45 protein-coding genes and 1 other RNA gene are annotated in these 53,335 nt (G+C 68.5%); 11 read left to right on the plus strand and 35 right to left on the minus strand.

From position 1 onward, the window contains the following. Positions 1 to 318: 318 nt before the first annotated feature. The 11 genes from ABDJ40_RS23795 to ilvB form a co-directional block, all read right to left on the minus strand. Positions 319 to 3,342, minus strand: a complete 3,024-nt coding sequence (locus ABDJ40_RS23795) for a DUF927 domain-containing protein (RefSeq protein ID WP_347613495.1) — start codon at positions 3,340 to 3,342, stop codon at positions 319 to 321. Beyond that, positions 3,339 to 3,764 carry a hypothetical protein gene (locus tag ABDJ40_RS23800; protein ID WP_347613496.1) on the minus strand — a complete coding sequence of 142 codons (426 nt, stop codon included), beginning with the start codon at positions 3,762 to 3,764 and terminating at the stop codon, positions 3,339 to 3,341. The genes ABDJ40_RS23795 and ABDJ40_RS23800 overlap by 4 nt, the downstream gene beginning before the upstream one ends. Then, on the minus strand, positions 3,761 to 4,012 hold the full coding sequence (locus ABDJ40_RS23805) for a hypothetical protein (protein ID WP_347613498.1): 252 nt from the start codon (positions 4,010 to 4,012) through the stop codon (positions 3,761 to 3,763). Before ABDJ40_RS23805 ends, ABDJ40_RS23800 begins: the two co-directional genes overlap by 4 nt. Before the next feature lie 321 nt (positions 4,013 to 4,333). Next, on the minus strand, positions 4,334 to 4,891 hold the full coding sequence (locus tag ABDJ40_RS23810) for a hypothetical protein (RefSeq protein WP_347613500.1): 558 nt from the start codon (positions 4,889 to 4,891) through the stop codon (positions 4,334 to 4,336). After that, the gene (locus ABDJ40_RS23815; RefSeq protein ID WP_347613503.1) at positions 4,888 to 5,130 is read right to left on the minus strand and encodes a helix-turn-helix transcriptional regulator; all 243 of its coding nucleotides are present in this window, start codon (positions 5,128 to 5,130) and stop codon (positions 4,888 to 4,890) included. Before ABDJ40_RS23815 ends, ABDJ40_RS23810 begins: the two co-directional genes overlap by 4 nt. A 72-nt stretch (positions 5,131 to 5,202) precedes the next feature. Beyond that, entirely contained in the window at positions 5,203 to 5,994 is a 792-nt protein-coding gene (locus tag ABDJ40_RS23820; protein WP_347613504.1) for a hypothetical protein, read from the minus strand. An 866-nt stretch (positions 5,995 to 6,860) separates the two neighbouring features. Next, positions 6,861 to 8,165 (minus strand): tyrosine-type recombinase/integrase, encoded by a 1,305-nt coding sequence (locus tag ABDJ40_RS23825; protein WP_347613506.1) that lies wholly within the window; start codon positions 8,163 to 8,165, stop codon positions 6,861 to 6,863. Between the two features lie 198 nt (positions 8,166 to 8,363). Then, positions 8,364 to 8,723, minus strand: a transfer-messenger RNA (tmRNA) gene (gene ssrA / locus ABDJ40_RS23830). Positions 8,724 to 8,738: 15 nt separating this feature from the next. Next, positions 8,739 to 9,449, minus strand: coding sequence for a phosphoglycolate phosphatase (gph, locus tag ABDJ40_RS23835; protein WP_347613508.1), 711 nt, complete (start codon positions 9,447 to 9,449; stop codon positions 8,739 to 8,741). Between the two features lie 11 nt (positions 9,450 to 9,460). Then, complete coding sequence (ubiG, locus tag ABDJ40_RS23840; RefSeq protein WP_347613509.1) at positions 9,461 to 10,165, minus strand: bifunctional 2-polyprenyl-6-hydroxyphenol methylase/3-demethylubiquinol 3-O-methyltransferase UbiG; 705 nt, start codon at positions 10,163 to 10,165, stop codon at positions 9,461 to 9,463. A gap of 63 nt (positions 10,166 to 10,228) precedes the next feature. Further along, positions 10,229 to 12,076 carry a biosynthetic-type acetolactate synthase large subunit gene (gene ilvB, locus ABDJ40_RS23845; protein WP_347613511.1) on the minus strand — a complete coding sequence of 616 codons (1,848 nt, stop codon included), beginning with the start codon at positions 12,074 to 12,076 and terminating at the stop codon, positions 10,229 to 10,231. Between the two features lie 99 nt (positions 12,077 to 12,175). On the opposite strand from ilvB, the gene ABDJ40_RS23850 reads away from it, so the two are divergent. Beyond that, positions 12,176 to 12,637 carry an Lrp/AsnC family transcriptional regulator gene (locus ABDJ40_RS23850; RefSeq protein WP_183104471.1) on the plus strand — a complete coding sequence of 154 codons (462 nt, stop codon included), beginning with the start codon at positions 12,176 to 12,178 and terminating at the stop codon, positions 12,635 to 12,637. A gap of 93 nt (positions 12,638 to 12,730) precedes the next feature. Here ABDJ40_RS23850 and ABDJ40_RS23855 read toward each other — a convergent pair whose 3' ends face one another. The 9 genes from ABDJ40_RS23855 to ABDJ40_RS23895 all read right to left on the minus strand — a co-directional run bounded on the left by ABDJ40_RS23855 (position 12,731) and on the right by ABDJ40_RS23895 (position 22,578). Beyond that, positions 12,731 to 13,051, minus strand: a complete 321-nt coding sequence (locus ABDJ40_RS23855; protein WP_347613514.1) for a hypothetical protein — start codon at positions 13,049 to 13,051, stop codon at positions 12,731 to 12,733. A gap of 48 nt (positions 13,052 to 13,099) precedes the next feature. Continuing rightward, on the minus strand, positions 13,100 to 13,948 hold the full coding sequence (locus tag ABDJ40_RS23860; protein WP_347613515.1) for a 2OG-Fe(II) oxygenase: 849 nt from the start codon (positions 13,946 to 13,948) through the stop codon (positions 13,100 to 13,102). A 24-nt stretch (positions 13,949 to 13,972) separates the two neighbouring features. Continuing rightward, positions 13,973 to 14,752: a peroxide stress protein YaaA gene (yaaA, locus tag ABDJ40_RS23865; RefSeq protein WP_347613517.1), complete on the minus strand. Its 780-nt coding sequence runs from the start codon at positions 14,750 to 14,752 to the stop codon at positions 13,973 to 13,975. A gap of 135 nt (positions 14,753 to 14,887) precedes the next feature. Next, positions 14,888 to 16,264 carry a TolC family outer membrane protein gene (locus ABDJ40_RS23870; RefSeq protein ID WP_269633910.1) on the minus strand — a complete coding sequence of 459 codons (1,377 nt, stop codon included), beginning with the start codon at positions 16,262 to 16,264 and terminating at the stop codon, positions 14,888 to 14,890. Positions 16,265 to 16,309: 45 nt separating this feature from the next. After that, the gene (locus ABDJ40_RS23875; RefSeq protein ID WP_347613518.1) at positions 16,310 to 16,651 is read right to left on the minus strand and encodes a rhodanese-like domain-containing protein; all 342 of its coding nucleotides are present in this window, start codon (positions 16,649 to 16,651) and stop codon (positions 16,310 to 16,312) included. Between the two features lie 5 nt (positions 16,652 to 16,656). After that, positions 16,657 to 17,310, minus strand: a complete 654-nt coding sequence (locus tag ABDJ40_RS23880; RefSeq protein ID WP_347613520.1) for a protein-L-isoaspartate O-methyltransferase family protein — start codon at positions 17,308 to 17,310, stop codon at positions 16,657 to 16,659. Positions 17,311 to 17,370: 60 nt separating this feature from the next. Continuing rightward, positions 17,371 to 20,559 carry an efflux RND transporter permease subunit gene (locus tag ABDJ40_RS23885; RefSeq protein ID WP_347613521.1) on the minus strand — a complete coding sequence of 1,063 codons (3,189 nt, stop codon included), beginning with the start codon at positions 20,557 to 20,559 and terminating at the stop codon, positions 17,371 to 17,373. Positions 20,560 to 20,574: 15 nt separating this feature from the next. After that, positions 20,575 to 21,822 carry an efflux RND transporter periplasmic adaptor subunit gene (locus ABDJ40_RS23890; protein ID WP_347613523.1) on the minus strand — a complete coding sequence of 416 codons (1,248 nt, stop codon included), beginning with the start codon at positions 21,820 to 21,822 and terminating at the stop codon, positions 20,575 to 20,577. A 48-nt stretch (positions 21,823 to 21,870) separates the two neighbouring features. After that, positions 21,871 to 22,578: a TetR/AcrR family transcriptional regulator gene (locus ABDJ40_RS23895; RefSeq protein ID WP_347613524.1), complete on the minus strand. Its 708-nt coding sequence runs from the start codon at positions 22,576 to 22,578 to the stop codon at positions 21,871 to 21,873. Between the two features lie 173 nt (positions 22,579 to 22,751). Between ABDJ40_RS23895 and ABDJ40_RS23900 the strand changes: the two genes are divergently transcribed. The 4 genes from ABDJ40_RS23900 (at position 22,752) to ABDJ40_RS23915 (ending at position 27,642) form a co-directional block, all read left to right on the plus strand. Continuing rightward, positions 22,752 to 23,576: an undecaprenyl-diphosphate phosphatase gene (locus tag ABDJ40_RS23900; protein WP_347613527.1), complete on the plus strand. Its 825-nt coding sequence runs from the start codon at positions 22,752 to 22,754 to the stop codon at positions 23,574 to 23,576. Between the two features lie 70 nt (positions 23,577 to 23,646). After that, the gene (map, locus tag ABDJ40_RS23905) at positions 23,647 to 24,450 is read left to right on the plus strand and encodes a type I methionyl aminopeptidase (protein WP_347613528.1); all 804 of its coding nucleotides are present in this window, start codon (positions 23,647 to 23,649) and stop codon (positions 24,448 to 24,450) included. Positions 24,451 to 24,514: 64 nt separating this feature from the next. After that, complete coding sequence (locus ABDJ40_RS23910) at positions 24,515 to 27,112, plus strand: [protein-PII] uridylyltransferase (protein WP_347613531.1); 2,598 nt, start codon at positions 24,515 to 24,517, stop codon at positions 27,110 to 27,112. 38 nt (positions 27,113 to 27,150) lie between these two features. Next, positions 27,151 to 27,642 (plus strand): acyltransferase, encoded by a 492-nt coding sequence (locus ABDJ40_RS23915; RefSeq protein ID WP_347613533.1) that lies wholly within the window; start codon positions 27,151 to 27,153, stop codon positions 27,640 to 27,642. Between the two features lie 8 nt (positions 27,643 to 27,650). On the opposite strand, the gene ABDJ40_RS23920 is transcribed toward ABDJ40_RS23915, so the two are convergent. From ABDJ40_RS23920 to ABDJ40_RS23975, 12 genes are all read right to left on the minus strand, one after another. Further along, complete coding sequence (locus tag ABDJ40_RS23920; RefSeq protein WP_347613536.1) at positions 27,651 to 28,757, minus strand: DegT/DnrJ/EryC1/StrS family aminotransferase; 1,107 nt, start codon at positions 28,755 to 28,757, stop codon at positions 27,651 to 27,653. 43 nt (positions 28,758 to 28,800) lie between these two features. Further along, the gene (locus ABDJ40_RS23925) at positions 28,801 to 29,778 is read right to left on the minus strand and encodes a WxcM-like domain-containing protein (RefSeq protein ID WP_347613538.1); all 978 of its coding nucleotides are present in this window, start codon (positions 29,776 to 29,778) and stop codon (positions 28,801 to 28,803) included. Positions 29,779 to 29,901: 123 nt separating this feature from the next. Beyond that, complete coding sequence (locus ABDJ40_RS23930; RefSeq protein ID WP_347613540.1) at positions 29,902 to 31,602, minus strand: hypothetical protein; 1,701 nt, start codon at positions 31,600 to 31,602, stop codon at positions 29,902 to 29,904. Next, positions 31,599 to 32,348 (minus strand): cytidylyltransferase domain-containing protein, encoded by a 750-nt coding sequence (locus ABDJ40_RS23935; RefSeq protein ID WP_347613542.1) that lies wholly within the window; start codon positions 32,346 to 32,348, stop codon positions 31,599 to 31,601. The genes ABDJ40_RS23930 and ABDJ40_RS23935 overlap by 4 nt, the downstream gene beginning before the upstream one ends. A 4-nt stretch (positions 32,349 to 32,352) precedes the next feature. Further along, positions 32,353 to 33,423, minus strand: a complete 1,071-nt coding sequence (locus ABDJ40_RS23940) for an N-acetylneuraminate synthase family protein (protein ID WP_347613543.1) — start codon at positions 33,421 to 33,423, stop codon at positions 32,353 to 32,355. Beyond that, positions 33,420 to 34,118 carry a glycosyltransferase family A protein gene (locus ABDJ40_RS23945; protein WP_269633925.1) on the minus strand — a complete coding sequence of 233 codons (699 nt, stop codon included), beginning with the start codon at positions 34,116 to 34,118 and terminating at the stop codon, positions 33,420 to 33,422. The genes ABDJ40_RS23940 and ABDJ40_RS23945 overlap by 4 nt, the downstream gene beginning before the upstream one ends. Beyond that, on the minus strand, positions 34,115 to 35,293 hold the full coding sequence (locus tag ABDJ40_RS23950) for a DegT/DnrJ/EryC1/StrS family aminotransferase (protein ID WP_347613546.1): 1,179 nt from the start codon (positions 35,291 to 35,293) through the stop codon (positions 34,115 to 34,117). Before ABDJ40_RS23950 ends, ABDJ40_RS23945 begins: the two co-directional genes overlap by 4 nt. A gap of 46 nt (positions 35,294 to 35,339) precedes the next feature. Then, on the minus strand, positions 35,340 to 36,461 hold the full coding sequence (locus tag ABDJ40_RS23955) for an iron-containing alcohol dehydrogenase family protein (protein WP_347613549.1): 1,122 nt from the start codon (positions 36,459 to 36,461) through the stop codon (positions 35,340 to 35,342). 59 nt (positions 36,462 to 36,520) lie between these two features. Beyond that, on the minus strand, positions 36,521 to 37,867 hold the full coding sequence (locus ABDJ40_RS23960; RefSeq protein WP_347613551.1) for a TolC family protein: 1,347 nt from the start codon (positions 37,865 to 37,867) through the stop codon (positions 36,521 to 36,523). 132 nt (positions 37,868 to 37,999) lie between these two features. After that, positions 38,000 to 39,202 carry an HlyD family type I secretion periplasmic adaptor subunit gene (locus ABDJ40_RS23965; RefSeq protein WP_269633929.1) on the minus strand — a complete coding sequence of 401 codons (1,203 nt, stop codon included), beginning with the start codon at positions 39,200 to 39,202 and terminating at the stop codon, positions 38,000 to 38,002. A 20-nt stretch (positions 39,203 to 39,222) separates the two neighbouring features. After that, a complete protein-coding gene (locus ABDJ40_RS23970; protein WP_347613552.1) occupies positions 39,223 to 41,556 on the minus strand; it encodes a type I secretion system permease/ATPase in 2,334 nt (777 codons plus the stop codon). 19 nt (positions 41,557 to 41,575) lie between these two features. After that, positions 41,576 to 43,447 (minus strand): O-linked N-acetylglucosamine transferase, SPINDLY family protein, encoded by a 1,872-nt coding sequence (locus ABDJ40_RS23975; RefSeq protein ID WP_347613553.1) that lies wholly within the window; start codon positions 43,445 to 43,447, stop codon positions 41,576 to 41,578. Positions 43,448 to 43,673: 226 nt separating this feature from the next. Between ABDJ40_RS23975 and ABDJ40_RS23980 the strand changes: the two genes are divergently transcribed. From ABDJ40_RS23980 to ABDJ40_RS23995, 4 genes are all read left to right on the plus strand, one after another. Next, positions 43,674 to 44,681: a D-2-hydroxyacid dehydrogenase family protein gene (locus ABDJ40_RS23980; RefSeq protein ID WP_347613555.1), complete on the plus strand. Its 1,008-nt coding sequence runs from the start codon at positions 43,674 to 43,676 to the stop codon at positions 44,679 to 44,681. Next, the gene (locus ABDJ40_RS23985; RefSeq protein WP_347613558.1) at positions 44,681 to 45,259 is read left to right on the plus strand and encodes a chromate transporter; all 579 of its coding nucleotides are present in this window, start codon (positions 44,681 to 44,683) and stop codon (positions 45,257 to 45,259) included. The genes ABDJ40_RS23980 and ABDJ40_RS23985 overlap by 1 nt, the downstream gene beginning before the upstream one ends. Before the next feature lies 1 nt (position 45,260). Beyond that, a complete protein-coding gene (locus tag ABDJ40_RS23990; protein WP_347613561.1) occupies positions 45,261 to 45,788 on the plus strand; it encodes a chromate transporter in 528 nt (175 codons plus the stop codon). Positions 45,789 to 45,864: 76 nt separating this feature from the next. Next, the gene (locus ABDJ40_RS23995) at positions 45,865 to 46,425 is read left to right on the plus strand and encodes a PEP-CTERM sorting domain-containing protein (RefSeq protein ID WP_347613562.1); all 561 of its coding nucleotides are present in this window, start codon (positions 45,865 to 45,867) and stop codon (positions 46,423 to 46,425) included. Between the two features lie 101 nt (positions 46,426 to 46,526). On the opposite strand, the gene upp is transcribed toward ABDJ40_RS23995, so the two are convergent. From upp to ABDJ40_RS24010, 3 genes are read right to left on the minus strand one after another with little or no spacing between them, the layout of a single operon-like run. Then, a complete protein-coding gene (gene upp, locus ABDJ40_RS24000; protein WP_269633936.1) occupies positions 46,527 to 47,159 on the minus strand; it encodes a uracil phosphoribosyltransferase in 633 nt (210 codons plus the stop codon). A 36-nt stretch (positions 47,160 to 47,195) separates the two neighbouring features. Continuing rightward, positions 47,196 to 47,942, minus strand: a complete 747-nt coding sequence (gene rlmB / locus ABDJ40_RS24005) for a 23S rRNA (guanosine(2251)-2'-O)-methyltransferase RlmB (RefSeq protein ID WP_347613564.1) — start codon at positions 47,940 to 47,942, stop codon at positions 47,196 to 47,198. Next, on the minus strand, positions 47,939 to 48,673 hold the full coding sequence (locus ABDJ40_RS24010; RefSeq protein WP_347613565.1) for an acetyltransferase domain-containing protein: 735 nt from the start codon (positions 48,671 to 48,673) through the stop codon (positions 47,939 to 47,941). Before ABDJ40_RS24010 ends, rlmB begins: the two co-directional genes overlap by 4 nt. Positions 48,674 to 48,768: 95 nt before the next feature. Between ABDJ40_RS24010 and ABDJ40_RS24015 the strand changes: the two genes are divergently transcribed. Both ABDJ40_RS24015 and ABDJ40_RS24020 read left to right on the plus strand, forming a co-directional pair. Next, positions 48,769 to 49,857, plus strand: a complete 1,089-nt coding sequence (locus tag ABDJ40_RS24015; RefSeq protein WP_347613566.1) for a S1C family serine protease — start codon at positions 48,769 to 48,771, stop codon at positions 49,855 to 49,857. Between the two features lie 180 nt (positions 49,858 to 50,037). Continuing rightward, positions 50,038 to 53,178, plus strand: a complete 3,141-nt coding sequence (locus ABDJ40_RS24020; RefSeq protein WP_347613569.1) for a M30 family zinc metallopeptidase — start codon at positions 50,038 to 50,040, stop codon at positions 53,176 to 53,178. Positions 53,179 to 53,335 lie beyond the last annotated feature (157 nt).

The raw sequence follows: 53,335 nt of genomic DNA on the forward strand, positions 1-53,335 counted from the left end.
TGATCACTCCTCACACCCCCGCCCAGCTGTGGATATCTCGGGCAGGGTAGGTTGAACACCTGGGTCAAATTTGGATCGGCAGGGCCCTCACGGGTGGGTCAAATTTCAGTCGGCGCCAACATGCAGTGATTCGACTGCCGCCTGTGGCGGGGCCCAGCGACTGCTTGGGTGCATCCAGCGAGAGTACGACCGTCGGCGCCCACAGACAGCATCCGCTGCAAGGCAGCCGGCCGCTTGAAGGCGACACCAGCATCTCACTCAATCCATCCCGGCAAAGCGGTCAACCGTGATTAGCGCCAGCATTCGGGCAGCAACGCTTTACAGCTCATCAGAAAATATGCTCGGTTTGATGTGATAGACCGGGGCCAAGCCAATGCCCGGCAAGCGCTGCTTGTTTGTTGTCCGGTCCTTCTCATGGATCAAGTGCCCGCGCCGCTTCAACATCGCTGCCAACGTTCCAGGATCGAAGCCCTTGGCCACCTCTTGGCGGAAGACCTCGGGCAACACCATGTATTCAACCTCTGCCGCCTGGCGCTCGCTTGACTCGGAAGAAGTGCGCCTTTCGATGTAGTCAGTTGCTGCATCAAACTTCACGGGCTTGCCGGACACATCCACCGAGCGCTTGAAACCGGCCCGATAGGGTGTATTGCCTCGGTGATCGTCCATGGCCCGGTGACTCCAGGTAAACCGAGCATCGCCGTTCGCCTCAAGCCATAGCCGCACCTGGCGCAGCATCGCCGCTTCCTCGCCGTTGTCCATGTGCCCCCGAGCACTGAGCCAGGCATTGAAGCAAGCCCGTACAGCGGCTGCCGCCTCGCCTACTTGCCAACCTGTGATGCCGGCTTGCGTGGCCAGCTCGCCCGCCACGGCCACCACAGCGAAGCGATTGCCAACGCGAAAGACTTGCTGCGCTGCCGACTCGGGCACCATGTCGCCTTTGTTCCGCTCGATCTGCGCGCCCAGCTCGGCCGGAAGTGCAGCGAAGCGCTCAGCCAGCCACTGGACCCAGGCCCGGCCCGCCGTGCCGTAATGCTGTGCCGCGCGGTGCGTGATGCCTTCGGCCAGGGCCTGTGCGGTATCGAAGCCATGCAGGCATTCCAGCCCGCCCATGCCGGCACCGGCATCCAAGGGAATATCGACAAAGCGCACCTCTTGCCCGGCCCGCATTTCCTTGCCGGCCTGGCGCATGTGGTCCGCCAAGCCCAGCTCTCCAGACGACAGGAACAGCAGGCGCCAGCTGCGGCGGCGCTTCGCCAGGCCGCCCCGAGTGGCGCGGCCCTTCTCTTGCTCGTTGGCGAGCATGTAGGCGCATTCGCCGGCTACCTTGGGATCGAGCTGGCCGAACTCATCCAGGATTAGCAGTGAGTCGCTGTGCTGCACGGCCGTCGCCTCCAAAGCGTTATCCGTGGTGCGCCAGCGCTGCATATAGCCTGGCGGGCCAAACACCGATGCGGCCACCTTCAGTGCAGTGGTCTTGCCACCGCTGGAGTCTCCTCTGAACTGAAACCCGCCACTCTCCACGCCTGCCAGGCGCAGTAGCGGCCCGGCAAAAGCACAGCACAGGGCGAATACCAAGCGCGAATTGCCTGCCGCAAGAGCCGCCACCTCGGCGCGCCAGGCCTGCAGCTCGCCGCGCTGCTTGTACTGGTCATCAATGCCGCCCTCACTCTGGAAGACATAGCGCAGGCCCTCGGCTTGGCCGATGCTTCCCGATGGCAGCACGTACACGCCCCCATGCCAGCCCACACGATCCGTGCAGATCGCCCGAGCGCGCACTCGCCGGGTGTCCACGTACCGCGCCAGCAGGTTGCGCGCCTTCGTCCCCGGCGCCATCTGCAGGCCCATGGCACGCAGATAGCCCGCCCATTCGCTGCCCTCGCCGGCCAGCATCTGCGCCGGCATGGCCCAGGTCTTGGCATTGCCGTCCGGGTCGGTGAACTCCAGCAGATAACCCCAGGCCTCGGCGCCTTCGGTGCGCGTCTTGGCGGTCACACGCAGCGGCGCACAGACCCATTCCGGCTTGCGCTCGTTGCCCTCCGCATCTCTGGCCACGAAGTACACACCTGGCGCATAGTCTGAGCCCCCGTCAGAAATGAAGAACGGGTCCGAAGGGTCGCGCTCAGGCTGCTCCGACTCTGCCGAACCAGCAGCCGGCGCGGCATATGCAACACCTGTCCCCGCCTCGACACCTGCGTCAGGATTGGGCCTAGGGTCGAGTGCGGCTGTGCTGACATCAGGCCTTACAGCGCCCGTCATCACGGCTGCAGCGGCAGCGTTGACCAAAGCCGCCACAGCAGGCAGGCCCTGTGCCGCAGCCAAGTCATTGAAGTCATTGCAGCCAGTAGCAGCGGCATCGGTGAACACCTCCCCCGCCACAGCGCCAGTGCTACGCATGGCGCGGCGCACTTGTGCTGCAGCCACGCGGCCGGGGTTCTTGCCGGTGCGCTCGGCCGTGGCGGTGTCATCGTCACCGCAGACCAGGAATGCAGCGCCAGGAAAGAGCGGCTGCAGTTCCTTGGCCACGTTGACCAGGTTGCCCGCATCGAAGCACACCGCGACTGGCAAGCCCGTCGCTGCATGCACGCTCGCGGCCGTGGCGTAGCCTTCAGCCAGGCAAAGCACCGCCGCGCACTGCGGCTGGCCAAGCCAATGCAACAAGCCGGACTTGCGGCCACCGGAGAGGAAGCGTTTTTCTCGCCATCCTCGCGCCTCTTGCTCAGCGCTTGGCTTGGCCGGCGCGATGCGCTGCACGTTGCGCAGTTCGCCGGCTGCGTTGCGCATGGGCACAAGCAAGGTGCCGTCCGCCAAGTAGCGAACACCGAACCCTTGCACGCCCTTGCGCTGCAGATAGGGGCTGGCGCCCTGCTCGCGGGCCTCAGCCCACAGCGATTGCGCATCACGGGCTGCACGCTCGGCCCGCTCGCGGTACTCGGCAGCTTCTGCGTCCCGCTGCTGCTGTTTGCGCTCAGCAAGGCGCGCCGCCTCCGCCAGCGCGGCGGGGTCAGGTGCTGCCGGTGCTGCGCCTGGTTCGGGGAAGCGGAAGCCGTGATCCTTGGCAATGCCGAACAGCGTGCCTACGGTCACGCGTCCGCCGGCCTTGATGCTGCGCCAGGTGTCCTTGGCATCGGTGGCGCTGTAGTCCCGTGCCTGCTGGCTCCAGGTGTCCCACAGCTCGAAACCTTCCGCGCCCAGCTCGGCTTTGATGGCCATGGCCAGGCGCACCCAGGTTTCGCGATCGACGTCTGGCGGCACATGATGAAGCGCCTCACGCACAAGGTCTGGCGTGATTGGGCGCTCCCGCTGCGCCGCCCCACCTGCTTTCTTGGGGCGGGCTTTGCTCATGTGTCGGTCGGCTTCCTTGCCTTGCGATTGGCACGGTCGATTTCGTCATCTGCACTCGCCGTGAGCAGTTGCAAGCTTGCGATGGCCAGCCGTTGCAAATTGCCTCTCACCACATTGGAGAAGAGCCTGGGCAAGTCTCGCCCGCCTTCGTCGGTAAAGGTGGCATCCAAGTCTTCCCGCTCCAGCATTTCCAGGATCGACGCCACACCGGCAGCAACGTCACGGGTCGAGCACACGAACTCCAGACTCCGCCCCGCATCCATCCCGCCAGGCGCGGCTCCAGGATGAATCCAACTAAATGGCTCAAACACCGGGGACGGGCTTTCAGTCGATTCCGCGTGCGGCACAGCCGCTTCCGCCATGTTGGGCTGGGTCGCGGCCTCGTCAGCGGTGCCTTGCTGCGGTGAAGTACGAGTGTTCATGCTGCCACCTCGCCCACTCGGCCAACTTCGCCTTGTGCAGACGCCTGCACCATGCGCGCGGGAATGCCAGTTGCTGCAGGCTGCCCCAATGGGCGCAGCATGTGCCGGGCGACTGGCCACTTGATCCGGCCGCGCAGCGCAGACCGGATGACAACCCCGCGAGCAACGCGGTGCAGGTAGTTGGGGATGGACTGGCCCGCAGTGCGCAGGCCAACGGCTCCAAGGCCGCTGAGGGTGGATTGGTTCATGGTCACAGGCTCCGTGATGAGCGACTGATAGCCACCTCGCCGCGTTTTGAAGCGCAGCGGGTGGGCGGGATGTTCAAAACCCGAATCACGCCGGGCGGCCGTCTTTGCAGATAGGCCCATCCCGCCCATAAACCTTGCGGAATTCGGGCGTGAAAAAGCCGCGCTGTCGGGGCGGCCTGCCGCGTGATTTGTGGTGTTTTGAAGCACCGTAGATGAATGTAGCACGGTATATCTCAGTGGAGTTTTCATGGTTGGAAGGCCGCGCCAAGAAAGGTCAACGGCAATGGCTCCCTCACACTGCACGCCTACGGAAAGGCGGCGTCAATGCTGGGGATTCGGGTATGGTCGGACGCCATTGAAGATGTCTGCCGTGTCCTGGTAGTCGAGGAACACCTTGGCCGACTGAGCCAGGCAGACCCCCGACCCAGCATCGAAGACCATCAGGCAGGCGTTGCTCGTACTCGGGCAAATAGCCAATTGCGCACGAAGCTTGCGGAGCGTCCCTTCAACCCCCTCCACCTCGAAAGCGCACTCGCTGGATTGGGGATTCCAGGTAACGGCCATTTGCTCCACCGCGCTGTAAAGCAGCGGCTGCTGCCATGCCGGCGCAAGCCTCGCGGCGGCATCAGGCTCGCCCTGTGCAACCGCTTCCTGCAGATCGATTCGCACAGGCAGGGACTTGCACGCAAAGACTGCGTCAGTCGCGTAGTGCACAAAGCAGCGCAGTGTTGTTGCGCCGGCATCAAAGCCGAGCATCACGCTAAAGGTGCTTTCACACGCCGGGCCTGCCCAGGCCTTGAACGTGACGCGTGAGGCCTGCGGATTCCAGTTCATGGCCAGGTGGCGCGCCGCGAGTGTCAAGAGGCATTGCGCATTCATTGCTCGCCTCCGGCTTGCGGCACGGTCACTGCAGAAATGCGGTCTTGCACCCACTGCAGCACACTGCTTTCCGGCCAGGCTACGCATCGCGGCGTGATCTGCACACAGTGCGGGAACTCACCGCGCTTCTGCAGGAGGTAGATCGTCGACTTCTTGAGGCCAGTTGCAGCCTCCACGCAACTCAAGCGCAGCAGGCGATCACGCTTCACCTGAGGGCGAGTTTCTGAGACAAGGTTCATTGCAGTCTGCTCGTTTCCGTCAAAGCCCAGTCGGGCGGTAACGGAAGCATCGGCAGACGCCCCCGGAACGGTCTAGCAGATTCCGGTTCCGTTCCGGTTCCGGCCTGGGATCACATGGAAGATACGGGCCTTTTCCTGCATCCGCTCCCGAGCCTGATTGCCCTCGGTAATGCGTTTCTGCAGCGTCGGGGCGGCGCCCGCCCATCCCCTGCTGGCCAGTTCAATCAAGGCTGCTTCCTTGCCAACGCCTGCTGCAATCAACGCGTCATAAGCGGAAATGAAGGCTAGGCGGATCTCATCAGTCCATCGCCGTCCCAGCACGAAGCCAGCAGGCGGAGCAACGCTCGCCAGTGCTGCAGCTTGAGCAGCCTTGCGGTCACGCGATGCAGCTTCATGCGGAAGTTTGAGATCTGCACCCCAGTCCAGCTCAGGGAACGCCGTCGCGGCGTCAGCTCGGAACACGGCCAGGCGGTCAGCGGTGCCCAGCAGTTGGTGTGCTGCATCGCCTCCGTTCCAGGCATAGCGCAACATCTCACGCGCCCCACTGACCCCAACGTAATCCTCATCCGACTGCCTGCTGGGAAAGCCGTACCAGCCATCCGCCCCGGCAATCCAGAGACGGCCCGTAGTTCTCTCAAAACGGTAGTCCTCAGTGACGCGCTGCGCATCGCCATCTTTGCGAAGGAGAAAGAGCGCGGCAGCGCTCAGCCGCCCACTTACCCTGACTGCTGCATCAGCTCGCGCACGCTGCTCTAGGTTGGCAATCATGTCCACCAGATCGCCCACGCGAACCAGGTATGAACGCTCTGCATCGTCCGCCCGCGCCCACCCCCAACGCACCGCGTCGTGTTGAATCATCACCATGCATACCCCGCATGCCCCGCGCAGCAAAGATGCGCAGCGCCACCGGGCGGGGTGTCCGGCAATCTGGCGGGGATCAGCCGCCAGACGACGCTGCGCGGGCACATCGTAGCAGCGCAGGACGCGCTGAGCGTGCAGACGCCTGCACCATTCGTCGCGTTAGGCTGGGGGCACGGGGGCGCATATAGCGCGCATTTTCCGAGAGCGTTCGCGGAGCACCAGGGTTCGGCAGATGCAATCGATGGACGGCCAGACTGCCCCCCTCCCCCCTCAAAACCTGCGCGCGCAGAAATTTGGTTAGCTGGCCGGTCCTGTATGCAGGCATGCCCAGAGATTTACACCCCCCTTCCCCGTCCACCTCACCTCATCCAGCCCCTGGACCTCGGGTCATTCCAGCTGGATACATCTGGCAGGAGGGAAGGAAGAAGTAAAGAACGAACCATCATTCGATATCCCCTGCCCCGTTCCCGTGTTCCCGCACTGTTCCCGTTCTTGTTCCCGTTCCCCACCTGACGCCAGCAATCAACGTAAATCATTGTTTTACATGGGCTTCCCCCAGCTCCCGCTGTGTCTTTTGGCTGCCCGTTCCCGTGTTCCCGGCCGTACCCAACATCCACAGCCTCTTCACGACAACTTACTCGCCTTCGCAGCGTGGCAACCCACAGCAGGCTCAGCACACCGCCCCAGCGACATCAGCGGGTGAGCTGCCCAAGCTTTGGAAAGGACTCCTTCCTGCCAACGCTGGCGCCCGCATGGCGTGCAAAGCTGCGCGAAAGGATGCCCCGGCGCCGCCGCCCCTCGCGGCCAAGAGAAAAGGGGCTTCGCAGCCCCTCCAAGTTGTCATCGCCGGCCGACTCTGAGCTGGCACGCTATGCCGCCTTGCCGGCGATCGGCACGACTTCAGCGCCTTTGCGCAAGCGGTCGAGGTAGTCGGCCCATGCCTGCATCATGGCCTTGCGCTGGTCCAGGTACTGCGTCCGGTTGTAGGCCCGACCAAGAGAGTCCGCTACCGCATGGGCCAACTGCGCCTCAATCACCTCGGGGGCAATACCCAGCCGCTCAGCAATCATGGTCCGCGCCGTGGCCCGGAAGCCGTGCGCGGTCATGTCGTCATTGCCATAGCCCAGCCGCCGCAAAGCGCTGCGCACCGTGTTCTCGCTCATGCAGCGCTGCTTGCTTGTCAGGGCTGGAAAGACATAGCGGCCCGATCCGGTGAGGGCCTGCAGATCCGTCAAGATGGCAACCGCCTGAGAAGCCAAGGGCACCAGGTGGGGCGGACCATCTGCCTTGTCAGCCTTCTTGCGCTTCATGACCTCGGCGGGCACGGTCAGCGTGGCTGACTCCAGGTCAAGCCAAGCCCATTCCATGTGCCTCAGCTCACCGGGGCGCAGCAACAGCAGAGCCGACAGACTCAGGGCGGCTCGCGTGGCGGCATTGCCCTGGTAGTCCTGCATGTCGCGCAGCAGCTTGCCGACCTGCACCGGGTCCACGATGGCCGCATGGTGACTGGTCTGCACCGGCTGCAAGGCGTCTCGCAGATCAGCGGCCGGATTGCGTGAGCAAGCGCCGATGGCAATGCCGTATCGGAAGACCTGGCCGCAGGCGTCCTTGATGCGATGTGCTGTCTCGATGGCCCCGCGCGCCTCTACCCTTCGCAGGGCCTGCAGCAACTCAGGTGCCTCGATTTCAGCAATCGGGCATCGTCCAATCCACGGGAAGGCGTCTTGCTCCAGGCGAATCCGAGTGCGCTCGGCATGGTTTGCGCTGACCTTCACCTCGTGAACCGTCTTGAGCCATTCACGGGCAACGGCCTCAAACGAGCCTTCGGGTGGCAAACCGGCGTCGGCAAGGCGCTCGGCCTGGCGCTTGCGCTTGGTTTCGGCCTTGGCCTCCTGGCGCACTGCGCTGGGGTCTTGCCCATCGGCCACCAGGCGACGGGCTTCGTCGCGCTTCACCCGAGCCTGTGCGAGCGAGGTATCGGGATACGTCCCCAGGGACAGCATGCGCTCTTTGCCAGCCAGCCAGTAACGCAGACGCCACCAGCCGGCACCAGTCGGACGCACATCGAGCACCAGACCGCCGCCGTCGCTGATCTTCCGCGGCTTGGCCTCTGTGACTGCCGTCTTAAGCGCAGCCCGAATGGCCTTGTCTGTGAGTAGATCGCTTGCCGCCATATCGCCTCCAAGCCCGGCACCGCACCGGGTAACCCTGGAATGCATGTTACCCGGCCGGCGCAAGCTACCCGGAAAGTTACCCGGTCAAATGCTGGATGTTGGCGGACTTACCCGGAAGTCGATGGACAAAGAAAAAGGCCCAAGTCGTTGATTTACTTGGGCCTTTCGGGCTTCAGCGAACTTCGCTGAACGCTGTGTTGGTGGAGCCGGCGGGAATTGAACCCGCGTCCGCAAGCCATCACCGGGCAGTTCTACATGCTTAGCTCTCTGGTTTGATTCTCACGGTGCCAACGCGCAGGAGCACGCTTTGGACGCCGCCAGCTGAATGATCTCGTCGCCTGCCGTACAGCCCAACCGGCGACCAGCCTATGTGAATGACTCCGCAGGTGTTGCCACCCCAGCCCATAGGCCAACTGTTGCGGAGCCTCGTGCTAATTAAGCAGCGAGGGCAAACTTTTCGTCGTTTGCAGGTAGTTTTTTCCAGTGGATTTACGAGCGAACTGGTGCTCGGCATGCCCTACTCCGGATCCGCACCCACGTCGAAACCAGGTCGGCCCCTTTCAGAACTTCAGATTATGCCAGTTGCAGAGACTTCAAGAGGGCATCTGGCGTCTGGACGATGAAATCGGCACCCCAGGCCTCGATGGGCTCGCCCTGCCCCAGGTAGCCCCAGGCCACGGCCACGGTGAGCATGCCGGCTGCTCGGCCGGCCACGATGTCGCGCTCGTCGTCTCCCACATAGGCGCACTGCTCGGGCGCGACGCCCAGGCGGCGTGCGGCTTCCAGCAGCGGCGCGGGATGGGGCTTGGCGTGCGGCGTGGTGTCCCCGCCGATCACGGTGCCGGCGCGGGCTGCCAGGCCCAGGCCTTCGGTCACGGGCAGGGCGAATCGCTCGGCCTTGTTGGTCACGATGCCCCAGGGCATGGCGGCCTGCTCCAGGGCGTCCAGCAAGGGATGGACCTGCTCGAAGATGGCCGTCTCCTGGAGCATGCGGGCCTCGTAGCGCGCCAGGAAATCGGTGCGCAGGGACTCGAAGTCCAGGTGCGCCGGGGTGACCTGCAGGGAGACTGCCAGCATGCCGCGCGCGCCCGAGCCCACCATGGGGCGCAGCAGCGCGTAGTCCAGGGGCGGCAGGCCGCGTGCAGCACGCAGCTCGTTGGCGGCGCCAGCGAGGTCGGGCGCGCTGTCGATCAGGGTGCCGTCGAGGTCGAACAGCACAGCGCGAAGGCCGGCCAGGCGGCTCTGCAGCGCGGCGCCCGTGTCGGGGCTCAGGCAGGTGTCCATGGGCGGGCCGCTCAAGCTGGACGACGCAGCGCGAACAGGTAGTTCACGTCGGTGTCGGTGCCCAGGCTGTAGCGCTGGGTGAAGGGGTTGTAGCTGAGGCCCTTGCTGCTGTGCAGCTCCAGGCCGGCGTCGCGCGCCATGCGGGCCAGCTCGGCCGGCTTGATGAATCGCGCGTACTCATGGGTGCCGGCCGGCAGCATCTTGAGCACGTACTCGGCGCCCACGATGGCCAGCAGAAAGCTCTTGAAGTTGCGATTCAGCGTGGACATGAAGACCCAGCCCCCCGGCTTCACCAGCGTGGCCAGGGCCTGCACCACCGAGGCCGGGTCGGGCACGTGCTCCAGCATCTCCATGCAGGTGACGGCGTCGAACTCGCCCGGGCGCTGCGCGGCCAGTTCCTCGACCGCGATCTCCTGGTAGCTCACATTGGGCGTGCCGGCCTCCATGGCGTGCAGCTGGGCCACGCGCAGGGCCTTGGTCGCGAGGTCGATGCCCAGGGCCTCGGCGCCCTTGCGGGCCAGGGAATCGGTGAGGATGCCGCCGCCGCAGCCCACGTCCAGCACCTTGAGGCCGGCCAGGGGGCAGAGGCTGTCGATCCAGCCCAGGCGCAGGGGATTGATCTGGTGCAGCGGCTTGAATTCGCTCTCGGGGTCCCACCAGCGATGGGCCAGCTCGCCGAATTTGGCCAGCTCTTGGGGGTCGGCATTGATCGTCATGGGGCGCAATGGTAAGTCAAGCACCCCTGCCCCGGCTTGATGCAGGCCCTGATGCAGCCGGGGTCAGCAGGCGCCGGCGGGCAGCGGGGTGTCATCCCAGCGCCGGCCCTCCCCCAGCCAGATCTCGTTGTGCGCGGCGCCGGCAGGGATCATGGGGAAGCAGTTCTCCTGCGCCGCCACCGCCACATCCAGGAAGAAGGGGCCGTCCGAGGCCAGGCACTCAGCCAGCGCCTCCTCCAGCTCGGCCCGCTCGCTCACGCGGCGGGCCTGCCAGCCGAAGGCCCGGGCCAGGGCCACGAAGTCCGGCAGCGCCTCGGTGTAGCTGTGGCTCAGGCGGTTGCCATGGATCAGCTGCTGCCACTGCCTCACCATGCCCATATAGCCATTGTTGGACAGCACCAACTTGACCGGCGTGCGGTGCTGCACCGCGGTGGAGAGCTCCTGGATGTTCATCAGCACCGAGGCATCGCCGCTGACGCACACCACCAGGGTCTCGGGATGCGCCACCTGCGCCCCGATGGCCGCCGGCAGTCCGAAGCCCATGGTGCCTGCGCCGCCCGAGCTGAGCCAACGCCCCGGCGCATCCGGGGCCAGGTATTGCGCGGCCCACATCTGGTGCTGGCCCACGTCCGTTGCAACGATGGGCTCGCGGCCCTGCGCCGCCGCCCGCACACGCAGCTGCCGCTGCAGCGTGCGCATCAGGGCTTGCGGCAGGATGGCGTCCTGCCTGTCCTCGAAGTCCAGGCATTGCCGGGCCTGCCAGCGGGCAATGCGGGCCCACCAGGGCGCCAGGCGCTCGCGCCGCGCCTCGGGGCTGCCCGGCTGCCGGGCCTGCCAGCCTTGCAGCAGCAGGCCCAGGCTCTCGCCGCAGTCGCCCAGCAGGGCCACGTCGGCCTTGACGACCTTGTTGAGCGAGCGCGGGTCGATGTCCAGATGCACGACTCGCGCCTGCGGGCAGAAGCCCTGCAGCCGGCCGGTGACACGGTCGTCGAAGCGGGCGCCGACGCACACCACCAGATCCGCCTCATGCATGGCCAGATTGGCTTCCAGCGTGCCGTGCATGCCCAGCATGCCCAGGCTCTGCGGATCCCGGGCCGGGAAGGCGCCCAGGCCCAGCAGGGTCAGCGTGCAGGGGGCGGCCGTGGCCCGCACCAGCGCGGCGAAGCGCTCGCAGGCCACCGGGCCGGCATTGATCAAGCCGCCACCGCCATAGAAGACCGGCCGCCGGGCCTCGAGCAGCAGCGCCAGCGCCGCGTCGACCTCGGCGGCCCCGGCCGCCACCAGCTGCTGCGCCGGCGCCTGCTCAGGCCGCCAGGGCGCGCTGCGGGCCGGGCCCTGCCAGTCTGGCAAGGGCGTCAGCTGCACATCCTTGGGCAGGTCCAGCAGCACCGGGCCGGGTCGGCCGCCCAACGCCACCTCATGGGCCTTGACCACGGCAGCACTGACGGCCGCGGCGCTGCGGATCTGGTGGTTCCATTTGGTGACCGAGCGGGAGATGCCCAGGGCATCGCACTCCTGGAAGGCATCGGTGCCGATGGCCGTGGTGGCGACCTGGCCGCTGATGCACAGCACCGGAATGGAGTCGCACAGCGCGTCCAGCAGACCTGTCGTGGTGTTGCTCATGCCCGGGCCCGACGTCACGAAGACCACCCCCACCCGACCCGTCGTGCGCGCATAGCCCTCGGCGGCGTGCACGGCAGCCTGCTCATGGCGCACCAGCACATGGCGCAGGCGCGGCTGGGCATGCAGGGCGTCGTACAACGGCAGGACGGCGCCGCCAGGGTAGCCAAAGACGGTGTCCACGCCCAGGCTCAGCAAGGTCTCGATGAGGGCCGCAGCGCCATTGAAGGCGGGCGCCGGGGCAGGTGATGCAGCAGGCAGGAGGCAGGCGGAGGCGAGCGGAGCATTCATGGGTTCAGTGTCCCTGAGGCCGATCAGAAATACTTCCTGATTTTTCTCCTGCAAAGGCTATATTCAGAAAATCTTCCTGCACATCAAAAGATTCACAGAATGAAGCTGGATAAATTTGACCTCGCCATCCTGTCCGAGCTTCAGAAGGACGCCCGCAAGAGCCTGCAGGACATCAGCCAGGCTGTGGGGCTCAGCACCTCACCGTGCTGGACCCGCATCAAGCGCATGGAGGAGGCCGGCGTGATCGAGGGCTATGCCGTGCGGGTGAACCCGGCCGCTGTTGGACTGGGGGACACGGTCATCGTGCATGTGACCCTGGACAGCCACTCGGACGAAGCCCTCTTCGAGTTCGGCCGGGCCCTGGAGCAGATTCCCGAGGTGCTGGAGGCCTTCCTGGTTTCGGGGGACTATGACTACTACGTGCGCATCGCCGTCGCCGACACCCGGGACTACGAGCGACTGCTGCGCGAGCGGCTCTACAAGATCCCCGGCATCCGCCACAGCAAGTCCAGCTTCGTGCTGCGCCAGCTGAAGCAGAGCCAGCTGCCACTGCAGCGCTGAGCCGGCAGGAGCTCTAATGCAAAAACCGCCGGTCCCCGAGGCCGGGGCGGCGGTTTTCACGGGCAGGCGCAGGGGCTGCGCCGACGGCCGGATTCAGTGCATGGCCTTGCCGTGCTTGTGGCTGGCCTTCACCTTGGCCGGCGAGGTGGCCTTGTGCTGTTTGCCGGCGGCCTTCTTGCCGGACTTCTTGGTGGCCTTCTTGCCTGCGGTGGCCGACTTCTTGTGGGCCTTCTTGGCCTTCACAGTGGGCTGCTGCACGGCGGCCTGCTGCAGGGGCTGGGCAGCCACGGCGGGAGCCACGGCTGGCTGCGGCGTGACCAGGGGAGCCGCGGGCTGCACGGTGCCCTGGGCTTGCTGGGCGAGGGCTGGCAGTGCCAGCAGGCTGGCAAGGCTGAGGGTCAGGATGCGTTTCATGTGCGGAATTCCAATCAAGGGACTGCTGCGAAGTCTAAGCGCTGCTCTTCACTCGAACACGCCCTGGCGCAGCCATTTTGTTGCCACCCATTTCTCCCCTTCCAGCACCGGCGAACCGCCGTGCAGGGTGAGGGTCGAAGGATCCGGCTGGCCATAGCTGAAGAACACGGCATTGCCCTTCACCGGCGCCACTTCCAGGCGGCTGTCGGGGAAGATGGTGCCACCGCCGCGGCGCGGCGTATTGAGATACATCACGAGCGTGCCCACGCGCTGCCCGCCGCGCTGCAGGATGGACGGCGTGCTGGCGTGGTAGGGGTCGAAGTAGTCGTAGTGCGGCAGGTACTCGGCGCCCGGCTTGTAGCGCAGCACTTGCAGACCCTCGCCGTTCTGCACCGGCCAGTTCAGCAAGGCCGCGATGCGGGCCTCGATGCGCGCGCACAGCTCGTTCTCGCCACGCTCGAAGAACATGCCGTCGCTGGTGCGGGCGGTATTGACCTCGCTGCCGTCGACCTTCACGGCCACGGTCTCCGAGCGGCTCAGGCGGTCGCGGCTGAACCCCACCAGGGCGTCGCACTCCTCGTGCGAAAGCAGCTCGCCAAAGAGTACGACGCGGGGGTGGGCCAGGGTCAGCAGCACCTTGACGTCACGGTCCAGGGCGCGGATCACCGTGGGCTGCCCCGTCAGGTCCGGCTCCGGCAGCGAATCGGTGAAGGGCTTGCCGGCGCGCCGGGCTTCGTCCTTCTGATGAGCTTGGGAGACCTGCGCGAATGCCGTCTTCGCCACGGTCTCGTCCCAGCCGCTCTGCACCATGGCCTGCAGGATCTTGTCGCCAGACACGCCGGCGCTGATCTGCTCGATGATCCAGCGACACAACTCGGGAGATGCAGCCTGCCCCATCGTCCTCTCCTTGCTCTCCTTGATTCAGCGCTTGCGGCGGAACACCAGGCGCTCCGGCGTGGAGGCCTCGGCCGCGAAGGCGTAGTCGTCCACGGCAAAGTCCTTCAGCCCCTCGGGGCGGTCCACGCCCTGCTCGATGCAGTAGCGGGCCATCAGGCCGCGCGCTCGCTTGGCAAAGAAGCTGATGATCTTGTAGCCGCTGCCTTTCCAGTCCTCGAACTGGCAGTCGATGACACGCGGATGCAGCACCTTGCGGTCCGCGGCCTTGAAGTATTCCTGCGAAGCCAGGTTGATGATCACCGGCACATGCGAGGCGGCGGCCCGGGCATTGAGATGCTCGGCAATGCGGTCGCCCCAGAAGCCGTAGAGATTGCGCCCCCGCGGCGTGGCCAGCGAGGTCCCCATCTCCAGGCGGTAGGGCTGCATGCGGTCAAGGGGCCGCAGCACGCCATAGAGGCCCGAGAGGATCAGCACATGGTCCTGCGCCCAGCGCAGCTGCTTCAGGCTGAGGCCTTTCGCGTCCAGCCCGTCGTAGACGTCACCGTTGAAGGCCAGCACCGCGGGCTTGCTGTTCTCGGGCGTGAAGCGCGGCGCCCAGGCCTGGTAGCGCGCCACGTTGAGGGCAGCCAGCGCATCCGAGAGGTCCATCAGCCGCGCGATGTCGGCCGTCGTGAGCCGGCGCAGCACCTCGATCAGCTCGATGGACTCGGGGATGAACTGCGGCTCGGTGGCCAGGGCCTCGACGGCCGGCGAGACCGGGCTGTCGTAGTCCAGGGATTTCGCGGGCGAAAGCAGGAACAGCATGGATCGGGGAAGGCTCGTGCGAGCTGTGGCGGCAGGCGGGGTCAGGTGATGCCCCCATTGTGTCGCAGTACCAATGACAAGGCCCGCTGCAGGGCACAGCGGGCCTGGAGTGATGCCGGGCAGCGCCCGCGCCGCTTACTTGGCCAGCAGGGCGTTGACGGCAGCCAGGTCCTCGGGACGCAGTTGGCCCGAAGCCTGACGCAGCTTGAGGCTGTTGAGCACCACGTCGTAGCGGGCCTTGGCCAGGTCGCGCTGGGTGGAGAAGAGCTGGGTCTGGGCGTTCAGCACGTCCAGGTTGACCCGCACGCCCAGCTTGTAGCCCAGCTGGGTGGCTTCCAGGGCCAGCTTGGTGGAGGCTTCGGCGGCCTCGTAGGCCTTGACCTGGGCGCGCAGGGACTGCACGCCGAAGAAGGCGCGCTTGGTGGCTTCGGAGATGCTGCGGCGGGCGAAGTCGAGGTCGTTGCGCGACTTCTCTTCCAGCTTCAGCGTTTCCTTGATGCGGTTGTCGTTGTAGCCGCCCGTGTACAGCGGGATGTTGAGCTCCAGGCCCACCTTGGCCTGGCGCGTGGTGCCGGGGATCTGCACGTCGCCGCGGTTGTTGACCACGCCCAGCGAGCCGTTGGCGTCCACCGTCGGGCCGTTGGCGGCCTTGGCCTTTTCGGTCTCCAGGCGCGCGACTTCCAGGCCCAGCTGGGCCTTGCGGATGACCGGGTGCTGCTCGGACTGGCTCACCCAGGTCTCGACCTGGTCGGAGGCCAGGGCCGGCAGGGCCACGGGCTGGGCCAGGGGCTTGGGATCGACGCCCACGCGGCCGACGATCTGGTCCAGCGTGACCTGCTTGACGCGCAGGTCGTTGTCGGCGGCCAGTTCCTGGGCGGTGGCCAAGTCATAGCGGGCCTGGGCTTCGCGGGTGTCGGTGATGGTAGCGGTGCCCACCTCGAAATTGCGCTTGGCGGAGGCCAGCTGCTCGGCCACGGCCTTCTTGTTGCCCTGGGCGGTGGCCAGGGTGTCGCGGGCATTGAGCACGTCGAAGTAGGCCTGGGCCACGCGGACGATCAGGTCCTGCTCGGCCGATTCCAGGTCGGCGCGGGCCACGCCCAGGCCGCGCTGGGCCTGTTCGATGGTGACGGCATTGCCGCGGTTGTAGACCGAGTACTTGGCGCTGAGGCCCAGCTGCGTGGCCGTGGAGTTCATGGTGGCCGAGGGCACCGTCACCGGGCCGGCGGCGCTCATCGCGCCATAGCTGGGCGTGTGGGTCTGGGTCTTGTAGACGCTGGTGCCGGCGCCGAGCGTGGGACGCGCCAGGGCATCCGCCTGCCCCGCCTTGAACTCGGCCGACTCAGCCTGCGCCCGCGCGGCCAGGTAGCTGGCGTCATAGGCACGGGCTGCGTCATAGAGCTCCTGCAGGCTCTGGGCCTGCACCGTCGACACCCCACCGAACAACAGGCCTAGGGTGGCGGCCAGGACACTGGCCCGCGGACGCAAAGAGGAAGAGAGTCGATCAGCAGCCATGAAGCTTCCTTGCAGCAATGGTTTTGATGGTTGTTCGGTTGGCAATCAGTATCGAGGCAGCGAGGGGTCCACCTGAAGGGACCAGGCATCGATGCCGCCGGCGAGGTTATAGACGGAATCGAAGCCTCGGGCCGAAAGAAATGCGACGACCTGCAGACTTCGCACCCCGTGATGGCAATAACAGACGACGGCCCGTGAGGCCTCCAGCTCGCCCAGGCGGGCCGGCACGTCGTTCATGGGGATGTGCAGCCAGTCCGTTCCCTCGTGGCGCAGGGCCACCTGCGCCACCTCCCAGTCCTCGCGGACGTCCAGCAGCAGGGGGCGCCCCTCGGGCGCCACCTCGGCCAGCCAGGCCTGGAATTCGGTGGGGGGCAGCTGCCAGGCCATGCCGCTCAGAAGGTGAAGGCCGGACGCGAATCGAAGCCCGGCAGGCGCTGGGCGACGGTGTCGAAGAGCTCGGTGGTCTGGAATTCCTTCTCGCCCACGCGGCGCACCTGCACGGCGCGCATCATGGGCTCGTCACCGACGATGCCCAGCAGGCGACCGCCCACCTTGAGCTGGTCCAGCAGGACTTGCGGCAGCTCGGCCACGGAGCCTGCCAGCACGATGACGTCGAATGGAGCCTCGCCCGGCGCCCCCTGGCGACCGTCGGCCTCGCGCACCTGCACATTGGACAGGCCGGCGCGGCGCAGCTTCTCCGCGGCTGCCTTGGCCAGGGCGGGATCCGCCTCCAGGCTCACCACGGACTGGGCCTTGTGCCCGATCATGGCGGTCAGATAGCCGATGCCGGTGCCGATCTCCAGGACCTTCTCTCCACGCTGCACCTGCATTTCCTGCAGAAGGCGGGCCTCCACGCGGGGCGCCAGGGCACGGCGAGTGCCGACCAGCGGCAGCTCGGTGTCGGTGAAGGCCAGGGTGCGCAGCTCGGCCGGCACGAAGTCTTCGCGCCGGACGCTGCTCAGCAGGGCCAGGACGCTCGCGTCCAGCACATCCCAGGGGCGGATCTGCTGTTCGATCATGTTGAAGCGGGCTTGTTCGAAATTCATGGCAATGCTCGGCGTTTCATCTGGAAGGGGCGCCGGGGCTTCCGGCGCAACCCGGGCATTCTATTTCCCGGACGAGGGGGCGGCCCCGGGGGCTGAGGCGGCAGCACCACGCCAGCGACGCCGCGCCCATTGCGCCAGGTCATCCAGCAGGCAATAGACCACCGGCACCACCACCAGGGTCAGCAGCGAGGAGGTGATCACGCCCCCGATCACCGCCTGGCCCATGGGCGCACGCTGCTCCGAGCCCTCGGACATGGCAAAGGCCAGCGGCACCATGCCGAAGACCATGGCCAGGGTGGTCATCAGGATGGGCCGCAGCCGCACGCGGGCCGCATGCAGCAGGGCCTGCTCCCGCGTCATGGGCTCTGCATCGACCCCATGCGCATGCACCCCCTCGCGGGAGCGGATGGCGAAGTCGATCAGCAGGATGGCGTTCTTGGTCACCAGGCCCATGAGCATCACGATGCCGATCACGGAGAACATGTTCAGCGTGGAGTTGAAGCTGATCAGGGCCACGGCCACGCCGATCAGCGTCAGGGGCAGCGAGGTCATCAGCGCCAGGGGCTGCAGGAAGCTCTTGAACTGGCTGGCCAGGATCATGTAGATGAACACGATGGCCAGGGCCAGGGCGCCGACGGCGTACTGGAAGGACTCGGTCATGTTCTTCGTCGAGCCGCCAAAGCTGTAGCGGTAGCCCGGCGGCATGGGCGTGGCCTGCAGGATCTTCTGGATGTCGGCCGAGATCTCGCCGGCGCTTCGGCCCAGGGCATTGGCGTCGATGTTGATCTCGCGGTTCATGTCGCGCCGGTTGATCTGGTTGGCGCCGAAGGACTCGCTCAGTTGCGCGACCTGGCCCAGGCGCACCACGCGGCTGCCGCCGTCCGCGGCCGCGGCGATGGTGAGCGGCATGGCGGCGAGCTGCTCCATGTTGTCGCGCAGGACCAGGGGCAGGCGCACGACGACGTCGTAGTTCTCGCCGTCCGGCGCGCGCCAGTTGCCCACCGTGGTGCCGGCCAGCAGGGTGCGCAGGCTGGTGGCCACAGCGTTGACGTTGAGGCCTGCGTCGGCCAGGGCCTCGCGCTTGAGCTCCACCGAGGCCGTGGGCTTGTTGGCCTTGAGCGTGCTGTCCAGGTCCACCAGGCCGGGGATCTTGCGCATCTGGGCCATCACGCCGTTGGCGATGCGCTCCAGCTCCTTGAGGTCCGGCCCCTGCAGCGAGAACTGCAGGCTCTTGCTGCCGCCGAGATCGGTCTGGCCGATGTTGGTGACGGTGATGCCCGGGATCTGGTCCAGCTTCTGGCGCAGGGGCGTGGCCATCTCCACCACGCTGCGCTGGCGGTCCTTGCGGTCGACCAGGCGCACATAGGTAGCGCCGTAGTTCTTGCCCGCCGCGAAGCCGCTGTTGATGGTGGTGACGGTGTACTGCACTTCCGGCAGGCTGCGCAGGGCCTCGTCGACCTGGCGCGCACGGGCCTCGGTCAGCTCCAGCGAGGAGCCCACGGGTGTGTAGAAGTTGACCTGCGTTTCCGAGAGGTCGGCCTTGGGCACGAACTCCTTGCCCATCACGCCGAAGAGCGTGCAGCCGCCCAGGAAGCAGGCCAGCGCCAGGGCCAGGGTCTTGCCCTTGTGCTGCAGGGCCCAGCCGAGGATGGTCTGGTAGCCATCGGACAGCCGCTCGGTGAAGCGGTCGAAGGCGCCGGTGACGCGACCCAGGGTCTTGTCGTAGAGGGTCTTCGGCCCGCCCTGCCCTGCCCCATGGCCATGGATGGCCGGGTCGTGCCAGACGCTGGACAGCATGGGGTCCAGCGTGAAGCTGACGAACATGGAGATCAGCACCGCCGCGACGATGGTGATGCCGAACTCGTGGAAGAACTTGCCCACGATGCCACCCATGAAGCCGATGGGCAGGAATACGGCCACGATGGAGAAGGTGGTGGCCAGCACGGCCAGACCGATCTCGGCCGTGCCGTCCAGCGCGGCCTGGCGCGGGTTCACGCCCATGGCCACGTGGCGCACGATGTTCTCCCGCACCACGATGGCATCGTCGATCAGCAGGCCCACGCACAGGCTCAGCGCCATCATGGTGATGGTGTTGATCGTGAAGCCGAAGGCATACATGAACAGGAAGGTGCCGATCAGCGCGATGGGCAGCGTCAGGCCGGTGATGACGGTGGAGCGCCAGGAATTCAGGAACAGGAAGACGATCAGCACCGTCAGGGCCGCGCCCTCGATCAGGGTGCGCTTGACGTTGGCCACCGAGACGCGGATGCCGCGCGAGTTGTCGCGGTTGACCTCCAGGCGCACGCCGGGCGGTGTGAGCTTGCGGGCCTCCTTGAGCGCTTCCATGAGGCCGTCGACCACGGCAATGGTGTTCTCGCCCTGGCTCTTCTGCACCGAGAGCAGCACCGTGCGCTGCCCGTTGTAGAGCGCCAGGCTGTCCAGCTCCTGCGGGCCATCGACCACGCGGGCGACCTGGGCCAGCTTGATCGGCGAGCCGTTCTTGCGCGCCACCACGATGGACTCGAAGTCCTCCGGCCGCTTCATGCGGGCATTGACCTGCACCACGCGCTCCTGCTCGGCCGAGCGCAGGGCGCCCATGGGCAGCTCCTGGTTCTCGCTCTTCACGGCGGCCAGGACCTGGTCCACGCCCACGCCCAGGGACTCCATGGCCGCGGGCTGCAGTTCCACGCGCACTTGGCGCTGCAGACCGCCCACCACGGCCACCGAGCCCACACCGCGCACGTTCTCCAGCTTCTTCTGCAGCACCTGGGTAGCCCAGGTGGTGAGCGCCTGCGGGCTCTGGCGGCCGTCGTCGGACAGCAGGGCCACGTTGAAGATGGGCACGGACTGCGGGTCGAAACGCGAGATGCGCGGCTCCTTGACCTCCTCGCGCAGGCTGGGGCGGATCAGGGCGACCTTCTCGCGCACGTCATCGGCGGCCTTGCGGCCATCGACGTCCAGGTTGAACTCCACGATGACCACCGAGGTGCCCTCGTAGGAGCGCGAGTACAGCGAGTTGATGCCCGCCACCGTGTTGACGGCCTCCTCCACCTTCTTGGTCACCTCGGCCTCGACGATCTCGGGCGAGGCGCCCGGATAGTCCATGCTGATCACCACGGTGGGGAAGTCGACGTTGGGGAACTGGTCGACCGAGAGGCGCTGGTAGCTGAACAGACCCAGCACGACGAAGGCCAGCATGACCATGGTGGCCATGACCGGGTTGTGAATGGAGACGCGGGTGAACCACATGGGGTGCTCCCGTGTTCAGCGCGAGGCCGCCGAAGCGGGGGCCAGGGTGGGGGCCGGGGTGGGGGCCGATGCCGGCGCAGCGCCCGGCAGCACCAGGCGCGTGCCCGCCGCCACCGTGCCCGCCGTGCCGGACAGCAGGCGATCTCCGGCCTGCACGCCCGACTTCAGCTCCACGGCGGCCCGCAGGCGCCCCTCGCGCAAGACCTGACCCTGCACGCCCAGGGCCACCGTCTGCCACTGCGCTTCGGGGCCTTCCTTGCCCGGCACGATCTTGATCACGTAGGGCTCGCTGCGGTCCACCCGCACGGCACTGAGCGGCAGGCTGAGCGCCTCGCGCTCGTCCATCAGCACGCTGCCGCGGGCGAACAGACCGGCGCGCAGGCCGGGCTGCGAGGCGGGCAGGCGCAGATAGGCCAGCACCGCGCGCGAGCCGCTCTGGGCGGCCGGATTGATGCGCTGGACCTGGGCCATCACCGGCTCGGCCAGGCCGTCGACCGTCAGCTGCGCCTGCTGGCCCACGGCCAGGCCGGCGGCCTTGTCCGAGGGGATGGCCGCCTCCAGCTCCAGCTGGCGCAGGTCCACGATCTCCAGGATGCGGCCGTCCAGGGCCACGCGCTCGCCCGGCTGGGCCAGGCGCTGCGAGACCTGCCCGCTGATGGGGGCGATCAGACGGGTGTCGGCCAGCGCCTTGCGGGCCAGGTCCACGGCGGCGGCGGCGGCCTGCCAGTTGGCGGCGGCCGAGGCCTCGGTGGAGACGGCGCTCTCCAGCGCCGTCGAGGAGACGAAGCCCTGGCTCACCAGGCCTCGGCTGTTCTCGAGGTTGCGGCGGGCGATGTCGAGTTGGGCGCGGGCGGCGGCAGCGGTCTGCTCGGCCTGGCGCAGCCGCATCTCGAATTCGCTCGGGTCCAGCTGGCCCAGCAGCTGGCCGGCCTTGACGGCATCCCCCTCACGCACCGTCAGCGACTTGAGCTCCGCGGCCACCTTGGCCTTCACCACGGCGGAGTCTACCGCCCGCAGGCCGCCGGACACATCCACCGAACGCGCCAGCCGGCCGGACTGCACCTGCAGCACATCGGACTCGGCCAGACGCAGCTGGGGCGTGGCGGTCGTGGCCACGGGCACTGCCGCCTGGCGGGCCGCCCGTGCGCGGTAGACGCCGGCGGCGATCAGCACGCCCAGCACCAGCAGCAGCCAGATCGACCAGTGCAGGCGCCCCCGCTGGAAGCGCTGCGGGCGAGAACAGTTCAGGCGGGACTGGGGCATGGCACTCGGGGCGTGATGAGGTGGATCGGAAGGGGGATGTCGGGCCGCTCAGCCTGCGGCAGGCCGTGGACACAAGCCATGCAGCAGCAGGTCGATTTCCAAGGCCAGCACGTCGGCCGGGTTCTCGCAGGGGAGGTGCGCGCAGGCGCCGAAGGAATGCTGGAACAGCACGAGGTGCAGCATGGGCCCGATCAGGACCTGCACTGTCATCATCGGGGACACCGGGCGGAACTCGCCGCGGTCGATGCCGCGCTGGATCACCTGGGCCAGCAGGGCCTGGGTGGGCGCGATCACTTCCTCGTGGAAGAAGCTGGCCAGCTCCGGGAAGTTGCGCGCCTCGGCCATCATGATCTTGGTGATGCCGCCGGCGGGGCTCAGGCCCACCTCGGTCCACCACAGGTGCATCACGCGGTGCAGCAGCTCGGTCGTGGCGCCTTCGTACTGTGAGATCAGCACACTGGCCTCGGCAATGCGCGAGGACAGGCTCTCCCGCACCATGGCCTTGAACAGCTCTTCCTTGGACGGGTAGTAGAGGTACAGCGTGCCCTTGGACACCCCGGCCCGCTGCGCGACCTCCTCGGAGCGGGTGGCGGCGAAGCCCTTCTCGACGAACAGCTCCAGTGCCGCGGCCAGCAGCTCCTGCGGGCGCGCCTCCTTGCGCCGCTGGCGCGGGGCGGGCGCCTTGCGGGCCGGGGCGCCCGGGGCGGGCAGCTCGGCAGGCGGTGCAACGGAGGGGGCGTTCTTGCGTGGGCTCATGGTGTACTGACTGACCGGTCAGTACTGTATGCACTGCCCCGCCAGGGGTCAAGGCGGGTGAGGCACGGCTTTACCTGGCATTTACAGGAGTTGCGCCGCTTGACCGGAGACTGCAAGGCTCAGCGCTTATCATCCGCCGCTTCAATTTCCAGCCCGAACCGACGGAGCGCTTCTTGGATCTTCTCCTGCTCATCAAGGCCGCGATCATGGGGATCGTGGAAGGCCTGACCGAATTCCTGCCCATCTCTTCCACGGGCCACCTGATCCTCACCGGCTCCCTGCTGGGCATGACGGACGACAAGAGCAAGGTCTTCGACGTGGCCATCCAGACCGGCGCCATCTTCGCCGTCATCTTGGTCTACTGGCAGCGCCTGCGCGACACCGCCGCCGGTCTGGGCAGCGACGTCCGGGCCCGCCGCTTCGTGCTCAACGTCGCCATCGGCTTCCTGCCGGCGGTGGTGCTGGGCCTGCTCTTCGGCAAGGCCATCAAGGCACACCTCTTCACGCCGGTGATCGTGGCCTCCAGCTTCATCGCGGGCGGCTTCGTCATCCTCTGGGCCGAGCGTCGCCCGGCCAGCGCCGTGCGGGTGCAGGACGTCGACGCCATGGGCCCCCTGGACGCCCTGAAGGTGGGCCTGGTCCAGTGCCTGGCCATGATCCCGGGCACCAGCCGCTCGGGCGCCACCATCATTGGCGGCATGCTGCTGGGCCTGTCGCGCCAGGCGGCCACGGACTTCAGCTTCTTCCTGGCCATCCCCACCCTGATCGGCGCCGGCCTCTACAGCCTCTACAAGGAGCGGGCCCTGCTGTCCCTGGCGGACCTGCCGCTGTTCGCGGTGGGCCTCGTGTTCTCCTTCCTCTCGGCCTGGATCTGCGTGCGCTGGCTGCTGCGCTACATCGCCAGCCACAGCTTCGTGCCCTTCGCCTGGTACCGCATCGCCTTCGGCATCGTGGTGCTGGCCACGGCCTGGACGGGCGTGGTGACCTGGGCGGACTGAGCCCTGCCCTCCTCCGGCCTTCGGCCCTGCGTCCGGCAGGGCCGGGGCGACTCCGCCATAATTTCGCCCCATGACGATCACCATCAAGAGCGCGGCCGACATCGCCGCCATGCGCATCGCCGGCCGCCTGGCCTCCGAGGTGCTGGACTATCTGACACCCCATGTGAAGCCCGGGGTCAGCACCGAGCACCTGGACCAGCTGGCGCATGACTACATCGTCAACGTGCAGCAGGCCATCCCCGCGCCGCTGAACTACTGCCCGCCGGGCTACACGCCCTACCCCAAGTCCATCTGCACCTCGATCAACCACCAGGTCTGCCATGGCATCCCCAACGAGCGGCCGCTGAAGAACGGGGACATCGTCAACATCGACGTCACCGTCATCAAGGACGGCTGGCACGGGGACACCAGCCGCATGTTCGTGGTCGGCGAGGGCTCCATCGCCGCCAAGCGCCTGTGCAACTTCACCTACGAGGCCATGTGGAAGGGCATCGCCAAGGTGCGGCCCGGCGCCCGTCTGGGTGACATCGGCCATGCCATCCAGACCTTCGCCGAGAACGCCGGCTTCACCATCGTGCGCGAGTTCTGCGGCCATGGCATCGGCCAGAAGTTCCACGAGGAGCCGCAGGTGCTGCACTACGGCCGCCCCGGCACGCTGGAGGAGCTGGTGCCCGGCATGGTCTTCACCATCGAACCCATGATCAACGCTGGCCGGCGCGAGATCAAGGAGACCGGTGACGGCTGGACCATCGTCACCAAGGATCGCTCGCTGTCCGCCCAGTGGGAGCACACCATCGCCGTGACCGACACCGGCTACGAGGTGCTGACCGTCTCGGCCGGCAGCCCGCCGCCGCCCGCCTTCGTCAACACCTGACCCTCCCGCGCCGGCCGACCGCCGGCGCGCCCTCCTTGCATCCCATGCGCCCGGAGTCTCACGCATGAGCGATCTGCCCGTCCTGGGCGTGGCTGAGCTGCGCCAACACTTCAAGTCCGGCAAGCAGAGCCTGCTGGAGGCCTTCCGCGCCGCCGAGCCGACCGTGGCCGCGGCCAGCCGCCTGATGCGACAGCTGGCCGGGCATGTGGACCGCACGCTCGCGATGCTGTGGTCCCAGTCGGGCCTGCCACCGGGCGCCGCCCTGCTGGCAGTGGGCGGCTACGGCCGGGGCGAGCTCTTTCCCTACTCCGACATCGACGTCCTCCTGCTCCTGCCCGAGGGGCTGGACGCCTACCAGCCCGGGCCGCTCAAGAGCGCCATCGAGGGCTTCATCACCGCCTGCTGGGACGTCGGCCTGGAGATCGGCTCCTCGGTGCGCACACTGGAGGAATGCCTCAACGAGGCCGCCGGCGACATCACCATCCAGACCTCCCTGCTGGAGGCCCGCTGCCTGGCCGGCGAGCGCGGCCTGTTCAAGCGCTTCGAGCAGCAGATCCTGCAGGCGCTGGACCCGCGCGCCTTCCTGCGCGCCAAGCAGCTGGAGGCCCGCCAGCGCCACACCAAATACGACGACACGCCCTACGCCCTGGAGCCCAACTGCAAGGAAAGCCCCGGCGGCCTGCGCGACCTGCAGGTGCTGATCTGGGTCGCCCGCGCGGCCGGTCTGGGCAAGACCTGGCCCCAGCTCGCGGCCAAGGGACTGATCACGCCCTTCGAGAGCCGCCAGCTGCAGCGCAACGAGGGCGTGCTGAAGCTGATCCGCGCCCGGCTGCACGTGGTGGCGGGCCGGCGCGAGGACCGCCTGGTCTTCGACCTGCAGACCGCCGTGGCCCAGAGCTTCGGCTACGAGGGGAGCAAGGGCCAGCGCGCCTCCGAGGTGCTGATGCGGCGCTACTACTGGGCGGCCAAGGCCGTGACCCAGCTGCACCAGATCCTGATGCTGAACCTGGAGGAGCGCATCAACGGCTCGCAGGACGCCGCGATGCACCCCATCAACGAGCGCTTCCTGGACCGCGGCGGCATGCTGGAGGTCGCCAGCGATAACCTCTATCAGCGCGAGCCCCATGCCGTCCTGGAGACCTTCCTCGTCTACCAGCAGGCGCCGGGCATCAAGGGTCTCTCGGCCCGCACGCTGCGCGCGCTCTACAACGCCCGCGGGCTGATGGACGGCAAGTTCCGCAGCGACCCGGTCAACCGCGCGACCTTCCTGCGCATCCTCCAGGAAGGCAAGGGCCAGACCCACGCCTTCCGGCTGATGAACCAGACCTCGGTGCTGGGCCGCTACCTGTGGGTCTTCCGGGCCATCGTGGGCCAGATGCAGCACGACCTGTTCCACGTCTACACCGTGGACCAGCACATCCTGATGGTGCTGCGCAATGTGCGGCGCTTCTTCATCCCCGAGCACGCGCACGAGTACCCCTTCTGCTCCCAGCTGGCCGCACAGTTCGAGCGGCCCTACGTGCTCTACATCGCCGCCCTCTTCCATGATGTGGCCAAGGGCCGCGGCGGAGACCACAGCGAGCTGGGCGGCGAGGAGGTCCGGCGTTTCTGCCGCGCCCACAAGCTGCCCAAGGCCGATGCCGAGCTGGTGGAATTCCTCGTCAAGCAACACCTGACCCTCTCCCGCGTGGCCCAGAAGGAGGATCTCTCGGATCCCGAGGTGGTCGAGTCCTTCGCCAAGCTCGTGGGCGACGAGCGCCACCTGACGGCGCTGTACCTGCTCACCGTGGCCGACATCCGCGGCACCAGCCCCAAGGTCTGGAACGCCTGGAAGGGCAAGCTGCTGGAGGACTGCTACCGCCTCACCCTGCGGCGTCTGGGCGGCGCTCAGATCAACCGCGAGGCCGAGATCGAGGCCCGCAAGCAGGAGGCCAGGCAAGACCTGGCCCTGCACTCCCAGCTGCCCGGCACCGAGGAGCCGCTGTGGAAGACGCTGGACCTCAGCTACTTCGCCCGCCAGGAGGCCGGCGAGCTGGCCTGGCATGCGCGCGCGCTGTGGCGCTATGTGCAGACGGCCGAGCCCGTGGTGCGCGCCCGCCCCTCGCCCGTGGGCGAAGGCCTGCAGGTGCTGGTCTACTCGCCGGACCGGGCCGACCTCTTCGCCCGCATCTGCGGCTACTTCGACGGCGCGGGCTTCAACATCCTGGACGCCAAGGTGCACACCACCCGCACGGGCTACGCGCTGGACACCTTCCAGGTCATCGCCCCGGACCTGGACATGCACCACCGCGACCTCGTCTCCCTCGTCGAGACCCGCCTGCTGGCAGCGCTGATGGCGGAAGGGCCCTTGCCCGAGCCGCGCCGCGGCCGCCTCTCGCGTCGCGTCAAGAGCTTTCCCTACACGCCGCGCATCTCGCTGCGGCCGGACGAGCGCGCCCAGCGCTGGCTGCTGTCCATCAGCACCAGCGACCGCGCCGGCCTGCTCTACGCCATCGCCCGCGTGCTGGCCCGTCATCACATCAATCTGCAGCTGGCCAAGATTTCGACCCTGGGCGAGCGGGTGGAAGACACCTTCCTGATCGACGGTCCGGCGCTGCAGCAAAACAAGCTACAGCTGCAGGTCGAGGGCGAGCTGCTGGACGCGATTTCCCTGAGCAGCTGAGGCCCTCGGGCCGGCGCGGGCTCGCGTATGCTCGCCCCATGCAGCCCGACGACACGACCCGCCCCGCCCAGATCCATCCGCTGTCCGACGTGCAGAGCAGCGCCATCGGCCCAGGCACCCGGGTCTGGCAGTTCTGCGTGATCCTGCCCGGCGCCCGCATCGGCGCGGACTGCAACATCAATGCCCAGGTGCTGATCGAGAACGATGTGGTGCTGGGCGACCGCGTCACCGTCAAGAGCGGCGTGCAGCTGTGGGACGGCCTGCAGGTCGGGGACGACGTCTTCATCGGCCCCAACGCCACCTTCACCAACGACCCCACGCCGCGCTCCAAGCAGTACCCGGCCAGCTTCCAGACCACGCGCATCGAGCGCGGCGCCTCCATCGGCGCGAATGCCACCATCCTGGGCGGCGTCACCATCGGCGAAGGGGCCCTGATCGGCGCGGGCAGCGTGGTCACGCGCGACGTGCCGGCGGGCGAGCTGTGGGTGGGCAACCCGGCCCGCTCACGGGGGCCGGCCCCCAGGCGCTGATCGGCTGATCAGGCGCTGCGGCGCACCGCCTGCACCAGCTGGTCCAGCTGCTGCTCGCTCATGCCCGGCCACAGGGGCAGGCTCAGCACCTGCTTGTGGATGGCCTCGGCGATGGGGAAGTCCCCGGCGCGGTAGCCCAGCTCGGCATAGGCCGGCTGCAGATGGGGCGGCACGGGGTAGTGGATCAGCGTGCCGATGCCCTGCTGGGCCAGGGCGGCCTGCAGGCAGTCCCGGGCCTCATGGCGAACCACGAAGAGATGCCAGGCGGGTTGCAGCCCGTCCGGCACCTGGGGCAGCTGCAGCGGGACGCCGGCCAGGCCCTCCAGCAGGCTGGCGGCCAGGCGGCGGCGCTCGCGGGTGGCCGCCTCCAGCTGGGGCAGCTTGGCGGCCAGCACCGCGGCCTGGATCTCGTCCAGGCGCGAGTTCACGCCCTTGCATTCGTTGTGGTACTTCTGGCGCGAGCCATAGTTGCGCAGCACGCGCACCTGCTCGTCCACCGCGGCCAGGTCCGTGGTCACGCCACCGCCATCGCCCATGGCGCCGAGGTTCTTGCCCGGGTAGAAGCTCCAGGCCGACACATCCGCGAGGCTGCCCACCGGCCGGCCGTGGTAGCGCGCGGCATGGGCCTGCGCGCAGTCGTCCAGCACCTTGAGGCCGTTGCGGCGGGCGATGTCCATCAGCGGGTCCATGTCCGCCGGCAGGCCGTAGAGATGCACCGGCAGGATGACCCGGGTGCGCGGCGTGAGGGCGGCCTCGACGCGGGCCGGGTCGATGTTGAAGGTGAGCGGATCCGGCTCCACCGGCACTGGCGTCGCGCCGCACTGGCTGACGGCCAGCCAGGTCGCGATATAGGTGTTGGAGGGCACGATGACCTCGTCCCCCTCCCCCACGCCCAGCGCGCGCAGGCCCAGCGTCAGGGCATCCAGGCCGTTGGCCACGCCCGCGCAATGGGCGGCGCCCACGGACTGCGCATAGGCCTCCTCGAAGGCCGCCAGCTCCTGCCCCAGCAGGAACCAGCCGCTGCGGGCCACGCGCAGCAGGGCGGCGTCGATGGCGGGCTGGCTGGCCGCGTAGGCGGGCTGCAGATTGAGAAAAGGCAGGCTGGTGTCAGCCATCACGCATGCTCCTTGCCGGAGGGGTTCCCCGGTCCACGAATGCTCAGGCCCCGGGGCGGCCCAGGGCGGCGAGGAAGTCCTCGTACTTGCGAATGTAGTCATCCGCGGCATAGGTGTCCGACGCCAGCACCAGCAAAACGGCGTCCGGCGAGAACTGGTACTGGATTCCCCAGACCATGGGCGGGATGTGCAGGCCCATGCGGGCGCTGTCCAGGGTGATCTCGTCGCGCGCACGGCCGTCGTCCAGCACCACACTGACGCTGCCCTTCACGCAGACCAGGAACTGGTGGCAGGCCTTGTGCGCATGCTCGCCCCGCACCTCCTTGCTGGGCACGTCGTAGACCATGAAGAAGCGCTGCGGCGTGAAGGGCAGATGGGTGCCGATCTCGCCGAAGCTCAGCGCGCCGCGCAGGTCCACGATCTTGGGCAGGGCCACCAGGCGGGCAGCGGCCACGTGCAGGGCCGGCGGGGCCTCGAGCTGGCTGGCGGCGCGCGGCGCGGCTGGCAGGTCCAGGTGCGGCGTGTCCGCGTAGCCGACGATGTGCGCCGGATTGCCGCTGACGATGGCATTGGGCGGCACGTCACGCGTCACCACCGCGCCGTCCTGCACCCGGGCGCGCGGGCCGATGCAGAGGCCGCCGCGGACGGTCGCATTGGCGCCGATGGTGGCGCCCGCGCCGACGCGCGTCACCGCCGCGGCTCCGTCGGCACCGGAGGCCCCGCTGAAGACCGTGTTGGGACCGATGCTGACATCCGCCTCCACCACCAGCGGGGACCACAGCTGCGCGCCGGGCCGCACGCGGACCCGCGGGCCCAGTTGCACCTCGCCGTCGATCAGAGCGTGGTCGCCGATCTCGGTGTCCTCGCCCAGGCGCGCGCCCGGCAGCACATGGGCGAAGGCGCCAATGCGGCTGCCCGGGCCGATGAAGGGCGATTCGACCAGGGCATGGCTGTGGATGAAGACATCCGGGCACGATGCGGCAGCAGTTGCGGCAGCAGTTGCGGCGGTTGGGAGGCTCATGGGCTCGTGGGCAGGCAGGCGGCGATGAGGCATCCTATAGCGTCGGGCGCCGGCGCATCGCCTTGATTGACGGGTCGGCGCCGCCCTGTTTCGCCGGACGCGGCATCGGCGCCACGGCAGCCCTCAGCGCAGGTACTGCAGCAGCGGGGGCGAGTCGGCCAGGCGCTGGGCCAGCCGGGCATGCTGGCGGCGCTGGAAGTCCCATTGCAGCGCGGGGTCGCGCCACCAGGCATCCAGCTCGTCCAGGCATTCGCCCAGGGGCAGCGAGGGCACGAGCTCGCGGTCCAGCAGGGCCTTCTCCTCCCACACGAGGGCGCGCAGCTGGCAGTGCAGCATGGGCACGGCATGCATCAGGGGCTCGATGGCGGCGCTGGTGGGGATGTCATAGCCCAGGCAGGCGTCGCAGCCCTGGACAAAGGCCACCAGGGGCTGGGCCACACCGCGCTGCAGGCTCTCCGGTGTCACCCCCAGCGACTCCTGCAGCAGCAGCGGGAAACCCTCGGTCGGCTTGTAGCGCAGCAGCACCTCCACCCCACGGCGGCGGCCCCAGTCCAGCAGCTGGCGCAGACCGTCGAGGTAGGCGTGGATGTCCGCGGTGCTGAGCCCGTTGTGCGACAGGCCGCTCAGCAGCACGCCCAGCGTGCGCAGCGGCTGGGCCGGGGCCTGCGCGGGCACCGGCTGGTGGCGCTCGCCGAAGCGCAGCAGGGCGCCCGGCACGCGGCGGTCGTCGGTGTCCCGGCAGTCCGCGCCCTGCACCGGATGGTGCAGGCATTGCATCTGGCCGCCCAGCTTGGGCAAGGGGATGTTCTGGAACTTGGCGTGCGGCAGCATCAGCACCGGCAGGCGGTGGCGGCGGGCCAGGCTCAGCAGCCCGCCCAGCAGGCCCGAATCGTGGTTGGACAGCAGCAGCTGCCCGGGCAGCGCCTGCACCCGCTGCTCGATGTCATGGAACAGCGTGAACTGCAGCAGCAGGGCCTCGACCAGGGCCTGGGCCTGCAGCTGGATGAAGGCCTCGTTGCGCAGCTCAGACGCGAGCAGCTGCAGCACGACGGGCCGGACCCGCGCCGCCAGTTCCTCGCACTGCTGCTGATGCGCCGGCCCCAGCGCGGCGCGCACCTCGTCCAGGGGCCGCAGCGGCAGCCGCTCGATGCCGGTCAGCTCGACGTCGTAGAACTGCGCAGGCACCTGCAGGCAGTCGCCCTGGGCGGCCAGGATCTGGGCGGCCAGGTAGTCCTTGTCATAGAAGCAGGTGGGCAGGTGGGCCCAGCGCCTGGCCGCGGGACGCTGCTCGAGCGGGCGCCAGTCCGGCAGTTCCGGCCCGGGCAGCTGGCCGGCGTCATAGAGATAGCTGCGGTGCTGCACGCCCGCGCCCTGCAGCGCGGCCGCCATGGCCATGCAGGCAGCGCCCGAAGGCTGGCCGTAGCGGTAGGGAGCGGCGGCACCGAGCAGGTGGACCAGCGCGCCGGCCGGCGCGTCCTCGGCCAGGCAGCGCCCCAGGGCCGCATAGCCCCGCAGGTTCAGCAGGGCGTAGAAGGCGTTGAAGTAGCCCCACTGGCAGCCCTCGGCCTCGGGCAGCAGCTCGGCGAGCACGGCATCGAGGCGCGCCTGGTAGGCCGCCATGTCCGAGCGCGCCCGCCGGAACACCTCGCTCATGAAGCCGGGGCCCACGGTCCTGGCCAGCCGGGCATTGCCCAGGCCCAGGCTGCGGGCCTGGTCGAAGAGCTGGGGATCGAAGAGCAGCAGCTCGGCGCCCTCCAGCTGATTCTGCAGGGCTGCGGCGGCCGGCAGATCCAGGCGATGGGTGACGGTGATCAGCGGCTTCATGCCCGGCCCCCTGCCTGGGAGGCCAGCAGCGCCTGGACGCAGTCCTGTGCCGGGCTGTCCAGCGTCAGGCCGGATTCGTCCACCAGGGACTGCAGCCGCTGCAGATGGGCCGGCTCGTCGACATCGAAGCGCAGTTCAGGGAAGGCCAGCGCCGCCGGGGCGCGGGGACAGGTCTTGCGGCAGTCGCGCGCCCAGGGGGTGGTCTCGTCCCACAGGGCGAGGGTCACGTGCTCGCGGTGGCGGGGCTCGGCACACTCGGCAGCGAGCCGGTGCAGCAGCGCGGCCGGCAGGATCTCGGCACCGAAGCCATCGGCAAAGCCGCTGCCCAGACGATCGAGGTGGTTGCAGGCGTAGTCGCAGTCGCTGGCGGCGTAGAAGTCCACGAGCTGGTCCACCACGGCGCCGTCGATGAAGGGGTTGTCGGCGCAGACGCGCACCACGGTGTCCGCTCCGAACTGGCGCGCGGCCTGGCTGAAGCGGTCCAGCACGTCGGATTCGCTGCCGGTGAAGGTGGCCACGCCCATGGACTGCGCCAGCTCGACCAGGGCGGCATCGCGCGGGAGCTCGGTGGTGGCCAGCACCAGGGTGTGGAGGCGCTGCGCCCGCTTCAGGCGCTCCAGCACCCAGGCCAGCAGCGGCCGGCCCGCCAGCGGCGCCATCATCTTGCCGGGAAAGCGGCTGGAGCCCATGCGGGCCTGCACCACGGCCACCACGCGGCCTGGCCGTGCGGGTCGGGGGTCACTCATCGGCTCAGGCGCCCTGCCCCAGATCGGCCCATTGCAGCACGTGGTCGGACTCCAGCGCGCGCAGCACCGGCCGGCCCAGCACGTCATCCCAGTGCAGGGGGCTGATCCCGGTGCCTGGGCGCTTGTAGGTCAGGTGGGCCTCGCTGAGGACCTCGCCGGCGGCCACGTCGCGGGTCAGCACGATGGAGCGGCGGGCATTGGCGCGCGCCGGGCCTTCGGTGGGCGTGGGCTGCTTGTGATCGCTCTCGCCCAGCAGATCGTGCACCGTGTCCAGGGCCGTCATGAAGCGGCGCAGGTCATGCACGTCCATGGCGTGGTAGTGGTCGTTGCCCGGCAGGGTCTTGTCATGGGTGAAGTGCTTCTCCAGGACGACGGCGCCCAGCAGGTGCGCGCTCATCAGCGGGTACATGGCCTCGTCGGGCAGGGTGTGGTCGGAGTAGCCGATCAGCAGCTCCGGATAGGCCCGCTGCAGGCCCTTGATCATGCGCAGATGGGCCTGGGCATTGGGCGTGGGGTAGTTCAGCACGCAGTGCAGCAGCACCAGCTCGCGGCAGCCGGCGGCGCGCAGGGTCTGCACGGCCATGTCGATCTCGCCCAGCGTGGAGGCGCCGGTGGACAGCACCACCGGTTTGCCCTTGGCCGCGATCTTGCGCAGGAAAGGGACGTTGGTGAGGTCGGCCGAGGCGATCTTGTGGAAGGGCATCAGATCGTCCAGGAACTCCACCGCGGCGTCGTCGAAGGCGGTGGAGAGGAAGTCGATGCCGACCTGCTCGCAGTGACGGGCCAGGGCGCGGTACTCCTCGGGCCCGAAGCGGTCGTACTTCTTGAAGAGCTCGAACTGGCTGCGCGTGGGCTCCTTGCTGATGTCCCAGTAGAACGGCGAATGCCTGGAGGCCAGGGTCTCGGCCTTGTAGCTCTGGAACTTCGCGGCGTCGGCACCGCCCTCCTTGGCCAGCTCGATCAGGCGCTTGGCCTGGTCCAGGGAGCCCTCGTGGTTGACGCCGATCTCGGCGATCACATAGGGGCGGCTGTCGGGGGTGAGGCGGCGCTGGCCGAGGGTCACCGTGGGGGTCATTGCATGCTCCTGCGTTCGGCGGCACGGGCCGAGGAACCATCGACACCATGCTTGCTGATCAGGCGCTGGCGGTGCAGCTCCATGGCATCGAGGTCGTTGGTGATGTTGTGGTCGTGGCGGCGGTAGCGGTACAGCGGCAGCTCCAGCCGGGCGATGTGGTGCTTCTGCTCGAAGCGGATGCGCAGCTCGCGCTCCTCGTGGCGGTGGAAGCTCTCGTCGTAGAGCCCCGTCTCCATCAGGTGGGCCTTGCGGAACATGATGCCGCAGGCGATGGGCTCGTCCATGCAGTTCACGCGTTCCAGCACCTGCTCGTGGTCGTCCACCAGGAGGTAGTCGCAGGCCACGGCATCGTGCAGGGGGTTCTGGTCCAGGAAGAAGTGCAGGATGTTGAGGAAGTTGGCGTTGACGTAGTCGTCGGAGTCCACCCGCACGATGAAGTCGCCGCGCGCGGCGCGGATGCCCCGGTTCAGCGAGGCCGGCAGGCCCAGGTTGCGCTCGTTGCGCAGGGGCACGATGGCGTCGTGGAAGAGCTCCAGCGCATAGGGCGTGCGATCGGCACTGCCGTCGTCGATGACGATGATCTCGTACTGGTCGCGCGCCAGGGTCTGGTTCAGCAGGGAGCGCAGGCAGCGGCCGATGAAACGCTCCTGGTTGAAGACCGGCACGATGACCGACACCAGCGGCTTGAAGTTCATGCGCTCACCTCCTGCAGCTGCAAGGCCTCGATCAGGGCCTGGCGGGCCAGCGCAGGGGCCTCCTCGCGCAGCTTGACGCCCACCGGCAGAGACACCGCCCGCGACAGCCAGGCCGCCGACTGCGGGAAGGCCGTGGCCAGCTCGCCGCCGTGGGCCGCGGCCAGCTCGGGCATGTGGGTCCAGGTGCCGGCGAAGTGCCAGGTGTAGGCCTCGGGCAGGATCTTGGTCGCCAGGCCGCGGGCCAGCAGGGCCTCGCGACAGCGGCGGGCGGCGGCGTTGTCCTGCACGAAGAAGACCAGAGCGTCGGCCGTCTCGTAGCTGCCGGCCGGCACCTCGCGCGGCGTGATGCCGGGCAGGTCGTGGATGGCCTGCCACAGCAGCTCGCGGTTGCGGCGCTGGGCCTTGACGATGTCGGGCAGCTTGCGCAGCTGGGCCAGGCCCACGGCGCCCTGCAGCTCCATCATGCGGAAGTTGAAGCCGCTGCTGGCGCGGGTGTCCTCCCAGCGCGGCACGGCGGGGTTGTTCTCGTGGCCGTGGTCATGCCAGGCGGCGCCGCGGGCCCAGTCGGCCTGCTCCTGGAACAGCACCAGGCCCCCCTCGCCCGTGGTCATGGTCTTGGCGAAGTCGAAGCTGAAGGTACCCAGGCGGCCCCAGCTGCCCAGGGCCCGGCCGTTGAGCGAGCCGCCGCAGCCCCAGGCCGCGTCCTCGATGAGGGCGATGCCGTGGGCGTCGCAGAGGGCCTTGATCTCCGGCAGGCGCGAGGGCGTGCCCAGCATGTGGACCACGATGACGGCCTTGGTGCGCGGCGTGATGCGGCGCTTCAGGTCCTCGGGGTCCATGTTGAGCGTGGCATCGATCTCGGCGCAGACCGGCGTGGCCCGCGACTCGATGATGGCCTCCACCGTCGCCACGAAGGTGAAGCTCTGGGTGATGACCTCGTCGCCAGCACCGATGCCCAGCGCCGCCAGGCCCACGCGCAGCGCGGCGGTGCCGGAGGACACGGCCAGCGCATGCGGCGAGCCCATGGCCTGGGCGAAGGCCTGCTCGAACTCGCGGACCTTGTAGCAGTCGCCGCGCAGGGCGTCGAAGCCGTGGCGGAACAGGATGGCGCCGCGGGCGAAAATGTCCTGGATCTCGGCCAGTTCCTCTGGGCCCATCACTTCATAGCCTGGCATGGTGTCTCCCGGTCTCGTGCTGTGAGCTGTGTGCTGCTGTCGCTGTTTACATCAGGCGGAAGAGTTCCGCCACTTTCTGGGGCGTCAGCACGGACTTGAAGTCCTCGCCCAGCGCATTGGTCAGGGGCTTGGCATGCACGATGGAGCTCTTGTAGAGCGCCTCGAAGCCGGCCTCGTCCAGGCCCAGGCAGACACCCTTGGGGATCTCCACGCCCTGTGCCTCCACCATGCCCCAGAACTCGTCATAGGCCTGCGGGTAGAACTCGCCCATGGCCCGCATCACGATGCAGTTGGCCACGCAGTGGTGCAGACCCAGCACGACCGACAGGCCGGCGGACAGCGGGTGCACCAGGCCCACATAGCTCGTGGCGATGGCGCAGCCGCCGAGATACGAGGCCACCATCAGGCGCTCGCGGTTCTCGGGGGTCATCATGTCGCCCTGGGCGAAGACCTGGCGGCAGAGGCTGATGGTCTCGCGCGAGTAGGCGTCGCCGATGGCATTGCGGTAGCTGCCGGCCAGGGACTCGATGCAGTGGATGTAGGCATCCATGCCCGTGTAGAAGTACTGGTTGCGCGGCACGGTGGCCGTCAGCTGCGGGTCCATGATCACATGGTCGAAGACCGTGTAGTCGCTGTTCATGCCCAGCTTCAGGCCGGTGGCGGCATTGGTCATCACGCAGGTGCGCGTGGCCTCGGCGCCGGTGCCCGAGACGGTGGGAATGCCCACCTTGAAGACGCCCGGATGCTTGAGCAGGTCCCAGCCCTGGTAGTCGGCCGCATGGCCGCCATTGCCCAGCAGGTTGGACACCGCCTTGGCCGTGTCCATGGTGATGCCGCCGCCCATGCCCACCACGGCCGCCGGCTGGCTCAGGCCGCGATCCAGCAGGCTGGCCACCAGGGCGTCAATGCCCTCGGTCTTGGGTTCGTGCGCGGTCTGCACGAACTGCAGCACGTCGTCCCCGCGCACGCCCAGGCGGGCCGCCAGATCGGGCTGGGCGGCGAAGAACTCGTCGACCAGAAAGACGACCGCGCCCCCCTGCCCCTGCGCCTGCGCCTGCGAGCGCCGGCCGTCCAGCAGGCCGCGCAGCTCGGCCAGGGAGCCGGCGCCGATGTTGTAGCGGCCGACGTTCTTCACGAGCTTGACGCCGGTATCGAGGATGTTTGCCATGGTGTGCGTGGAACGGTGTCCGTGAAATCTCAGGAATCGTGCGGCGAGGGCACGCGGCTTCAGCGCAGCGGCGCCATCACGCCCCGCCCCAGGGACCACAGCATGGCCACGGCCTGCTGCCCGTCGAACAGGGCGTTCACGTGCGCGATGCGCAGCGAGTAGTAGTCTGACTCCGATCCCATCACATCGAACAGGGAGCGGCGGCCCAATTGCTGCCACTGTTGCAATGTGGCGGTGCGCAGCTGTGAACTGTTGCGCAGGATCTCGGTGATGCGGCGCGCCCGGTCGAAGGCCGAGGTGGCGGATTCGTGCATGTCGATCAGGCGGTAGCGCCGGGCCTCCAGGGCATCCTCGCGCTGAAGCCGGGCGGCCTCGGCGCGCTTGCTGGCGGCGTTGACGGAGGCGTCCTGGCCCGGCGTCATCAGCGGCACGTTCACGCTGAAGCCCACGGCCCAGTCGCGGCTGCGGGTCACGCCCGCGCTGGCGCTGGTGCCCACGATGGCATTGACCTGGGGCTTGGCATTGGCGCGCACGCTCTCCACATAGCTGCCCTGGGCACGGGCCTGGGCCTCGAGCTGGATCACGTCAGGCGCGCTGAGGGCGTCGCGCTGCATGTCATCGAGCTCGGGCACCCGGGTCAGCAGGTTGGAGAAGCTGGCGCTGGGCGGCAGATCGTCGCCCACGAAGCGCTTGAGCCGCGTCTCGGTCTGGCGCAGGGCCGACATGGTGGACTCCACCGCCAGGTCGGCCTGCAGCAGGTTCTTCTGGGCCTGCACCAGCTCGCTGGCCCGCCCCTTGTCAGCCTTGACGATGGTTTCCAGCGAATCCACCAGGCAGGCCATGCGACGCACGTACTGGCTGTAGACCTGGGCCTGCAGCAGGTAGCGGCCGCGGTCCAGGGCCAGGGAGACGGTCTGCAGGGCCAATTGCTGCTCGGCGCTGAAGTAGCCCTGGCGCGCGGCCTCGGCCAGCTGCGAACGCCAGCCGGCCAACTGGCGGTTGCGCCCGAAGTCGAAGAGGGTCGCGCTGAGGTTGAAGGCCACGCGGCCCTGGGCGCCGCTGCCGTTGCTGGCGCCGTCGGTGCTGGAGCCCATCTGGTTGCCCTGCAGGTCCAGGCTGGCGCGGGGCTTGTTGGCCTGGCTGACCTCCTCCCAGTCGTCGCGGGCGGCCTGGGCCAGCAGCTTGACCATGCCCACCGACTGGCTGCGGGCCAGGGCCCGGTCCACCAGGACCTGGATCTGGGCACGCGGGTCGGCGTCGCTGATCACCAGCTGGCTGGCGGCCTTCTGGGCGGCCGGGGAGTTGGCGTCGTCCTCGTTGCAGCGGCTCTGGGCCAGGGCGGCCGTGGTGGCGCCCAGCAGCAGGCACTGGAACAGGCTCATGCCGAGATTGCGCAGCGTCCCCATGGCCTCATCCCCCAGCGTACAGACAGGTCTTGCTCATGCCTGTACTGGACCACAGGGCGGCCGGGAACTTGAGCGGGAAAAGCCGCCGCTATGCCCCGCTTCTCTGCGGCTGGCCGGAGGCCGCCGCGGGGCTCAGCGCTCGCGCAGGGCTTCGCGCGAACGCATCATGGGCCGCAGCAGGAAGCTCAGCACCGAACGCTCGCCGGTCTTGATCTCCACCGAAGCCGTCATGCCGGGGATGATGGCCAGGGTCTCGCCCTTGTAGCGGATGTTGTTCTGCTCGGCCCGGATGAGGGTGCGGTAGTAGCGGCCGTCGTTGCCCAGCGGGTTGGCCTCGCCGATGGCGTCCGGGCTGATCTGCTCAACCTTGCCCTCCAGGCCGCCCAGCGCGTTGAAGTCGATGCCCGAGAGCTTGATCACGGCATGCTGCCCCACCTGAATGAAGCCGACGTCCGCCGGGCTGACCCGCGCCTCGACCAGCATGCGCGTGCCCAGCGGCACGATCTCCATGATGGGCGAGCCCATGGCCACGACGCCGCCGATGGTGTTGATCCGGATGTTCTTGACCAGGCCCCGCACCGGCGAGCGCAGCACCGTGCGGTCCAGGGCGTCCTTGCGGACCACCTGCTGCTGCTTCATCATGGCCAGGTCGTTCTGGAGCTTGACCAGCTCGCTCATCGCCTCCTGGCGGAAGCGCCCCTGGCGTTCCACCCGGGACTGGCGCATCTCGTTGACCTGGCGGCTCAGGCGCATCACCTCCACGTCCGACATCAGCCCCTTGGCCGACATCTCCTGGGCCACCTTCAGCTCCTTGCCCACCAGGGCCGCGCTGCGGTCGATGCCCGCCAGCGACTCCTCCAGCAGGCGCTGGCGGGCCTGGAAGGCCTGGGTCTCGGCGGCGGTGAGCGCAGGGGCGGCCTTCAGCTCCTCGGGGAACTTCAGCGCCGTGCCATTGGCCTCGGCCTGCAGGCGCGCGGCCTGGGCCATCATGGCCAGCTCGCGCAGCTGGCCCTCGTTCTGCTGGGCCTCGACCCGCGTGGGGTCCAGGCGCACCAGCTCCTGGCCGGCCTCGACCTGCTGGCCTTCGCGGACCAGCAGCTCGCGCAGCAGGCCGGAGTCCAGGCTGGCGATGACCTGCTCCTTGCCGTCGGGCACCACCCGCCCCTCGCTGCGGCTGACCATGTCGACCTGGGCCAGCGAGGCCCAGACAATGGCGGCCACGACCGCCGCCAGCATCAGGTAGACGGCCCACATCACGCGCGGCAGCGGCTCGTCGACCTGTGCGGCCGCCAGGCTGCTCAGGAACAGACCTTCGTCACGGGAGGAAGAAGCCACTCAGCGCCCTCGTTCGGTGTTCAGACGGAGGGCGAGCGCTGCACCGGCTGCGCCGCCGGGTGCATGTGCAGATTGGAGGCCTGGGCGGCCGCCGCAGGGTCGGGCGCGGCGGGCCGCACGCCGGACAGCGCCGCCAGGACCTGATCGCGCGGGCCGTCCATCACCAGCTTGCCGTTGTCCATCACGACGATGCGCTGCACCAGCTCCAGCACGGCGGGGCGGTGGGTCACCACCAGCAGGGTGCATTGCTGGGCGGCGTCGCGCAGCTGGCGCAGGAAGAGGATCTCGGACTGGGCGTCCATGGAACTGGTGGGCTCGTCCATCAGCAGCAGCTTGGGCCGGTTCACCAGGGCGCGGGCCAGGGCCACCATCTGGCGCTGGCCGCCGGACAGCAGGCTGCCCATCTCGCCCACGGGAAGGTCCCAGCCCAGGGGATGGCCGGCGACCACGCGGTCCAGGCCCGTCAGCTTGGCGACCTCGACCAGGCGGCCCGCGTCGACGTCGGCACGGCCCATGGCAACGTTGTCACGCAGCGTGCCGTGGAAGAGCTTGGGTTCCTGCGACACGAAGCCCACATGGGCACGGAACTCGGCCGGGTCGATCTGGCGCAGGTCGATGCCCTCGATCTCCACCATGCCCTCGGAGGGCTGGTAGAGACCGGCCAGCAGGCGCAGCACGGTGGACTTGCCGCTGCCGATGCGGCCCAGCACGGCGATGCGCTCGCCGGGCTCGATGCGCAGGCTCACGCCCTTGAGCACCTTGGGCGCCTGATGCTCGCCGGTCATCGGATAGGAGAAGCCCACCTCGCGCAGGCCGATGCGGCCGCTGAACTCGCTCATGGGCACGTAGTTGCGGTCCGAGGCGCGCTCGACGGGCTTCTTCATGACCTCGTCCAGCGACAGCATGGCCGCGCGGGCGCTCTGGTAGCGCGCCGTCAGGCTCACCACGCTGCCCAGCGGCGCAATGGCGCGGGTCGCGAACATCACCGCGCCGATCAGGCCGCCGGCGGAGATGATGCGGTCCTGGATCAGGTAGACGCCCCAGACCAGCATCACCAGGGTCACCGCCTGCTGCATGGTCATGGTGAGATTGTTGGTGAAGGCATGCATGGCCCGCATGCGCAGGCCGGACTCGGCGGCCACGGCATTGCTGATCTCGTAGCGGTGCAGGAAGCGGCCTTCCGCGCCGGAGGTCTTGAGGTCTTCCAGACCCTCCACCACCTCCACCAGGGAGCCCTGCAGCTCGGCCTGCTCCGCCATGTTCGCCCGCACCACATTGCGCAGGTACTTCTGCAGCGCGAAGGTCAGCAGCACCAGGCCCGGCACCGCCAGCGCCACCACCCAGCCCAGCGGACCACCCAGCATGAAGGTCATGGCCACGAAGAGCACGATGAAGGGCAGGTCCGACACCACCGACATGCTGGCCGAGGTGAAGAACTCCCGCACGGTCTCCACCTGGCCCAGGTAATGCGCATAGGAGCCGGCCGAGGCGGGCTTGTGCTCCATGCGCACCAGCAGGGTCTGCTTGAAGAGCATGGAGCCGATGATCAGGTCCGCCTTGCGGCCGGCGAGGTCGATCAGGTGGGCCCGCAGCTGGCGGGCGAAGAGGTCGAAGATCAGCGCCAGCGAGGCCCCGATGGCCAGGGTCCACAGCGTGGCCATGGCGTCGTGGTGGGGGATGACCTTGTCGTAGATGACGCTGGTGACCAGGCCGCTGACCATCATCAGCAGATTGCTCAGCAGGGCCGCGGTCATGGCGCCGCGGTAGTAGGGAATGAAGCGCTTGAGCGTGCCCCACAGCCAGTGGCTGCCCTGCCCCGCCAGCAAGGCGTGATGGCGGGGGTCAGCCTGGGAGACTTCCTTGGGCGTGGCCACCAGGGCGAAGCCGCTGTACTCACCCTCCAGCTCGGCCTGGGCAACGACGCAGGCCTTGGCCTCCGGGCCGGGGAAGACCACCTCGAAGGCCTGCTGGCCCTCCACCTCGCGGCGGGACACCAGCACGCAGGCGTCACCCCCATGCAGCAGCAGCACGGCGGGCAGCACCAGGGGGTTGATCTCAGCCAGGCCCTTGGAGAGCATGCCGGCCTCGTAGCCGGCCTCGCGCATCATGCGGATGGCCTGGTTGGGCGCCAGCGGGCCGTCGGTGGGCACGCCGGCGCGCAGGGAGGCCGGCGAGCGGGCCTTGCCGTGGTGCTGGGTCAGCCAGACCAGAGCCTGCAGCAGCGGGTCGCCGATGTCTCCCTCGGGCACGGCATGCTCGCGCCCGGCCTGCGGCTCGGGCGCCGCGGCCAGGTGCAGCGCCGCCCCGCGGGGAGGCTTGCCGCCATCGAAGAAGGAATCGTGTCGCTGACTCACTGGGGATCCCTACCGGGCGTCAGGCCCCCGGGGCCTTGCGCCGGTGCTCCAGCACCAGGCGCTCGAATTCATGCTCAAGATCGCGCACCAGGGCGGGAATGTCAAACAGGGGCGTCTGCCGGCCCTGCTCGCGCAGGTAGCGCTTGTAGGATGCCGCACGCAGGGGCTGGCGGCCGATCTGCACGGCGCGCTCAACGTACTCCGGCAGGGAATAGGTCACGAGTTCCGGCAGTCCGGCGGCCGTCAGCAGGCTCCCGGCCATGCGCGAGATGTAGCAGCGGCCGGCCCGGGTCAGGATGGGCGTGCCCATCCAGAGGCAGTCGCTGGCGGTGGTGCCGGCGTTGTAGGGGAAGGTGTCCAGCACCAGATCGGCCAGCTGGAAGCGCGCCAGATACTCCGGCGGCGCCACGCGCGGCGCGAAGTGCAGGCGCTCCGGCGCCACGCCCCGAGCCTGGGCGGCGGCCCTCATGTTGGCCTCGGCCCAGCGGTTGTCCGCCAGCAGCCACAGGAGGCTGCCCGGGACCTGCTGCAGGATCTGCATCCAGGCCGAGAACATCTCTTCCGTGTACTTGTGGTTGTTGTTGAAGCTGCAGAAGACGAAGGCGTCCTCGGGCAGGCCGTAGCGGGCGCGCTCGGGCGTGGGGCCGACCTCGCGCTGGCGGTCACTGACCTGGTAGCAGTGCGGCAGGTAGATGGGTTTCTCGGTGCACAGCGGGAGGTACTCCGGCGGCATCGTGAAGCGGTCCGCGATGATGTAGTCCTCCCCCGGCAGGGCCGAGGTGGCGGGCAGGCCCAGGTAGCCCACCTGCACCGGCGCCGGGCGGTAGGCCAGGATGTTGGGGCGCGCGCCGCTGGTAAGGCCCTGGAGGTCGACCATCACGTCGATGCCGGCCTCGGCGATCTGCCGCGCGGCCTGCTGGTCGTCCACGCCGGCCAGGGGCATGAAGCGGTCCATGGCCTTCAGGATGCGGGTGCGCTGGGCCGTGCCGTCTTCCTTGCTCCAGCACAGGGCATGGACCTCGAAGCGGCTGCGGTCGTGCAACTCGAACAGCTCGGGCGTCAGCAGGCCCACGGCATGCATGCGCAGGTCGCCGGACAGATAGCCGATGCGGATCCTCTCCCCCGCCGGCCGCGCATGCAGCTGGTGGAAGGGCTTGCCCTTGTACTTGACGACGCGCTCGTTGACGAAGCGCTGGGCCACCATCAGCTGGATGGCCGGGTCATCGGTGGCGCTGAGCGTGGCCAGCAGCGAGGTGTTGACCAGCAGCTGGTTGTGCGTCACCTCACCCACCGGCTGGTAGATGGGCCACTCGCACTGCTTCTGGCGGATGTGCACGTAATGCTGCTGCACGTCGCCCTGCTCGGGCTTGAGCAGCAGGCTGCGTTTCATCAGCGCCTCGGATTCATCGAGGCGGCGCTCGCCCTCCAGCAGGCGGGCGGCATTGTTGAGGGCGTGCAGGCGCAGGTCGATGGGCTCGGCACCGATGGCCATCAGCTCGCCGGCGTCATAGACCGCCTGCCACTGGGCCAGGGCCTCGGCCGTCTTGCCCTGGTGCTCCAGCTGGTGGCCCAGGTTGAGCTTGGCCTGCGCGAAATCCGGGTTGAGGGCCAGGGCGCGCAGGTACACGGCCTCGGCCTCGGCATGCCGGCGCATCTCGCCCAGCACCGTGCCCCAGTTGAACAGGGCCAGCAGGCGCTGGGGGCTCTGGTTGCTCTCGACCCAGGCCTCGTACAGCGCCAGGCAGTCGGCCTGCCGGCCTCCCGTTTGCCATTGGTGCGCCAGGCTCATCAGTTCCTGCAGAGGCATGGCGCCGGCGCGGGCGCGGGCGATCACGGCCTCGGCCGAGGCGGCCTGGTCCAGCAGTGCAGCAGCGGGTTGTGACATGTCCATGGCGAGGCGCCTGCTTCCGCGAGGGCAGGCAAACAGTTGCGCTTGCCAGCCATCTTAGGGAGAGCCCTCGGAATCGATCCCGCCAATTGAGCGGTATTCACCCGCCATCACGGCGTGAACCATGACCGGCATCACGGTGTGCGACGGGCAGCCAAAAATCTAATGAATTGCTCGCAGTCTCATGCCCAATGCCTTGATTTAGAAGGCACAATGCCACGAGCATGCCATGAATATCATCATTCTCGACGACTATCAGGATGCGGTGCGCAAGCTGCGCTGCGCCAGCAAGCTGGATCCCTTCAATGCCAAGGTCTTCACCAACACGGTGAAGGGGATCGGGCAATTGTCCGTCCGCCTGCGGGATGCCGAGGTGCTGGTGCTGATCCGCGAGCGCACCCATTTCCCCCGCCAGCTGCTGGAGAAGCTGCCCCGGCTCAAGCTGATCGCCCAGACCGGCCGAGTGGGCCCCCATATCGACGTCGAGGCCTGCACCCGCCTGGGCATCGCCGTCGCGGAGGGCGTGGGCTCCCCCATCGCCCCGGCGGAGCTGACCTGGGCGCTGATCATGGCCTCCATGCGCCGCCTGCCGCAATACATCGGCAACCTCAAGCACGGGGCCTGGCAGCAGTCGGGGCTCAAGGCCGCCTCCATGCCGCCCAACTTCGGCGTGGGCATGCTGCTGCGGGGCAAGACCCTCGGCCTGTGGGGCTATGGCCGCATCGGCCAGCTGGTGGCCGGCTACGGCCGCGCCTTCGGCATGCAGGTGCTGATCTGGGGCAGCGAGTCGAGCCGCGCGCGCGCCGTGGCTGACGGCTACATGGCCGCCGAGAGCCGCGAGGCCTTCTTCGCCCACTGCGATGTGATGAGCCTGCACCTGCGCCTGTGCGACGGCACCCGCGGCATGGTCACCCTGGACGACCTCAACCGCATGAAGCCCACGGCGCTGTTCGTCAACACCTCGCGCGCCGAGCTGCTGAGCGAAGGCGCTCTGGTGTCCGCCCTCAACCGCGGCCGGCCCGGCATGGCCGCCATCGACGTCTTCGAGAGCGAGCCCATCCTGCAGGGCCACCCCCTGCTGCGCCTGGAGAACGCCGTGTGCACGCCGCACATCGGCTATGTCGAACAGGACAGCTACGAGCTCTACTTCGATGCGGCCTTCGACAATGTGCTGAACTTCGTCCGCGGCGAGCCCAGCAACATCGTCAACCCCGACGCCCTGAAGGCGCTGCGCTGATGGATGAGCAGGGCCAGCGCCCGGCCCCGGCCCACCCCTGGGCCCTGTTCCTCGCCTTCAACCGCCTCGCCCTGCAGGGCTTCGGCGGCGTGCTGGCCGTGGCGCAGCGCGAGCTGGTGGAGCGCCTGGGCTGGCTCAGCAAGCAGGAGTTCATGGAGGTGCTGGCCGTGGCCCAGGTCATGCCGGGGCCCAATGTGGTCAACATCTCCCTGATGATCGGTGACCGCTTCTTCGGCCTGCGCGGCGCCTTTGCCTCGGTGGCGGGCATGTTCGCCGCGCCCTGTCTGATCGTGCTGGGGCTCACCGCCCTGGCCGGCCAGTGGCTGCACGAGCCCGTGGTGCAGGGCGCCCTGCGCGGCATGGGCGCGGTGTCGGCCGGCCTGATCCTCGCGACCGGCGTCAAGCTGCTGGGCACGCTGAAGCAGCACCCCCTGGGGCGGCCGACGGCCCTGGCCTTCGCCGCCCTCGCCTTCGCGGCCATCGCCCTGCTGCGCTGGCCCCTGATCTGGATCGTGCTCGGGCTGGGCGGCCTGGGCATGGCGCTGGTCTACCTCCGGCTGGGCCCGCCGCAGGACTGACATGCTGCTGGACCTCTTCCTGCATTTCCTGGCCCTCTCCCTGCTGGCCATCGGCGGGGCCATCACCACGGCGCCGGAGATGCACCGCTATCTGGTGGGCGACCGGGGCTGGCTCAGCGACGAGAGCTTCACCCAGTCCATCGCCCTGGCGCAGGCGGCGCCGGGCCCCAACATCCTCTTCGTTGCCGTGCTGGGCTACCAGGTGGCAGGCCTGCCGGGCGCGCTGGCGGCCATGGGCGGCATCATGCTGCCCTCCACCACGCTGGTGCTGGTGGCCACCCGCTGGGCGCGCGCGCACCAGGAAGACCGCCTCGTGCGGTCATTCACCCTGGGCCTGCAGCCTCTGACGCTGGGCCTGATCATCGCCACCGGCTGGTTGCTGGCCGCGCCCTATCTGCAGCAGGCCGACCGCCGCCTGGCCACACTGGCGCTGGTCGCCGGGACTCTGGTGTTGACCCTGAGAACGCGGCTGTCGGTGGTCTGGATGGTGCTGCTGGGTGGCATCGTCGGCGCCGTCTGGATGCGCTGACCCCCGTCAACGCGGGGTGGCCGCCGCGGAGCTGCTTGGGATACTGCCGGCTCCTTCCCCCTCCTCTGCCAAGACCATGAAGAAACTGGCTCTTTCCCTCGCCCTGCTGGCCGCAGCCGCGGTGCAGGCCGCCCCGGTCCTGAACGCCGCCAACGGGCACTACTACGAGTACTTCGCCGACGCCGTCTCGGCCGAGGACGCCTTCACCCTGGCCGCCAGCCACAGCTACCTGGGCATGACGGGCTACCTCACCACCATCACCAGCGCGGACGAGAACCGCTTCGTCGCCACCACCGCGGGCGGCCAACTGGCCTGGATCGGCGGCTCGGACCACGGTGACGCCGTGAACCACTGGACCTGGCGCACCGGCCCCGAGACCGGCCAGGACTTCAGCTTCACCAGCTGGGCCCCCGGCGAGCCCAACAACTGCTGCGGCGGCGAGGACTACGTCCACATCAACTACGGCGGCTTCGGCCTCTGGAACGACCACGGCGGCCCGGCCAACACCTGGCAGCGCAATGGCTATGTGGTCGAGTACAGCGCCGCCGCCAGCGCCGTGCCGGAACCCGCCTCCCTGGCCCTGATCGGCCTGGGCCTGGGCCTGGCAGGCCTGGCTCGCCGCCAGCGCAAGGCCTGACCCCCTGCGGCTTGCCGCCACAGAAAAGGGCGCCCGCATGGGCGCCCTTTCTCATCGGGATCATCGCGAGTTCGCAAATTCGCGAATTCGCGAAAGGCCGCTCAGCCTTCCTTGGTGCCGAAGATCTTGTCGCCGGCATCGCCCAGGCCGGGGATGATGTAGCCGTTCTCGTTGAGATGGCTGTCGATGGCCGCGGTCCAGCAGCGCACATCCGGATGCGCCTTCGTCAGCGCGGCCACACCCTCCGGCGCGGCGACCAGCACCAGGGCCCGGATGTCCTTGCAGCCGCGGCGCTTGAGCAGGTCGAGCGTGGCGATCATGGAGCCGGCCGTGGCCAGCATGGGGTCCACCACCAGGGCCGTGCGCTCTTCCAGATGGCCGACGAACTTCTCGAAGTAATGCACCGGCTGCAGGGTCTCATGGTCGCGGGCCAGGCCCACCACGCTGATCTTGGCATTGGGGATCATGTCCAGCACGCCGTCCAGCATGCCCAGGCCTGCGCGCAGGATGGGCACCACGGTGACTTTCTTGCCGGCGATCTGCTCGACCTCGGTCGGGCCGCTCCAGCAGTTGAGGGTGGTCGTCTCCAGGGGGAAGTCGGCGGTGGCCTCGTAGGCCAGCAGGCGGGCGACCTCGCCGGTCAGCTCGCGGAACTTCTTGGTGGAGATGTCGGCCTCGCGCATGAGGCCGATCTTGTGCTTGACCAGGGGGTGACGGACTTCAATGACAGCCATGGTGCTTGGGGTCTCGTGAATCGTTGATGGGCCGGATTATCGCGAGCCGGCCCCGCGCTGGCGCAGGGCTTCGTAGAGGCACACCCCTGCCGCGACGGACACATTGAGGCTCTCGACCGCCCCCTGCATGGGAATGCGGACGAGTTCGTCGCAGGTCTTGGCCGTCAGCTGGCGCATGCCCTCGCCTTCGGCACCCAGCACCAGGGCGACGGGGCCCTTGAGGTCCAGGTCATAGATGGACTTCTCGGCCTGGTCCGAGGTGCCGATCACCCAGATATTGCGCTCCTTGAGCTCATTGAGCGTGCGCGCCAGATTGGTCACCATCAGGTAGGGCACGGTCTCGGCCGCACCGCTGGCCACCTTGGCCACGGTGGCGTTGAGGCCCACCGCATGGTCCTTGGGCGCGACGACGGCATGGGCTCCCGCGCCGTCGGCCACCCGCAGGCAGGCGCCGAGGTTGTGGGGATCCGTGACGCCATCCAGCACCAGCACCAGGGGGGCGCCTTCCACGCCGTCCAGCACATCGTCCAGCGAGTGCTGCTGGGCCACGGCCGTGCAGCGGGCCACCACGCCCTGGTGGCGGCTGTTGCCCGCCAGGGCGGCCAGGCGCTCGCCATCGCTCTCCACCAGCTTGGCACCGGCCTCGCGGGCTCGGTCCAGGAACTGGCGCATGCGCTGGTCACGGCGCGCGCCCTCGAAATGGATCTCGCTGATGGACTGGGGCGCGGTCTTCAGCCGCACGGTGACGGCATGGAAGCCGAAGAGGATGTGTTTGGCGCTCATCCCCGCATTGTCGCCTGCCACAGCATCAGCCCGCCGATCAGCACCGGCTGGTGGACCATGTAGTAGCTCAGGCTCCAGCGCCCCAGCAGGGCCAGGCCGCGGCGCAGGGGGCCCGAAGGCCGCGGGGCCCCCAGGCGTGGCAGCAGCCAGCGCGCCAGGGCCGCACCTGCCAGCATCAGGCCCAGCCAGGGCAGCACGGGCACGTAGTCCTCGGTGACGGGCTTGTGGGTCACCAGGCCCACCCAGTTGGTCCAGCGCGTGTCGAAGAAGGGGTGCTGGACGAAGACCGGCAGCAGCAGGCAGCCCAGGGCCAGACCCAGCAGCGCGCCCTGCCCCAGGCGCGGCAGCCCCCAGCGCAGCAGGATCAGCATCAGAGCCATGCCATGCAGCACGCCGAAGCTGATGAAGGAACGCGGGAACATGAACCAGGACCCCAGGCTGACCAGCAGGGCGCAGCCCGCCACCTGGCCCCAGCGCCGCCAGAAGCGCGGCCAGCCCTGCCCCTGGGCCAGGGCCACCGCCTGCCCCATGCCCGCGCACAGCAGGAAGAGGCTGACGATGCAGCTGCGCTGCCAGGTCCAGAAGGGATCGCCGTAGAAGTCGGCCCTGAAGAAGCCGTAGTGCTGCAGGTCGAAGCTGAAGTGGAAGACCGTCATCCAGACCATGGCCAGGCCGCGCAGGGCATCGAGGCGGTTATCGCGGAGGAACGGTGGCGGCGTGGCGTGGCTCATGTCAGGCAAAAGACGGCAAGGGGCGCAGTCTAAGTCTTGAATAATGAAGCCCTGCTCTCATTCTCGGACCACAACGCGTCCCTTGCCGCCCCAGAATGCCCGCCCTGCCCCGCTTCCCCTCGCGGACCGCCCCGCTGGTCCTGCTGCTGACCGCCTGCCTGGCCTGGACCGCGCAGGCCCAGCCCCGTGCCATCACCCCGCGTGGCCCCCTGGATGCCGCCGAGCAGAACAACATCAGCGTCTTCAAGCGCGTCTCGCCCTCGGTGGTGCACATCACCACGCTGGACATGCAGCGCGACTTCTTCTCGCTCAACGTCGAGCAGGTCCCGCGCGGCACGGGCACCGGCTTCATCTGGGACGAGCAGGGCCACATCGTCACCAACTTCCACGTGATCCAGGGCGGTGACGCGGCCCGGGTCACCCTGGCGGACCAGAGCAGCTACAGCGCCCGCCTGGTCGGCGCCTTCCCCGACCGCGACCTGGCCGTGCTGCGCATCGAGGCCCCGCGCGACAAGCTCCAGCCCATCCCCGTGGGCAGCAGCCGCGAGCTGCAGGTGGGCCAGGGCGTCTACGCCATCGGCAATCCCTTCGGCCTGGACCAGACGCTCACCCGCGGCATCGTCTCCGCGCTCAACCGCGAAATCGAGTCGGTCAATCGCCGCGCCATCCGCGGGGTGATCCAGACGGACGCGGCCATCAACCCTGGCAATTCCGGCGGCCCCCTGCTGGACTCCGCGGGCCGCCTGATCGGCGTCAACACGCAGATCTACAGCCCCAGCGGCGCCAGCGCGGGCATCGGCTTCGCGATCCCGGTGGACGAGGTCAACCGCGTGGTGCCCCGGCTGATCAAGGACGGCCGCTTCATCCGCCCGGCGCTCGGCGTGAGTGCCGGCACGGCCCAGCTGCACCAGGCCCTGCAGCTGCCCCGTGGCGTGGCCATCGTGGGCATGGGCCCGCGCAGCCCGGCCGCCGAGAGCGGCCTGCAGGCCTTCCACCGGGGCCGCGACGGCCGCATCGTGCAGGGCGACGTGATCACCGCGCTCAATGACGAGCCCATCAAGGACCTGGACGACATGCTGGCCCTGCTGGAGAAGCGCCAGGTCGGTGAACGGGTGACCCTGACCCTGTGGAACAAGGGCAAGACACGCAAGCAGGCCGTGGTGCTGGGCGCGTCCAGCGACTGAAGTCTGCAGCGCCACGGGGTCAGGTCTTGACCCTCAGGGTTAGCCCCGATCACCGCCCGGCCACCCGACCGGCGTCTTCCGCCCCTTTTCGCCGGACAATGCCAGCGCTCCACCAGGCGAGCCTGCGCCCACGCGAAAGAAGAACCAGGGCGCACGGGCCGGGGAGCCCAAGGGGGATTCATGAAGAAGATGCTGGACGCGGCCGTGCAGGGCCGCTGGAGGGTCGCGAGCCTGGCGCTGGCGGCCTGCCTGGGCCTGGCCCTGAGTGCCTGTGGTGGGGGTGGCGCCGAGAGCACCAGGCCCACGGAGCTGCCGACGCCACCCGCCCGCCTGTCCCTGCTGCTGCGCGGCCCGGCCCAGGTGCAGCCGGGCGAGGCCGTCCCGCTGATGGGCAGCCTGACACTCGACAGCGCCCTGCCGGTGCGCACGACGTGGCAGCTGCTGGAACGCCCCTCGGACAGCCAGGCGACCCTCGCCGGCGAGGGCGGCAGCAGCCGCCTGCTGCGCACCGACACCCCGGGGCGCTACCTCGTGCAATGGACGGCCGTCCTGGCCGATGGCCAGACGCAGAGCAGCCAGTGGGCGGTCGAGGCGGTCAAGGGCCCGCTGATCCAGACCTCCACCGGCGCGAGCACCCTGCCCCTGGGCCAGTCCACCGCCCTGGTGGCCGCCGCGGCGCCCTCGGACGAGCTGGGATCGACCGTCTACCGCTGGCGCCTGCTGCAGGCCCCGAGCGGCAGCAAGGCCAGGCTCAGCGGCGAGTTCGGACAGGAGGTCCGGCTCAGCGCCGACATTCCCGGCAGCTACCAGGTCGAGCTCGAGTCCCGGCAGGGCAGCACGGTGAGCCGCACGGTCCGCACGCTGTCCGGTGCCGCGATGCCGGAGTTCTGGATCGGCGTGCGTTACGGCTGTACCTCGTTTGTCGAAGGCTGCGGGCTGCCGGTGGGCAGGCCCACCATGGTCTCGGCCACGGTCCACGGAGCTCCCGACACGCTCGAAGCGAGCTACCGCTGGACCCTGCATAAGGTGCCCGAGAGCAGCCGCCTGCCAGGCCAGACAAGCCGCGGACCGGCATTCACCTTCACGCCGGACGCCCCCGGAGACTACTGGATCGACGTCGAAGGAGAGGCCAAGGACGCGGTCCTCCACGGCATGCGAGTCGCCCTCCCGGTGGTCGAGAAGCCCAGGGGACGCATCGAGGGCCCAGGTACCGCCACCGTCGGCCAGACCATCACCCTGGACACCTCGGCCAACCGGGACCCTTACGGCAATCCCTTGTCCGGCGTCCATCGTTCCTGGACCGTCGAGAAGGCACCCAAGGGCAGCAGCGCGACCGTGCTGGCGCCGAACTGGGTCAACGAGACCGCCAAGTTCCGGCCCGACCGGCCGGGGGACTACGTCATCTCGGTAGGCCTCGACACCATGCCGGGCTACGCCAGCTTCACGCTGCATGCCACCGGGTCGGACCCGCTGACGGTCTATCCGCCCGGGGTGCAGGCCGCCCTCAGCCCGCTGCTGCCCGGCGAACCGCTGAAGCTGCGGGCGGAGTCCGCCTCGGAGTTGGGCCACGAGCTGGTGCACGACTGGCGTTTCGGCGACGGCACCGTCGCGCGCGGTGACGAGGTCTCGCACAGCTTCGCCCATCCCGGGACCTACCAGGTCCAGGTGACCGTGACCGACACCGTCACCCAGCGCATGGCCCGGCAGCTGCTGCCCATCACCGTGGTGGCCAGCCGCCTGGACAACATCCCGGTGGCCCCTTGCAAGTCCGAGTCCTGCCCGGCCCAGGCGCCCGGCGTCTATGCCGGCTCGGGCCTGGGGCGCTGGCAGCTGAACAACGACCAGCCGCACCCCCAGCTCGTCAACCTCGACATCGAGGGCCTGCCGGCCGGCCGCCAGGTGATGGTCAGCCTCAGCAATGCCTCAGACAACGGAGCAGGAACGGCTGAGCTGGGTGTCGTCAGCGGCATCGTGCCCAGCAGCGCCCAGCAGGCCGCCGACTACCGCGCCAGTCTCACGCAGGCCCGGGCGACCCTGCTCAAGCGGCACGACGAGGCCCATGCCGAACACCTCAAGGGCGAGCGCGAGCTGATGCGGACCCTGGAGTCCTCCGGCCTCCGGGCCAAGCCCGACGGCAAGCGACGCAAGGCCCTGCAGGCCTCGGCGCCGCGCCTGCCCAGCGTGGTGCCGGAACTCGGCAGCCAGAGGACCTGGCAGGACACCACCGGCATCGGCCTGCAGTACAGCAGCCGGCTGGTCGACAGCTGCACCCTGCCCGGCGGCCGGGCGGTGCTGTTCTGGATGGAAGAGCAGGTGGTCGAGCGGGCGCTGGCGACGAGCGAACAGGTGGCCGCCGAGTTCAAGCCCGTGGTCTGCGGCGAGAAAGGCGGTTTCCATCGCCTGCAGCAGCTCCTGGGGGCCGAGATCTACGGGCCTCACGACCAGAGCAGCTATCTCAAGGACGACACGCTGCAGCCCATCCACGTGCTGCTGGTCGATCCGGGCCCCTCCGTGTACTGGGCAGCCTACGTTCACGGCATCAACAAGTTCTTGAAGAAGGACTTCCCTGACAGCAATGAGGCCTTGCTGATGGTGGTGAACGCCCGATTCGTCCAGGTCGAGCTCAACTTCATCAAGTCCGCGCTGGTGCACGAGTTCATGCACCTGATCAACGACTACCAGCGCACCCTCCTGAACAACTGGCCCGCGCATGACAGCTGGCTGGAAGAGACCACGGCCATGATGGCCGAGGACCTGATCTCCTCATCGCTGATCAGCAATGCCGACGGCAGCCGCCACACCGCCATGAGCATGCGCATCGCCAGCTACCAGGCCACCGCCGCCACGCACCAGTACCTGGGCGGCAGCCATACGGACTACAGCGTGGGCGGCAGCCTTGCGGCCTTCCTGGATCGCCGGGCGGGGGCCCAGCTGCTGCGCGGGCTGACCTTCGACTGCGCCGATGGCGCCCAGCTCATGAGCAGCCTGCGCTGCCTGGACGAGCAGGCCTTCCGCACCACAGGCGAAGGCCTGGCCACGCACTACGCCGCCATGAACGCCAGCCTGGCCGGGTCCGTCAACAGCGACGAGGCCGCGGGCATGGGCATGCCCGCGCTGGTCAATGGCGACATCGACCTCCCGGCCATCGACCTCAAGCGGGTGGGATCAGGCCCGCCCATGCGCACCAACGAGCCCTGGACGCTGGCACCGGGCAGCCATGTCTATCTGTGGGACAACGTGGGCGAAGACGCCGGGGGCCACTACCGCCGCAAGGGCATCAAGGTGCCGCCGGGGCATGTGCTGCAGGTGCTGATCCGCTGATCCACCCGCCGCGGCCGGCCCCTCGGTTCCGGCCCTAGTTGTGAAGCTTCAATAGGTTGTATCCGGTGTTCATCCGGATTGGGTTTGAGAGACTGGAAGTCGCCAAACACCCAATCCACTCCAGAGCCAACACCGGATGAACAGCCATAAGCATGCC

This window comes from Roseateles flavus (assembly GCF_039872765.1).
GTDB classification, from domain to species: domain Bacteria; phylum Pseudomonadota; class Gammaproteobacteria; order Burkholderiales; family Burkholderiaceae_C; genus Roseateles_B; species Roseateles_B flavus.

What these genes read in the sequence shown, in the direction of transcription:
- ABDJ40_RS23975 (WP_347613553.1), bottom strand. Translation starts at nt 43,447, where the DNA reads ATGGACATGTCACAACCCGCTGCTGCACTGCTGGACCAGGCCGCCTCG.
- ABDJ40_RS23955 (WP_347613549.1), bottom strand. Translation starts at nt 36,461, where the DNA reads ATGGCAAACATCCTCGATACCGGCGTCAAGCTCGTGAAGAACGTCGGC.
- ABDJ40_RS23915 (WP_347613533.1), top strand. Translation starts at nt 27,151, where the DNA reads ATGCAGCCCGACGACACGACCCGCCCCGCCCAGATCCATCCGCTGTCC.
- ABDJ40_RS23950 (WP_347613546.1), bottom strand. Translation starts at nt 35,293, where the DNA reads ATGCCAGGCTATGAAGTGATGGGCCCAGAGGAACTGGCCGAGATCCAG.
- ABDJ40_RS23880 (WP_347613520.1), bottom strand. Translation starts at nt 17,310, where the DNA reads ATGAATTTCGAACAAGCCCGCTTCAACATGATCGAACAGCAGATCCGC.
- gph (WP_347613508.1), bottom strand. Translation starts at nt 9,449, where the DNA reads ATGGACACCTGCCTGAGCCCCGACACGGGCGCCGCGCTGCAGAGCCGC.
- ABDJ40_RS23875 (WP_347613518.1), bottom strand. Translation starts at nt 16,651, where the DNA reads ATGGCCTGGCAGCTGCCCCCCACCGAATTCCAGGCCTGGCTGGCCGAG.
- ABDJ40_RS23925 (WP_347613538.1), bottom strand. Translation starts at nt 29,778, where the DNA reads ATGAGCCTCCCAACCGCCGCAACTGCTGCCGCAACTGCTGCCGCATCG.
- ubiG (WP_347613509.1), bottom strand. Translation starts at nt 10,165, where the DNA reads ATGACGATCAATGCCGACCCCCAAGAGCTGGCCAAATTCGGCGAGCTG.
- ABDJ40_RS23990 (WP_347613561.1), top strand. Translation starts at nt 45,261, where the DNA reads ATGCTGCTGGACCTCTTCCTGCATTTCCTGGCCCTCTCCCTGCTGGCC.
- ABDJ40_RS23805 (WP_347613498.1), bottom strand. Translation starts at nt 4,012, where the DNA reads ATGAACCAATCCACCCTCAGCGGCCTTGGAGCCGTTGGCCTGCGCACT.
- ABDJ40_RS23795 (WP_347613495.1), bottom strand. Translation starts at nt 3,342, where the DNA reads ATGAGCAAAGCCCGCCCCAAGAAAGCAGGTGGGGCGGCGCAGCGGGAG.
- ABDJ40_RS23825 (WP_347613506.1), bottom strand. Translation starts at nt 8,165, where the DNA reads ATGGCGGCAAGCGATCTACTCACAGACAAGGCCATTCGGGCTGCGCTT.
- ABDJ40_RS24015 (WP_347613566.1), top strand. Translation starts at nt 48,769, where the DNA reads ATGCCCGCCCTGCCCCGCTTCCCCTCGCGGACCGCCCCGCTGGTCCTG.
- map (WP_347613528.1), top strand. Translation starts at nt 23,647, where the DNA reads ATGACGATCACCATCAAGAGCGCGGCCGACATCGCCGCCATGCGCATC.
- ABDJ40_RS23800 (WP_347613496.1), bottom strand. Translation starts at nt 3,764, where the DNA reads ATGAACACTCGTACTTCACCGCAGCAAGGCACCGCTGACGAGGCCGCG.
- ABDJ40_RS23890 (WP_347613523.1), bottom strand. Translation starts at nt 21,822, where the DNA reads ATGCCCCAGTCCCGCCTGAACTGTTCTCGCCCGCAGCGCTTCCAGCGG.
- ABDJ40_RS24020 (WP_347613569.1), top strand. Translation starts at nt 50,038, where the DNA reads ATGAAGAAGATGCTGGACGCGGCCGTGCAGGGCCGCTGGAGGGTCGCG.
- ilvB (WP_347613511.1), bottom strand. Translation starts at nt 12,076, where the DNA reads ATGAATGCTCCGCTCGCCTCCGCCTGCCTCCTGCCTGCTGCATCACCT.
- yaaA (WP_347613517.1), bottom strand. Translation starts at nt 14,752, where the DNA reads ATGCTGTTCCTGCTTTCGCCCGCGAAATCCCTGGACTACGACAGCCCG.
- ABDJ40_RS23945 (WP_269633925.1), bottom strand. Translation starts at nt 34,118, where the DNA reads ATGAACTTCAAGCCGCTGGTGTCGGTCATCGTGCCGGTCTTCAACCAG.
- ABDJ40_RS23940 (WP_347613543.1), bottom strand. Translation starts at nt 33,423, where the DNA reads ATGACCCCCACGGTGACCCTCGGCCAGCGCCGCCTCACCCCCGACAGC.
- ABDJ40_RS23995 (WP_347613562.1), top strand. Translation starts at nt 45,865, where the DNA reads ATGAAGAAACTGGCTCTTTCCCTCGCCCTGCTGGCCGCAGCCGCGGTG.
- ABDJ40_RS23885 (WP_347613521.1), bottom strand. Translation starts at nt 20,559, where the DNA reads ATGTGGTTCACCCGCGTCTCCATTCACAACCCGGTCATGGCCACCATG.
- ABDJ40_RS23820 (WP_347613504.1), bottom strand. Translation starts at nt 5,994, where the DNA reads ATGGTGATGATTCAACACGACGCGGTGCGTTGGGGGTGGGCGCGGGCG.
- upp (WP_269633936.1), bottom strand. Translation starts at nt 47,159, where the DNA reads ATGGCTGTCATTGAAGTCCGTCACCCCCTGGTCAAGCACAAGATCGGC.
- ABDJ40_RS23815 (WP_347613503.1), bottom strand. Translation starts at nt 5,130, where the DNA reads ATGAACCTTGTCTCAGAAACTCGCCCTCAGGTGAAGCGTGATCGCCTG.
- ABDJ40_RS24010 (WP_347613565.1), bottom strand. Translation starts at nt 48,673, where the DNA reads ATGAGCCACGCCACGCCGCCACCGTTCCTCCGCGATAACCGCCTCGAT.
- ABDJ40_RS23960 (WP_347613551.1), bottom strand. Translation starts at nt 37,867, where the DNA reads ATGGGGACGCTGCGCAATCTCGGCATGAGCCTGTTCCAGTGCCTGCTG.
- ABDJ40_RS23980 (WP_347613555.1), top strand. Translation starts at nt 43,674, where the DNA reads ATGAATATCATCATTCTCGACGACTATCAGGATGCGGTGCGCAAGCTG.
- ABDJ40_RS23895 (WP_347613524.1), bottom strand. Translation starts at nt 22,578, where the DNA reads ATGAGCCCACGCAAGAACGCCCCCTCCGTTGCACCGCCTGCCGAGCTG.
- rlmB (WP_347613564.1), bottom strand. Translation starts at nt 47,942, where the DNA reads ATGAGCGCCAAACACATCCTCTTCGGCTTCCATGCCGTCACCGTGCGG.
- ABDJ40_RS23810 (WP_347613500.1), bottom strand. Translation starts at nt 4,891, where the DNA reads ATGAATGCGCAATGCCTCTTGACACTCGCGGCGCGCCACCTGGCCATG.
- ABDJ40_RS23910 (WP_347613531.1), top strand. Translation starts at nt 24,515, where the DNA reads ATGAGCGATCTGCCCGTCCTGGGCGTGGCTGAGCTGCGCCAACACTTC.
- ABDJ40_RS23985 (WP_347613558.1), top strand. Translation starts at nt 44,681, where the DNA reads ATGGATGAGCAGGGCCAGCGCCCGGCCCCGGCCCACCCCTGGGCCCTG.
- ABDJ40_RS23935 (WP_347613542.1), bottom strand. Translation starts at nt 32,348, where the DNA reads ATGAGTGACCCCCGACCCGCACGGCCAGGCCGCGTGGTGGCCGTGGTG.
- ABDJ40_RS23870 (WP_269633910.1), bottom strand. Translation starts at nt 16,264, where the DNA reads ATGGCTGCTGATCGACTCTCTTCCTCTTTGCGTCCGCGGGCCAGTGTC.
- ABDJ40_RS23930 (WP_347613540.1), bottom strand. Translation starts at nt 31,602, where the DNA reads ATGAAGCCGCTGATCACCGTCACCCATCGCCTGGATCTGCCGGCCGCC.
- ABDJ40_RS23850 (WP_183104471.1), top strand. Translation starts at nt 12,176, where the DNA reads ATGAAGCTGGATAAATTTGACCTCGCCATCCTGTCCGAGCTTCAGAAG.
- ABDJ40_RS23860 (WP_347613515.1), bottom strand. Translation starts at nt 13,948, where the DNA reads ATGGGGCAGGCTGCATCTCCCGAGTTGTGTCGCTGGATCATCGAGCAG.
- ABDJ40_RS23855 (WP_347613514.1), bottom strand. Translation starts at nt 13,051, where the DNA reads ATGAAACGCATCCTGACCCTCAGCCTTGCCAGCCTGCTGGCACTGCCA.
- ABDJ40_RS23920 (WP_347613536.1), bottom strand. Translation starts at nt 28,757, where the DNA reads ATGGCTGACACCAGCCTGCCTTTTCTCAATCTGCAGCCCGCCTACGCG.